48 protein-coding genes (1 of these 48 running past the window's edge) are annotated in these 57,671 nt (G+C 60.4%); 5 read left to right on the top strand and 43 right to left on the bottom strand.

The window, feature by feature from the left end; genetic code table 11:
• The 11 genes from HMPREF2928_RS03345 to infC form a co-directional block, all read right to left on the bottom strand.
• Positions 1-354, bottom strand: the 5' portion of a protein-coding gene (locus HMPREF2928_RS03345; RefSeq protein ID WP_070687361.1) for a hypothetical protein. Its footprint begins 423 nt before the window's first position; only the first 354 of its 777 coding nucleotides appear in the window; it begins with the start codon at positions 352-354; its stop codon lies beyond the left edge, outside the window.
• A gap of 192 nt (positions 355-546) precedes the next feature.
• Positions 547-3,117 (bottom strand): phenylalanine--tRNA ligase subunit beta, encoded by a 2,571-nt coding sequence (gene pheT, locus HMPREF2928_RS03340; protein ID WP_070687360.1) that lies wholly within the window; start codon positions 3,115-3,117, stop codon positions 547-549.
• Positions 3,118-3,120: 3 nt separating this feature from the next.
• On the bottom strand, positions 3,121-4,248 hold the full coding sequence (pheS, locus tag HMPREF2928_RS03335) for a phenylalanine--tRNA ligase subunit alpha (RefSeq protein ID WP_070687359.1): 1,128 nt from the start codon (positions 4,246-4,248) through the stop codon (positions 3,121-3,123).
• Between the two features lie 238 nt (positions 4,249-4,486).
• Positions 4,487-5,008: an ABC transporter ATPase gene (locus tag HMPREF2928_RS03330; RefSeq protein WP_070687365.1), complete on the bottom strand. Its 522-nt coding sequence runs from the start codon at positions 5,006-5,008 to the stop codon at positions 4,487-4,489.
• Between the two features lie 315 nt (positions 5,009-5,323).
• Positions 5,324-5,806, bottom strand: a complete 483-nt coding sequence (locus tag HMPREF2928_RS03325) for a (deoxy)nucleoside triphosphate pyrophosphohydrolase (RefSeq protein WP_049350159.1) — start codon at positions 5,804-5,806, stop codon at positions 5,324-5,326.
• A gap of 16 nt (positions 5,807-5,822) precedes the next feature.
• The gene (locus tag HMPREF2928_RS03320) at positions 5,823-6,638 is read right to left on the bottom strand and encodes a DUF421 domain-containing protein (protein ID WP_070687358.1); all 816 of its coding nucleotides are present in this window, start codon (positions 6,636-6,638) and stop codon (positions 5,823-5,825) included.
• 18 nt (positions 6,639-6,656) lie between these two features.
• Positions 6,657-7,577 (bottom strand): cation diffusion facilitator family transporter, encoded by a 921-nt coding sequence (locus HMPREF2928_RS03315; RefSeq protein WP_005507873.1) that lies wholly within the window; start codon positions 7,575-7,577, stop codon positions 6,657-6,659.
• 101 nt (positions 7,578-7,678) lie between these two features.
• A complete protein-coding gene (locus tag HMPREF2928_RS03310; RefSeq protein ID WP_246823552.1) occupies positions 7,679-8,590 on the bottom strand; it encodes a TrmH family RNA methyltransferase in 912 nt (303 codons plus the stop codon).
• A gap of 222 nt (positions 8,591-8,812) precedes the next feature.
• Entirely contained in the window at positions 8,813-9,193 is a 381-nt protein-coding gene (gene rplT / locus HMPREF2928_RS03305) for a 50S ribosomal protein L20 (protein ID WP_005507127.1), read from the bottom strand.
• 114 nt (positions 9,194-9,307) lie between these two features.
• Entirely contained in the window at positions 9,308-9,502 is a 195-nt protein-coding gene (rpmI, locus tag HMPREF2928_RS03300; protein ID WP_004006287.1) for a 50S ribosomal protein L35, read from the bottom strand.
• A 197-nt stretch (positions 9,503-9,699) separates the two neighbouring features.
• Complete coding sequence (infC, locus tag HMPREF2928_RS03295; protein WP_005507875.1) at positions 9,700-10,401, bottom strand: translation initiation factor IF-3; 702 nt, start codon at positions 10,399-10,401, stop codon at positions 9,700-9,702.
• A 293-nt stretch (positions 10,402-10,694) separates the two neighbouring features.
• Here infC and HMPREF2928_RS03290 point away from each other — a divergent pair, with 293 nt between their 5' ends.
• A complete protein-coding gene (locus tag HMPREF2928_RS03290; RefSeq protein ID WP_005507125.1) occupies positions 10,695-11,117 on the top strand; it encodes a DUF1844 domain-containing protein in 423 nt (140 codons plus the stop codon).
• Positions 11,118-11,272: 155 nt separating this feature from the next.
• Here HMPREF2928_RS03290 and HMPREF2928_RS03285 read toward each other — a convergent pair whose 3' ends face one another.
• The 3 genes from HMPREF2928_RS03285 to HMPREF2928_RS08940 form a co-directional block, all read right to left on the bottom strand.
• The gene (locus HMPREF2928_RS03285) at positions 11,273-12,055 is read right to left on the bottom strand and encodes a HisA/HisF-related TIM barrel protein (RefSeq protein WP_070614763.1); all 783 of its coding nucleotides are present in this window, start codon (positions 12,053-12,055) and stop codon (positions 11,273-11,275) included.
• A complete protein-coding gene (locus HMPREF2928_RS03280) occupies positions 12,055-12,840 on the bottom strand; it encodes a type 1 glutamine amidotransferase family protein (RefSeq protein WP_083309140.1) in 786 nt (261 codons plus the stop codon). The genes HMPREF2928_RS03285 and HMPREF2928_RS03280 overlap by 1 nt, the downstream gene beginning before the upstream one ends.
• Before the next feature lie 118 nt (positions 12,841-12,958).
• Positions 12,959-13,630: a LysM peptidoglycan-binding domain-containing protein gene (locus HMPREF2928_RS08940; protein ID WP_049350156.1), complete on the bottom strand. Its 672-nt coding sequence runs from the start codon at positions 13,628-13,630 to the stop codon at positions 12,959-12,961.
• Positions 13,631-14,469: 839 nt separating this feature from the next.
• Here HMPREF2928_RS08940 and lexA point away from each other — a divergent pair.
• On the top strand, positions 14,470-15,144 hold the full coding sequence (lexA, locus tag HMPREF2928_RS03270) for a transcriptional repressor LexA (RefSeq protein WP_005507121.1): 675 nt from the start codon (positions 14,470-14,472) through the stop codon (positions 15,142-15,144).
• 245 nt (positions 15,145-15,389) lie between these two features.
• Here lexA and HMPREF2928_RS03265 read toward each other — a convergent pair whose 3' ends face one another.
• Both HMPREF2928_RS03265 and hflX read right to left on the bottom strand, forming a co-directional pair.
• A complete protein-coding gene (locus HMPREF2928_RS03265; RefSeq protein WP_049356060.1) occupies positions 15,390-17,462 on the bottom strand; it encodes an ATP-dependent DNA helicase in 2,073 nt (690 codons plus the stop codon).
• Between the two features lie 6 nt (positions 17,463-17,468).
• Entirely contained in the window at positions 17,469-19,181 is a 1,713-nt protein-coding gene (gene hflX / locus HMPREF2928_RS03260; protein WP_049356057.1) for a GTPase HflX, read from the bottom strand.
• A 143-nt stretch (positions 19,182-19,324) separates the two neighbouring features.
• Here hflX and HMPREF2928_RS03255 point away from each other — a divergent pair, with 143 nt between their 5' ends.
• Positions 19,325-19,948: a class I SAM-dependent methyltransferase gene (locus HMPREF2928_RS03255; RefSeq protein WP_070687356.1), complete on the top strand. Its 624-nt coding sequence runs from the start codon at positions 19,325-19,327 to the stop codon at positions 19,946-19,948.
• A gap of 124 nt (positions 19,949-20,072) precedes the next feature.
• Here HMPREF2928_RS03255 and dapF read toward each other — a convergent pair whose 3' ends face one another.
• From dapF to miaB, 3 genes are all read right to left on the bottom strand, one after another.
• Complete coding sequence (gene dapF / locus HMPREF2928_RS03250) at positions 20,073-21,008, bottom strand: diaminopimelate epimerase (RefSeq protein ID WP_070633931.1); 936 nt, start codon at positions 21,006-21,008, stop codon at positions 20,073-20,075.
• Between the two features lie 96 nt (positions 21,009-21,104).
• Positions 21,105-22,025 carry a tRNA (adenosine(37)-N6)-dimethylallyltransferase MiaA gene (gene miaA / locus HMPREF2928_RS03245; RefSeq protein WP_070687355.1) on the bottom strand — a complete coding sequence of 307 codons (921 nt, stop codon included), beginning with the start codon at positions 22,023-22,025 and terminating at the stop codon, positions 21,105-21,107.
• Positions 22,026-22,109: 84 nt separating this feature from the next.
• Positions 22,110-23,624 (bottom strand): tRNA (N6-isopentenyl adenosine(37)-C2)-methylthiotransferase MiaB, encoded by a 1,515-nt coding sequence (gene miaB, locus HMPREF2928_RS03240; RefSeq protein WP_005507114.1) that lies wholly within the window; start codon positions 23,622-23,624, stop codon positions 22,110-22,112.
• Positions 23,625-23,659: 35 nt separating this feature from the next.
• Between miaB and HMPREF2928_RS03235 the strand changes: the two genes are divergently transcribed.
• Positions 23,660-25,042: a hemin ABC transporter substrate-binding protein gene (locus tag HMPREF2928_RS03235; protein ID WP_070629132.1), complete on the top strand. Its 1,383-nt coding sequence runs from the start codon at positions 23,660-23,662 to the stop codon at positions 25,040-25,042.
• A 175-nt stretch (positions 25,043-25,217) separates the two neighbouring features.
• Here HMPREF2928_RS03235 and HMPREF2928_RS03230 read toward each other — a convergent pair whose 3' ends face one another.
• The 11 genes from HMPREF2928_RS03230 to dapB all read right to left on the bottom strand — a co-directional run bounded on the left by HMPREF2928_RS03230 (position 25,218) and on the right by dapB (position 39,643).
• On the bottom strand, positions 25,218-27,167 hold the full coding sequence (locus HMPREF2928_RS03230) for a regulatory protein RecX (protein ID WP_246823548.1): 1,950 nt from the start codon (positions 27,165-27,167) through the stop codon (positions 25,218-25,220).
• A 229-nt stretch (positions 27,168-27,396) separates the two neighbouring features.
• On the bottom strand, positions 27,397-28,500 hold the full coding sequence (gene recA, locus HMPREF2928_RS03225; RefSeq protein ID WP_070687354.1) for a recombinase RecA: 1,104 nt from the start codon (positions 28,498-28,500) through the stop codon (positions 27,397-27,399).
• A 389-nt stretch (positions 28,501-28,889) separates the two neighbouring features.
• Positions 28,890-29,111, bottom strand: a complete 222-nt coding sequence (locus HMPREF2928_RS03220; protein WP_005507110.1) for a DUF3046 domain-containing protein — start codon at positions 29,109-29,111, stop codon at positions 28,890-28,892.
• 172 nt (positions 29,112-29,283) lie between these two features.
• A complete protein-coding gene (locus HMPREF2928_RS03215) occupies positions 29,284-29,691 on the bottom strand; it encodes a helix-turn-helix domain-containing protein (protein ID WP_005507109.1) in 408 nt (135 codons plus the stop codon).
• A gap of 283 nt (positions 29,692-29,974) precedes the next feature.
• Positions 29,975-30,565: a CinA family protein gene (locus tag HMPREF2928_RS03210; RefSeq protein ID WP_070629130.1), complete on the bottom strand. Its 591-nt coding sequence runs from the start codon at positions 30,563-30,565 to the stop codon at positions 29,975-29,977.
• Between the two features lie 100 nt (positions 30,566-30,665).
• Entirely contained in the window at positions 30,666-31,313 is a 648-nt protein-coding gene (pgsA, locus tag HMPREF2928_RS03205; RefSeq protein ID WP_049345100.1) for a CDP-diacylglycerol--glycerol-3-phosphate 3-phosphatidyltransferase, read from the bottom strand.
• A gap of 200 nt (positions 31,314-31,513) precedes the next feature.
• Positions 31,514-34,711 carry an FtsK/SpoIIIE family DNA translocase gene (locus HMPREF2928_RS03200; protein WP_070687353.1) on the bottom strand — a complete coding sequence of 1,066 codons (3,198 nt, stop codon included), beginning with the start codon at positions 34,709-34,711 and terminating at the stop codon, positions 31,514-31,516.
• A gap of 256 nt (positions 34,712-34,967) precedes the next feature.
• Complete coding sequence (locus HMPREF2928_RS03195; RefSeq protein WP_070687352.1) at positions 34,968-36,683, bottom strand: ribonuclease J; 1,716 nt, start codon at positions 36,681-36,683, stop codon at positions 34,968-34,970.
• A 388-nt stretch (positions 36,684-37,071) separates the two neighbouring features.
• A complete protein-coding gene (gene dapA / locus HMPREF2928_RS03190) occupies positions 37,072-38,007 on the bottom strand; it encodes a 4-hydroxy-tetrahydrodipicolinate synthase (protein WP_049351803.1) in 936 nt (311 codons plus the stop codon).
• A gap of 193 nt (positions 38,008-38,200) precedes the next feature.
• Entirely contained in the window at positions 38,201-38,863 is a 663-nt protein-coding gene (locus HMPREF2928_RS03185) for a tetratricopeptide repeat protein (RefSeq protein ID WP_070687351.1), read from the bottom strand.
• 9 nt (positions 38,864-38,872) lie between these two features.
• On the bottom strand, positions 38,873-39,643 hold the full coding sequence (gene dapB, locus HMPREF2928_RS03180) for a 4-hydroxy-tetrahydrodipicolinate reductase (protein WP_070687350.1): 771 nt from the start codon (positions 39,641-39,643) through the stop codon (positions 38,873-38,875).
• A 253-nt stretch (positions 39,644-39,896) separates the two neighbouring features.
• Here dapB and HMPREF2928_RS03175 point away from each other — a divergent pair, with 253 nt between their 5' ends.
• Positions 39,897-41,843 carry an acyltransferase family protein gene (locus HMPREF2928_RS03175; RefSeq protein ID WP_070687349.1) on the top strand — a complete coding sequence of 649 codons (1,947 nt, stop codon included), beginning with the start codon at positions 39,897-39,899 and terminating at the stop codon, positions 41,841-41,843.
• Between the two features lie 201 nt (positions 41,844-42,044).
• Here the strand turns inward: HMPREF2928_RS03175 and HMPREF2928_RS03170 are convergent, their stop codons facing one another.
• From HMPREF2928_RS03170 to infB, 13 genes are all read right to left on the bottom strand, one after another.
• The gene (locus tag HMPREF2928_RS03170; RefSeq protein WP_070687348.1) at positions 42,045-43,376 is read right to left on the bottom strand and encodes a M16 family metallopeptidase; all 1,332 of its coding nucleotides are present in this window, start codon (positions 43,374-43,376) and stop codon (positions 42,045-42,047) included.
• 25 nt (positions 43,377-43,401) lie between these two features.
• Complete coding sequence (locus HMPREF2928_RS03165; protein WP_168165531.1) at positions 43,402-44,448, bottom strand: acyltransferase family protein; 1,047 nt, start codon at positions 44,446-44,448, stop codon at positions 43,402-43,404.
• A 148-nt stretch (positions 44,449-44,596) separates the two neighbouring features.
• Entirely contained in the window at positions 44,597-46,816 is a 2,220-nt protein-coding gene (locus tag HMPREF2928_RS03160; protein WP_005507901.1) for a polyribonucleotide nucleotidyltransferase, read from the bottom strand.
• A 392-nt stretch (positions 46,817-47,208) separates the two neighbouring features.
• Positions 47,209-47,478, bottom strand: coding sequence for a 30S ribosomal protein S15 (gene rpsO, locus HMPREF2928_RS03155; RefSeq protein ID WP_005507098.1), 270 nt, complete (start codon positions 47,476-47,478; stop codon positions 47,209-47,211).
• A gap of 262 nt (positions 47,479-47,740) precedes the next feature.
• On the bottom strand, positions 47,741-49,150 hold the full coding sequence (locus HMPREF2928_RS03150) for an amino acid permease (protein WP_070687346.1): 1,410 nt from the start codon (positions 49,148-49,150) through the stop codon (positions 47,741-47,743).
• Positions 49,151-49,402: 252 nt separating this feature from the next.
• A complete protein-coding gene (locus tag HMPREF2928_RS03145; RefSeq protein ID WP_005507096.1) occupies positions 49,403-49,741 on the bottom strand; it encodes a hypothetical protein in 339 nt (112 codons plus the stop codon).
• Between the two features lie 233 nt (positions 49,742-49,974).
• Positions 49,975-50,868 (bottom strand): 5'-methylthioadenosine/S-adenosylhomocysteine nucleosidase, encoded by an 894-nt coding sequence (gene mtnN, locus HMPREF2928_RS03140; protein WP_070687345.1) that lies wholly within the window; start codon positions 50,866-50,868, stop codon positions 49,975-49,977.
• Entirely contained in the window at positions 50,868-51,326 is a 459-nt protein-coding gene (locus HMPREF2928_RS03135; RefSeq protein ID WP_005507905.1) for an S-ribosylhomocysteine lyase, read from the bottom strand. The genes mtnN and HMPREF2928_RS03135 overlap by 1 nt, the downstream gene beginning before the upstream one ends.
• Positions 51,327-51,566: 240 nt before the next feature.
• A complete protein-coding gene (locus HMPREF2928_RS03130) occupies positions 51,567-52,583 on the bottom strand; it encodes a bifunctional riboflavin kinase/FAD synthetase (protein WP_005507093.1) in 1,017 nt (338 codons plus the stop codon).
• A gap of 262 nt (positions 52,584-52,845) precedes the next feature.
• Positions 52,846-53,583 carry a DUF4345 domain-containing protein gene (locus HMPREF2928_RS03125; protein WP_070687344.1) on the bottom strand — a complete coding sequence of 246 codons (738 nt, stop codon included), beginning with the start codon at positions 53,581-53,583 and terminating at the stop codon, positions 52,846-52,848.
• A 219-nt stretch (positions 53,584-53,802) separates the two neighbouring features.
• Positions 53,803-54,900 carry a tRNA pseudouridine(55) synthase TruB gene (gene truB / locus HMPREF2928_RS03120; protein ID WP_070687343.1) on the bottom strand — a complete coding sequence of 366 codons (1,098 nt, stop codon included), beginning with the start codon at positions 54,898-54,900 and terminating at the stop codon, positions 53,803-53,805.
• Positions 54,901-55,341, bottom strand: a complete 441-nt coding sequence (gene rbfA / locus HMPREF2928_RS03115; protein WP_005507090.1) for a 30S ribosome-binding factor RbfA — start codon at positions 55,339-55,341, stop codon at positions 54,901-54,903.
• Between the two features lie 172 nt (positions 55,342-55,513).
• On the bottom strand, positions 55,514-57,671 hold a 2,158-nt coding region (infB, locus tag HMPREF2928_RS03110), incomplete at its 5' end, for a translation initiation factor IF-2 (protein ID WP_070687342.1).

Genomic DNA, 57,671 nt, shown 5'->3' with positions numbered 1-57,671 from the left:
CAAATCCTGGTAGGTACCCTGAATGACCCAGCTCTTACCGGCATACTCGGCGTTATTATTCACCGACGCAAACGCGCGGACACCCACAACAGCCAAAACAATGGAAAGAATAACCGCAACCGCCGCAGAAAGAACCGACAGCCAGTTTACGCCCGGGCGGTCATCCAGCTCTTCCTCACTCATCGCGAAAAGGGAGGAGTTCTCTTCCTCATCGTCGTAATCCTCGTACTCGTCGTACTCGTCGTACTCCTCATATTCAGAATCCTCGTACTCAGAATCCTCAAAGTAGGTTTCTTCGACCTCAGTAGACTGCGACAGCTCATCCTGTTCGCGCGAGTTCTCTCGATTAGCCATTACTCTCTCCCTCACTTCATCTATCTTCTAGGGTACCCATAACCACATGAGTTCACCACTGAAAGCGCTTATCAACGCTTCATAAACCAACCCAACAGGTAAACCCACCACGCAACGCCAAAAGCTACGGGGTGGGAGCCAACAACTCCCACCCCGTCAGCACTAGGCATTACGCCATAGGGTTAGACCCGGTTAGACACGCGGTTCCGCACCCAGCTGCTCAACAGTCGCAGCCACAGCAGCCTCACGAGAAGCCGACGCCTCATCAGCAGTCAGCGTACGATCCGGCGCGCGGAAACGCAGAGCAAACGCCAAAGACTTCTTCGACTCATCAATACCGACACCGCGGTAATCATCAAAGACGCGGATGTCCTCCAGCAGCTCGCCAGCGCCCTCACGCAGAACACGCTCCACCTCAGAAGCAGGCAGATCGCGGTCCACCAGAAGCGCCACATCCTGAGTAGCAGCCGGGAAAGTCAGTACCGGAGTAGCCTGACGCGCCTCAACACGACCAGCAAACAGCGCCGAGAAATCCAGCTCAAACGCGCAGGTGCGCTCAGGCAGGTTCAGCTCCTGCAGCAGCTTCGGGTGCAGCTCGCCAGCGAAACCAACACGCTCACCGGCAACGTTCAGAACCTCAGCCACACGACCCGGGTGGAACGCAGTGTGCACACCGTTACGGACCTGAATCTCAGCCGAAACAGCGGCAGCCACCAGACGCACAGCGTCCAGAGCATCACGCCAATCGTAAGCGCGCGGAGCGGCACCCGGCATCACTTCATGCTCAGTACCTGCAAACAGACCAGCAATGAAAGTAGGCTGCTGCGGAATACCGGCATTCAAATCAGCCAGAACCTCATCCGAAGGACGAGCACCCAGCGGCGGAATAGACTCCGAACCCAGCTGCTCACCCGGAATGAACACGTGACCCGCCTCGAAAATAGCCAGGTTCTTGAAACCACGAGACAGGTTACGCTTCAGTACCTCAACCAGGCCCGGCAGCAGCGAGCGGCGCATCCAGCCCTCAGCCGAAGAAATCGGGTTCTCCAGGCGAACCGAAGGAACCTCAGTCACCGGGTTCTCAGGGGTGCTCACCCACGGAGCCGACCACAGGTTGTTCGCATCAGCCGACACGAAGGGGTACGCGAAAACCTCAGTCAGGCCCGAAGCCGCCAACGCATTCAGCGCACGACGCTTACCCGCCTGCTCCGGAGTGTAACCGCGACCCGCAGGAGCCACCGGCAGAGTCGAGGGGATGTTCTCGTAACCGTCAATACGTGCGATTTCCTCAGTCAGGTCCTCCTTCGCACGCAGGTCAGTACGCCACGACGGGACAGTCACCGCGTAACCAGACTCGGTACGCTCCACCGAGCAGCCAATCTCACGCAGGCAAGACTCAATCTGCTCCGGCGAGTAATCCACGCCAATACGACCGGCAGTGTAGTCAGCAGGCAGATCAATCACGACCGGCTCATAACCGAGCGACACATCAGTAACGCCCGGCTCAACCTGAGCACCAGCCAGCTCAACCAGCAGCTCAACCGCACGCTGAGCAGCCGCAGCCTGAATCTGCGGATCCACGCCACGCTCAAAACGCTTCGAGGACTCAGAAATCAGCTTGTGACGGCGAGCGGTACGAGCCACCGACACTTCATCAAAACGAGCAGACTCCACCAGAATGCGGGTGGTCGAATCGGTCACCTCAGTCGAAGCGCCACCCATCACACCGGCAAGACCAATCACGCCGGAATCATCAGCAATGACAATATCCTCGGGGTGCAGAGTACGCTCAACACCGTCCAGGGTCACCAGCTTCTCGCCAGCAGCGGCGCGACGCACCACAATCTCACCCTGAACCTTGTCAGCATCGTAGAAGTGCAGCGGCTGGCCGGTCTCCAGCATCACGTAGTTCGAAATATCCACCGGCAGCGACAGCGAGCGCACACCCGCCAGACGCAGACGCGAAGACATCCAGGTCGGAACCGGCGCGTCCGCCTTCACGCCCGACACCTCACGCATCACGAAACGAGTGCATGCGGGGTTACCGTGAATTGGGGCCTCATCACGCAGAGAAACCGGGTGACCGGACTCGTTCGCCTCCGGGGCGCGCTCGCCGTATGCCAGCACAAAATCCTCGAAGGAAGAACCGGTCGCGTGGCACCACTCGCGAGCAATACCGCGCAGGGAGAACGCGTAACCGCGGTCCGGGGTCACGTTCACCTCGGCAGCCTGATCGTACAGGCCCAGCAGCTCCATCGCATCGGTGCCAAGCTCCGGGTCCAGGCCCAGAGTCGAAAGCACCAGAATGCCACCGTGATCATCACCAATACCCAGCTCACGAGTCGAGGCAATCATGCCAGCCGACTTGTGGCCATAGGTCTTACGAGCGGTAATCGCGAAACCACCGGGCAGAACAGCGCCGGGCAGGGTCACAACAACCTTGTCGCCGGGCTTGAAATTGTGGGCACCACAAATAATGCCCTGAACACCGGAAGGCTCAATGCCCTTACCGGTCAGAGTCTGCTCCTGACCCTCCGGAACCACACGCACCTGGCACCAGTTCACGGTCTTGCCGTTCGAGTGGGTCTCCGGCTCCATAGAGAGCACCTGACCAACCACAATCGGGCCAGACAGCTCATCAGAGGGGCGGTGAACGTCTTCTTCTTCCAGGCCAACCTTCACCAGGGTTGCCATCAAATCTTCAGCCGAAGCATCCTCGGCTACAGGCACGAACTCGCGCAGCCATGACAGGGGTACACGCATAATTTAGATCTCCATCCCGAACTGCTCAGAGAAACGGATGTCGCCTTCAACCATGTCATGCATGTCAGCGACGTTGTTACGGAACATGAGGGTACGTTCAATACCCATACCGAAAGCGAAGCCCGAGTACTCCTCAGGATCAATACCCGCAGCACGCAGAACATTCGGGTTCACCATGCCGCAGCCGCCCCACTCAATCCACTGCGGGCCGCCCTTAGCGTTCGGGTGCCACAAATCCAGCTCAGCGGAAGGCTCAGTGAAGGGGAAGAAGTTCGGGCGCAGGCGAATCTTAGCCTCTTCGCCGAACATGGCGCGTGCCATGTACTCCAGGGTGCCCTTCAGGTCAGCCATGGTCAGGCCCTTATCCACGGCCAGGCCCTCAATCTGGTGGAAGACCGGGGTGTGGGTCGCGTCCAGCTCATCGGTGCGGTACACCTGGCCGGGGCACACAATGTACAGCGGCAGCTCACGCGAAAGTAGCGAACGCATCTGCACCGGGGAGGTGTGGGTGCGCAGCAGCAGGTGAGCGTTCTTCGGCTCAACGTAGAAGGTGTCCTGCATTTCGCGCGCCGGGTGGTCCGGCTTAATGTTCAGAGCGTCAAAGTTGTACCACTCAGACTCCAGCTCCGGGCCGTCAGCAACCTCCCAACCCATACCGACGAAAATATCGGTCAGGCGCTCCTGCATCAGAGCAATCGGGTGGCGGCCGCCCAGGGAACGGCGAGGCGAAGCAGCAGAAACGTCCACAGCTTCCTCAGCCAGGATGCGAGCCTCACGCTCAGCCTCCAGCTCAGCGGTACGAGCCTCAATAGCCTCAGTCAGGGCTGCACGAGCCTGACCCATCAGCTTACCCACCGGGCCCTTGTGCTGGTTCTGAAGATCACGCATCTGGCGGTTAGCGATGCTCATGATGCCCTTCTCACCGAAGAAGCTCAGGCGCACCTCCTTGAGGCTGTCAAAGTCCTTAGCCTTCTCGCGAATCTCATGCTTGGCACGCTCATGCTCAGCCTCAAAAGCCTCACGGATAGCGTCCAAACCGTTCTCGGGGTTCTCCTCCAGAACCTGCGCAATGCGGGCGAGAACCTGAGCCGGGCCGTTAAGACCCTCGTGTTCCTGCACGGAATCGGTCATTGTCACTCTTCTCTGCATACCACCGGCACTATGCCGGCTGGCTCGTTATACACCTTAGGTAGCACCGTCTGCTCTCCCCCGGCTACCCACACAGGGTGCGGAACAGGGGGGAAGGCGACGGGCGCATATCCTATCCATTTTAGACCAGAGAAGGAATCGTAAACAGCAGAACGCCCGGATAGTCCATCCGGGCGTTCTAGAGTATATCTTTTCAATAACAGGGTTGAAGAGAGCGCTTCTACTTCAGAGCCTGCTTCACAGCCGGGTCAAAAGAAGCACGAATCCACAGCACGTTCGCAATGAACCATGCCGCGTACAGGGGCACGAAGCCGTAGCGCTGAGCGTCAATGACATTACCAATCAGAGACAGGATCGCCACGAACGCACCCAGAATTGCAAAAATCAGACCGACAGTCAGGCCCAGACGCTTGCCCTTCTGAATCGTGAAGTACACCCAGATGTACACAACCGCAGAAACAACCAGCAGGCCGATACCGCCTGCAACGCCGACCTCCGGCAGACCCTTCAGCGGGGACAGGTTATCCGGTGCGACCGAGGAAATAACACCGTGGATCAAGCAGAGCAGCGCGGAGACAATCATAATCTCCTGCAGACGCAGAATCTTCGGGTGCTTGGTCGGCGAGTGGAACAGAATTCCGCGCGGCTCAGCGCCGCCTTCCTGAATATAAATAGCTTGAGTGTCCGAGGGAACCGCGTCGGAGCGGTAGGTACCCGGATCAAACGGGGGTTGAGCAGTCATCATTGTCTCCCAATACGTATGTGATTTCTCCCTCAATACTACCCGCCTGCCGATTGGTTTCCAAAGTATGTATCCGTGTCGAACCCATATATGACAAATTCCTCTCCCCCACAAATACACAAGTCAGGATTACACGGCGCATAAATCACCCTCAAAATATGAATAAAGGCGGGACTCCTCATAGGGAATCCCGCCTTCAAACAGCGTCAAAAAAGATGTAGAAAATTTATCACACTACCGCCGCGAGTTTGTCACATAACGGTGACTTAGCCTCGCAACGAGCCAACACAGAGTCTTAGCGCCACAGCACTAGGATTACGCCTCGCCAGTACCTGTATCCTGCAGCTGCTGCAGAAGAGCCGAAACAATCGGCAAATCCGCCGGAATCCACGGCAAACCCAGCAAATCATCGTACGCCTGCGCGTCATCCTTAGACTTCGGCAACGACATCCACCGCAGCGCGCTGTGATCTTCCAAAGTATCCGGAGTACCCGAAAGAATCTCCGCAAAGAACACGCGCATCGCCAGACGCTCGCTCAGACGCCAGCCCTGCGGGTACGCGCCGGGCACCTCAGCACCCAAACGCGCCTGCACGCCCAGCTCCTCCTTCAGCTCACGCACCAGCGCCTGCTCGCAGCTCTCCCCCGGCTCGACCTTACCGCCCGGGAACTCCCACATGCCGGCAACAGTCTGCGGCTCAGAACGCTGAGCCACCAGCATACGGGTCGGAGCCTCCAAAGAATCAACCACGGCGGCGCCAACCACCTGAACCTCAAACGAGGGCGACACTTCACTCATCTTTCTCTACCTTCTTCTACGCTTTAGAATCCTTCGTCGGATGCGCATCCTCAGCAGCGTGCTCCGCTACTTCCTTCTTAGCATCCTCAGTATCCTCCGGCTCAGGAGCTTCCTCCACGCCTTCCTGCCACTCTTCTTCCTTATCATTCATATTCGAGGCTTCTGCCACCTCACGGCGAATAGTAGTGCCGTCATTGAGCAGAATGAGCAGGCGGTTACCGTTCTTGAACTCCATGAGGAAGACATCCTCAAGTTCGACCTCAGCCGCACGCAACTGCAGGTACACCCAATCCTCGGTCTTGTGCGCATCCGCGATATCGCGAGTGACCAAGGTACCCTTCACAATCAGAGCAAAGTTCGGCACACCGTCGCCCTTACGAATCACACTCAGCACACCATTCGGCTCAATCTGAGCGAACTCAATGTCTTCCAGGTCGTAAATACCCTGCGCACGAAGGTCAGCAATCAGGCGCATCGGATCAAGAACCACATCTGCCTGCTGGAAGCTCTTAATATCGATATCACCATCCGTAATGACCGGCACGCGCTGCTCACGCACCGCCATATGCAGAAAACGAATCTTCGTGGTCGCCACGTTCAGCAGCTGAATCATGCACAGCGTAAACACCATGTAGATGACAAAGTAGAACAGGCTAATCTGCGTGCTGTACAACACGCCACCGAACACACCACCGATGACAAAGTTACCGATGGTATCAATCGGGGTCTGGTGCCCCGCCTGAGAACGGTGAGTCAGACGCAGGTACACCAAAAGAATGATCAGGCCAACGAAAATCTTTAGCAAACCATCAACGATCATCTCAACGGTCATAACGAAAATCTCCTAGAACTAAGCCCGGAAAATATCCGGCTCCAAATAAATGATGCGCGCCGCAGGAACAGCCTCACGAATACGCACCTCAGCAGCGTCAATCTCATCAGCTACCGCACGACCGGTGTCAGCATCATGAATACGAATCTTTGCCGCCACCAGAATCTCCTCAGGACCCAGATGCACGGTCTTAATGTGGATAATGCGCTCGCTATCGCCATCCTCAATCGCCGCACGAATCTTCGCCAAATCCTCCGGAGAAGCAGCCTCACCCAAAATCAGGGACTTCATCTCCACCGCAAGGAACACAGCAATAAAGACCAGCAGCACACCAATAGCCAGGGTACCGAACGCATCCCACAGACCATTACCGGTCAACAGAGTCAGACCCACACCAAAGAGCGCAAAAATCAGACCCAGCAGCGCACCCGCATCCTCCAGCAGAAGCACCGGAAGCTCCGGGTTCTTCGAAGTACGCAAGAAACGCATCCAGCTCTGCTTGCCCTTCAGATCACGCGACTCCTTCACCGCCACGCGGAACGAATTACCCTCCAGCAGAATCGAACCCACCAGAACAGCCACCGGAACCCACTGCCACTCAGTAATACCGTGCGGGTCATGCAGCTTCTCATAACCCTCATACAGAGCGAACAAGCCACCCAGGGCAAAGATAATAATCGAAACAATAAACGCGTAAATATAGCGGTTACGGCCATAACCAAACGGGTGCTCCTCATCAGCCTGCTTCTGCGAAGCGCGACCGCCCAGAAGAAGCAAAAGCTGATTACCCGAGTCAGCCACCGAGTGAATAGCCTCCGCCAACATCGACGAAGAACGAGTCAGCGCAAAAGCCAAAAACTTCAGCACCGCAATACCCAGATTCGCACCCAGCGCGGCAATAATCGCGCCCGAACCCGAATGACCAGAAGGAGCAGACATATTTTCCCTTTCTCAGCCCTAAACTAAAACTCTAAAACCTATGAGGCTAAGGCGGCCCGCCGCTATGCCACAGCCGCGAACCGCCCAAAACCTAGAAAAATCTAGCGAGAAACGCCGCGCTGAGCCATCGCCGAAGCATACAGGCACACAGCAGCAGCCGTACCCACATTCAAAGACTCAGCCGAACCATAGACAGGAACAGCCACGCGCATAGTGGCGGCCGCCTTCTCTTCAGCGTTCAAGCCCTGCGCTTCATTCCCGAAAAGCCACATGGTCGGCTTAGAAAGATCAAAATTACCCTTCACACCGGAAGGAGCACTCGCCTCCACTCCGGCACGACGAGCCGCAGTGTACTCGCTCAACTCCTGCAGATTCACCGCGCCATAGCCGTCAGCAGCTAGCACAGCAGTACCCTGAGACTTCACATCCTCCGCGAAATCCTCCAGCTGCACGCCCTGAATAATCGGCACATGGAACAGCGAACCCGCGGTAGAACGCACCGTCTTCGGGTTATACAAATCCACCGAACCCCTAGTCGTAATCACCAAGTCAGCACCGGCCGCATCAGCCACGCGAAGAATAGTGCCCGCATTACCCGGATCCTGCACACGAGACAGCACAGCAATCAGCTTCGGGTTCAACGCGCCCTCACCCCACAGCAGCGAGAACGACGCATCCACCATAAAGGAAACCGCAATAATACCCTGCGGGCTCACCGAATCAGCCATCGCCTCCAGCACCTCATCGGTCACCACGCGCATGAATACGCGGCGGCCCTCTTCCGGAGTGGGAGTACCGTAGACCTGCTCCAGCAACTCGGCAATATCCTCATGACGATCAAAAGCCGCCTCCGTGACATATACCGCGTCCAGAATCGGCTTCTTCAAATGCGCCTTCAACGCCTCACGCACAGCCTGCGGGCCTTCCACCAAGAACTGGCCCTTCTTCGTGCGCGCCGCACGGGTACGCAACTTCGCAATATCGCGCACACGATCAGCCTGCGGATTGGACATCACAACGGGGGTACTAATACGTTCAAAAAAGTTCACTCTTAAAGGGTACAGGCAAAGACGCACCCAAAGAACGCAGAACAGTCACAAGCACAACAGCCACAAGCGCCCCAGATACGCAGAAAGCGACCGCCCACACTCAAAAGTGCAGACGGCCGCTCACGACGCTTGAGCATCCCACCCCGAACCTAGATCTTCAAGGCAGAAGCAGACAACCTAGGCTAATTAAGCCTTGGGAGCCGAGGTGTCCTCGGGCAGGTTGTTCTTAGCAATCTCAACCAGTGCGTTGAAGGCAGCGGGCTCGTTAACAGCCAGCTCAGCCAGCATACGGCGGTCAACCTCAACACCAGCAGCCTTCAGGCCCTGGATGAAGCGGTTGTAGGTCAGGCCCTGTGCGCGGGAAGCAGCGTTGATACGCTGGATCCACAGGCGACGGAAGTCACCCTTCTTCTTACGACGGTGGTCGTAGCTGTAAACCAGCGAGTGAGTGACCTGCTCCTTAGCCTTACGGTACAGGCGAGAACGCTGACCGCGGTAGCCGGATGCACGATCGAGAATAGTACGGCGCTTCTTGTGCGCGTTAACCGCGCGCTTCACACGTGCCACGTGTGTCTCCTTCGTCTTATGTCCTGAACAGCTCACATATCACGCTGAACAGGAGCGAGTCTTTAATCAGTGCGCACCACTATCGGTGCGCCAGGTGCAGAGAGTAAGCGTTGCTTACTTACCCAGCATCTTCTTGACAACCTTTGCCTGGCCGCCGGTAACGATCTGGTCAGAAGCCAGACGACGGGTCAGACGAGAGGACTTGTGCTCCAGGTAGTGGCGACGGTTCGCCTGCTGGCGCTTAACCTTGCCGCTACCGGTGAGCTTGAAGCGCTTCTTAGCACCAGAGTGGGTCTTCTGCTTCGGCATAGCTGCCGTTCTCCTTACATTCATCCCCCGCCACAACAGCGGGGTAGCTTAGTGGGGTTGAGCGATACACGCATCAGCCCCAAGGACCAAAGGTGAGGCACCCCTGACGAGGTGCCTCGGAACCGGCACCGGGTGAACCCGCAACACCCACCCAACGGTGGAGGCGCGTGCCCATCCTAAAGTGACGACCCGGTTCCCTACTCGGCGGAAGCCTGTGCCTTCAACTCAGCAGGCATAGCGTCTGCCAGAGAATTAGTTACGGGCTTCGCCTTGGTCGTGTCAATACGCTCGCGACCCTTGCGACCGCCGGCGCCCTGCTCACGGCGAGCCTCTGCCTTACCGCGAAGCGGAGCCAGAACCATCACCATGTTGCGGCCATCCTGACGGGGGCGAGACTCAACGGTGCTCACCTCAGCCAGCTCAGCCGCCAGACGCTCCAGCAGACGCACACCCATCTCGGGGCGCTGCTGCTCACGACCACGGAACTGAATCATTGCCTTGACCTTGTCACCACCGGAAAGGAAACGACGAGCGTGTCCAACCTTGGTTTCGTAGTCGTGGGTATCAATCTTCAGGCGGAAACGGATCTCCTTCAGAACGGCATTAGCCTGCTTCTTGCGGGATTCACGAGCCTTGATTGCGGCTTCGTACTTGTACTTACCGTAATCCATGAGCTTGCACACGGGCGGCTTCGCGTTCGGGGCAACCTCGACCAGGTCGAGTTCGGCGTCCTCAGCCAGACGCAGAGCGTCCTTCAGAGGGACAACGCCTACCTGCTCGCCACCGGGACCGACAAGACGGACCTCGGGAACGCGGATACGATCGTTAATGCGTGGTTCGCTAATGACTAGCTCCTGTGCTCTGTGGGTTTCCCCGTGAATACTATCCGTTGCGGGCACTAAAAAAGCCCCCGCAGTTACACAAGCGGAGGCACAAACCAGCGTACGCCGAAAGCGGCGGACGAACCCGTTCACCTCAAAACTCGCAAACAAACGCCTGCGGCGGTCAACCGGGTGGGAGGCATGCTCCACTTGCAAACTGCCTACAACCATACCGCAGAATCCCCGACAGACGCAAGGAAATAGACGCAAAACACCATAAAAATTGCGGGGACTCCTCCAGAAAGTCCCTAGAAGTGCCCACTCTTAAGGACGCATTTACCGAAACAAACGAAATATGAGATTCTAAGACTATGAGCACTGAAAACACGAACTTCCGCTTCACCGCGGAAGAAGAAACCCCCGTACACGGCCACACCGAACTCACCGAAGAGCAGGTCGAAGCCGTCAACGAACAGCTGCGCGACATCGCAGACGTACCCGCCATCGAAATCATCAGCTCCGCAGCCATCCACATGATGAGCGCTGCAGCCGTCAAGTGCGGCCTAGCAGCAGACGAAAACGCCGACGACCTCAAGGACCTCGACGAAGCACGCAAGCTTATCACCGCACTGGCAGGCCTCGTCACCGCCGCAGCACCCGAAATCGGCTCCCAGCACGCAGCGCCCCTACGCGACGGCCTGCGCACCCTGCAGCTCGCATTCCGTGAAGCATCCCCCTTCCCGGACGAGCCCGGCAAGGGCCCCGGCGAAAAGCTCACCGGCCCGGTCTACTAAACCAGCACGTGTACTAAACCAGGACGCACGCTAAACCAGCTGGTCCACTAAACCGCCCCTGGTTTATGTCATCACGAAGCCCCGTCTCCCTCACGCTGAGGAAGACGGGGCTTCGTCATATATAAAGTCCGTTCGGGTTAGCGGGAACGGTAGCTTTAGCGGAAGCCAGCAGCCTCAAGAGCCTGCTCAAAACTAAAGTTACCCACATACAGCGCCTTGCCAAGCACCACACCCTCCAAACCATGAGGCACCATGGAACGCAGCTTCTCAAGATCAGCCAGCGACGCCACACCACCGGACGCCACCACCCGGCAGGCAGTCTGCGCCAGCACCTCATCCAGCAGCTCCGCACCGGGACCCGCCAGAGAACCGTCCTTGCTCACATCCGTGACGATATAGCGGCGCACGCCCGCGCCCTCCAGCCACGCCAGCGCCTCCGCCAGATCAGGGCCCGACCAGTCGGTACCGCGAGCCACCGTCACCCAGCCCCGCTCAGGGTTATAGCGGGCATCGAGACCAAGAGCCAGAAGATCAGAATCGGCGTAACGAGCCAGAGTGCCTTCAAGCCAGGAAGAATCCGTCAGCGCCGCACTGGTCACGTTCACGCGGTCCGGATTCAGACTCAGGGCACGCTCCAGACTCTCAGCATTGCGCACACCGCCGCTGACCTGAATACGAACCGGAGCGGAGCCGCGGGCATTCTCTGCACGGACGGCGGCAACCACCTCAGCCAGAACCTCAGTATTCGTGCCGCGACCAAATGCCAAATCAAGGTCAACCAGGTGAATCCAGCGGGCACCAGACTTCACCCAGGTCAGAGCCGACTCAACAGGGTCGAGGCGCTGCTCACCACCGGACAGGGTGCCACCCACCGGGCGCACCGCGTAGCCTTCAGAAATATCAACAGCGGGCAGAAGTTCAAGAACGGGTGCAGACATTAGTTACCTCCCGCAGCAGTAGCGGAGTCTCCAGAAGACAGAGACTCAGAAGACAGGCGACCGGTCACCGCCAGGGACGCAACCCAGCGGCGCATAAACTCCGCCCCCAGCTCGCCAGAGCCCACCGGGCAGAACTGCACCGCCGTCAGCGGACCGTTCTCAACCGCCGCGATATAGGCGGGCTCGGTGACAGTCCAAGTCACCGCCGGAGGGGCAATATATTCAATGCTCTGATCAAAAGCCCACTCAAAAACGCCGTGCTCAGATTTGAAGTGAGCCTCGCCCTCAAGATCCTTGAGCAGCGTACTATCGGCGGACGGGCGCAAAGTAGCAACACCGGGAGTTACCTCGCGGGTAGAAAGCTCCACGCCCTCGCCGGGCCACTCCCCCATGCCCTGCACCTGAACCTGCCCCATCTGCGGATGCTCCACCATAATAGAGTCAAAGAGGCAGCTCAGTGCCGCACCGGCAACCAGCACCGGACGACCACCGGCAACGCGGCGGCCAATCACACGCTCAGCGTCCTTAGCTTTCAGGTCTTCGTACGCCTCAAGAGAGCTCGCACCGCCGGTAACCACCATGCCGTCAGCCTCACGCAGCTGATCGGGCACAGCGGTTACGATCACGTCCGCCCCCGCATCCTGAAGAAGCTTCACCAAGGCGCCACGAGTTCCGGGTTCCCCCAAAACAGCAACCACAGGACGAGCAGTCTGAGCATTCTGTACAGATTCAGTTTCCTGTGCAGATTCAATTTCGGTGAGTGTGGGTTCAACGGGAACAGGCATCGGTGCGCTCCTATTTCATAGGCTCAAGAATTCGACTCAAGCGCTCAGCTTGAGAGATAGCGGGTTCGGAGTCAAGACATCAACCTCATGCAGAAGCCAACCACGTACGTGTCCATGCTTAGCGCTGAGTCTGAGGAATTTCCAGACGCTGACCGGCATCAACAGAGGTGCTGGTCAACGAGTTCAACTCCATAATACGAACCACAGTATCACGGGTGTCACCCTGCGGATCCACCGCCTGAGCAATATCCCACAGGGTCTCGCCATGCTTGACCACAACGACGGTTCGAGTCACCGAAGCGTTCTCCACAGAAGCAGAAGCCGCCGGGCCAAAGAAGCTAATAGCACCGAGCACAATCAGCGCCGCCAAAGTCAGCAGAGGCAGCCCCTTCAGGAAACCGCGCACAGTACCAAGACGACGAATAGAAGCGGGAACCGCGCGCAGAAACTCGCCGCCCTTAGCCAGAAGAACACTCTTCACGCTAGGGGTCTGCGCATCAGAAGCAGTCTGCGCGCCAGAAGCTACAGAGCGAACCGGTGCCTGAATAGAGCCAGCAGGGGCAGAAGCGGCGGGAACACGAGTAGGCTGACCCACCTGAGCGGGGCGAGGCGCATGAGCCGCACGAGAAGAGCGAACAGACTGCGAAGACGCAGGCACACGAGAACGCCCCTGCATGGTGCGGGCCGACACGGTGCTGGCGGACGCAGTGCGGGCGGGGTGAAGTACCACCAAACCTGCCGGAAGGTGTGCAGAAGTGCCACGAGAAGCAATAGGTGCTGCAGTAGTCATTGTGGTTCCTTTCTCTCAGCTCGCCCCGGGGTTGCCCCGCGGGTCTAGCAATGCCGAGCGATACCCGCTCGGAGGTCCTAGTTGAGTGATAACTATGGAGTGGTGATTGTTAGGCGATAACTATTGGGTAGCTAGTCCCTAGTTAGGTCAGAGCGTCGGATGCACCGGGCTGCGCTGGGTCGCACTGGGTGACCCCGGAACCCCATCCCCTGCGCTCTCTCTTCGCCAGATGCTCCCTAGAGCATCCAAGGTAGATCATGCGAAGAGAGAGGCAGAGGATTCGAATACATTCGAACACCCATTCACTCTCCTCTCCCGAAAGACTCCGGGTTGAATCTTCGAATATTTTTCGAACATTCACCCGTAAATCCTGAATTCCAGGAGAGATTCAAGAGTATATACGAACTCTTGTTCTAAAGTCTAGCAGAGATGTACTAAAAATTTCTTCGAGTTTCGAAGAAAAAATCTAGAATATTTGTTTGAGTTTTTCGGTGTAGTGTTCTACACTGGTGTCAAGAGACGTTCCACACGCTCCTGATGAGTCCTACTCACAGCAGGTTTCTGTACCCGTTACAGCTTGGTTCTGTATCTAAATGCAGGTGCTGCTGACTGAGTTTTATAGGGCGGAGGCGCATACTCGTTGCCCGCGTATCGCTCCGGCACGGATAGAATTCCTCCACCCCCTGACGAGATAAGACCAATTTCAGCAGAACCAAAAAATTTTTAGGACACCATCGGAAAACGTGTGAAGCACCCATCCGTGCCCCGACCGGACTGTGTCTCAAACAGACTGCAGAGACCGGAATACAGAAATCGGGGCACAGACCGAAGGAAAAGAAATGGCAACAGCACCCCGTCCGGCGCTGACCGCGCGCCAGCAGAAGATTCTTGACGCGATCCGCACCGAGATTGAACAAAAGGGTTACCCGCCGTCCATGCGCCAGATTGGTGACATGGTGGGTCTTGCGTCCCTGTCTTCGGTCACTCACCAGCTCGGCCGTCTCGAGACCATGGGCTACATTCGCCGCGACCCCAAGCTCCCCCGCGCCATTGAGGTGCTGGATGAGAACGGCGTCGGCATCCACGGTAGCGCTTCCTCTTCCCTGCCCGAGCTGCCGAACTTCGAAGTCGGCGATGAGGACCTCGTACCCGTTCCCCTGGTTGGACGAATTGCAGCGGGCGGCCCCATTACCGCCGAGCAGTCCGTGGAGGATGTGCTTGCCCTGCCCCGCCAGCTGGTCGGTAACGGCAAGCTTTTCATGCTCAAGGTCAAGGGCGATTCCATGATTGACGCCGCAATCTGCGACGGCGACTGGGTGGTTGTCCGCGAGCAGCACACCGCAGACAACGGCGATATCGTTGCTGCTCTGCTCGACGATGAAGCAACCGTAAAGGTGTTCCGTCAGGTTGACGGCCACACCTGGCTCATGCCGCGCAACTCCAACTACGAGCCGATTATGGGTGACCGCGCAACCGTCATGGGTAAGGTCGTCTCCGTGCTGCGTAGTCTCTAGAAAACCACAGCCTCTAGAAGATGCAGTCTCTGAAAGACGCGGGCTCTAAACAGCCACAGCATCTCAAAGAAGCTGTTTTAAACAACACAGCCTCTAAAAGACATAGCTACGAGGCTTTTAGCTCTCTATAGAAATCACCCCGGTGATACGTAAACGTTCACGTATCACCGGGGTGATTTCTATATGTCTAAATTTATATGCCCAAAACGGGGCGGCGGCGTAGCCAGGGATGAATCTTGCCCGAGCTAACGCTCAATACTCGCCGAAAGACGAGCCAACGCGCCGGTCACCGCAGCCTTATTCTGCGTCGACCACATCGGCGGCATCGCCTTCATCAAGAAACCGCCGTAGCGTTTAGTCGCCACGCGAGAATCCAGCACAGCCACCACGCCGCGGTCAGACACCGAACGGATCAGGCGACCCGCGCCCTGCGCCATACGAATCGCCGCGTGGTGAGCAGAAACCGCCATAAAGCCGTTACCGCGATGACGGTTCACCGCCTCCGTACGAGCCTGCGCAATCGGGTCATCCGGGCGGGGGAACGGGATGCGGTCCATCACCACCAGGCGGCAAGAGTCACCGGGAACGTCCACGCCCTGCCACAGGCTCATCGTTCCGAACAGGCATGAGTCAACGTCCTCGCTGAACTCCTCCACCAGAGCCTTGAGCGAAGACTCACCCTGCAGAAGAATGTTCAGGTCGCTGTGCTCACGCATGTACTCGGCGGCACGCTCAGCGGCACGCTTCGAGGAGAACAGGCCCAGGGCACCGCCCTCCGACGCCTCGCACAGCTCACGCAGACGATCCAGCTGGCCCTCGTGCACACCGAATCCCGGAGGCTTCAAATCCCCGGCAACGTACATGATGCCCTGCTTGCGGTAGTCGAAAGGCGAACCCACGTCGATGCTCGTCCAGCGCGGCGCGCCCTCGCCCTGCAGTCCCAGGGCACCGGCGGCAACGTCAAAAGAGTCACCCACCGTCAGGGTCGCACTCGTCAGAATCACGGTGCGGTCAGCGAACAGACCGTCACGTAGCTGCAAACCGACGCTCAAGGGGGCGATGTTCAGGGTCGCCGGGTCGGTATCGGAAGCAGCCACGTAGCGGCCGTTCTCCCAACCACCCTGACGAGAAATCCACAGAACGTCCTGCTCGCCCGAAGCCTCCAGAATGCGGCTACTCATGTCGTGTACCTCAGAGACACGCGAGCGCGCCATCTGCAGGCCGGCGTCAACGTCCTGCCCGTCTGGTTTGGTATCGGACAGGGCGGTGCGGGCGGCATCATTGACCGCAGAAATAGCGGTCAAAAGGCGACCGTCCAGGCCTTTCAGCAGGCCCTCGGCAAGACCCTCGAACGCGGTCTCCAGGGTGCCGGCAGCCATTTCCAGTGCGCCGGAATCAGCCTTTGAATGCTTCTTCACGCTACGCGCCGCACGGCGAACCATCGCAACCGTCAAAGAACCAGACACGGCACCGGTCACGCGGTCCACCAGCTCATGAGCCTCATCAATAATGACCGTCTCATGTTCGGGCAGAACCTTCATGCCCTCGAAAGCGTTAATCGCCAGCAGGGCGTGGTTCGTGATGACAATGTCAGCCTCAGCGGCACGGCCACGCGCCATCTCGCTAAAGCACTCTTCCACCAGCGGGCAGCGGCGGCCCAGACACTCGGCGGCACTGACCGATACCTGAGCCCAGGCGCGGTCAGAGACGCCGGGCTTCAGCTCGTCACGGTCGCCGGTCTCCGTGCGGTCGGCCCACTCGCGCAGGCGCACCACTTCCTCACCCACGCGGGAGGTCGAAGAAGGCATGTCAAAGAGAGCATCCGGCTCGTCTTCCGGGTAGCCGCCCTCCAGCTTGTGCACGCAGAGGTAGTTATTGCGGCCCTTGAGCAGAGCCACCTGCGCCTGCGATTCCGGGCGCGGCTCCAGCGCTTGTAGAAGACGCGGAATATCGCGGTTCACGATCTGCGCCTGCAGGGCAAGGGTCGCCGTCGCAACGACAATCGGCTGGTCCGACTCCCCCACCCTCGCCAGGGCAGGAACCAGGTAGCCCAGGGACTTACCGGTACCGGTACCCGCCTGGACCAGCAGGTGACGCTGCAGTTCAAGAGCCTGCGCCACATGCGCCACCATGGTGCGCTGACCGGCACGATTCTGACCGCCAGTGGCGGCAACCACCTCATCCAGCAGGGTCAGGGCATCCTTCGCACCGGGCAGGGTCTCAAGCTCCTGTCCGGTGAATCGGGTGCCGTCGGTCCCCGGTCCGGGCCCAGTTCCCGGGGTGTTTTTGGGCGCGTTGATGCTCTCGGTCACGCTCATCCGCCCTTAGAGAGCCTCAGAGTTAGAGGGCTGCTCGGAGTCAGATGCGGTCGCCTCAGTGAGGGCGTGTGCCTCCGCAAGTTCCTCTTCCAGGATCTCCAGCAGGTCGCCCTCCAGCACATACTCGGACAGTTCGGAGGCGACATCCTCACGGACCAGAGCCACCACGAAGGTGCCGTCCGATACGAAATCGGTGCTCTTAATTTCGGCGTCCCACTCGTGCAGGCGCGAAATAATCTCACCGTGCGAATACGGAATCAGCAGCTTCACCTCAATGGAGGGGCGCGGAATGGTGTCCGCGATCTTCTGCTTCAGCTCCTCAATGCCCTCACCGGTACGCGCCGAAACGATCACGTGCTCCGGCTCGCGCTGGCGCATACGCTCCAGCACGAACGGGTCGGCGGCATCCGCCTTATTCAGCACAATGATCTCGGGGATATGGCGGGCGTCAACCTCCGCGATGACCTCGCGGACAGCACGAATCTGCCCCTCCGGGTCCGGGTGCGAAGCATCCACCACGTGCAGGATGACGTCAGCGTCAGCGACCTCTTCCAGGGTGGAGCGGAACGCCTCCACCAGCTGGGTCGGCAGCGAACGCACGAAACCCACCGTGTCAGAGAGGGTGTAGCCGATACCGTCCGGGGTCTGAGCCTTACGGACGGTCGGGTCCAGCGTCGCAAACAGGGCGTTCTCCACGAGCACGCCGGCATCGGTCAGGCGGTTCAGCAGGGAGGACTTACCCGCGTTCGTGTACCCGGCAATAGCCACCGAAGGCACGCGGTTACGGCGACGGTTCAGACGCTTCGTCTCACGCGCCGGCGCCATCGCAGCGATCTCACGCTTAAGCTTCGCCATGCGAGCGCGCAGGCGGCGGCGGTCCATCTCAATCTTAGTTTCACCGGGACCACGCGAACCGATACCCTCACCGGCTGCGGCACGGCCACCCGCCTGACGGGACAGGGACGCACCCCAACCACGCAGACGCGGCAGCATGTACTCCAGCTGAGCCAGCTCAACCTGTGCCTTACCCTCGCGGGACTTAGCGTGCTGAGCGAAAATGTCGAGAATCAGGGCGGTGCGGTCAATGACCTTGACCTTCACGATGTCTTCGAGGGCACGACGCTGCGAGGGAGCCAGTTCGGAGTCGACGATCACGGTGTCAGCGCCGGTCGCCTCCACAATGTCCTTGAGTTCCAGCGCCTTACCTGAGCCGAGGAAGGTGCCGGGGTCCGGCTTGAGGCGGCGCTGAACCAGGCCGTCCAGAACCTCGGAACCTGCGGTTTCAGCCAGTGCCGCGAGCTCACGCAGGGAGTTCTCTGCGTCCTCTACGGTGCCTTCAGTCCACAGACCAGCCAGCACCACGCGTTCCAGGCGCAGCTGGCGGTACTCGACCTCGGTGACGTCTTCAAGTTCGGTGGAGAGGTTCGCGATACGGCGCAGTGCGCGGCGCTCAGCGAGGTCTTCCTGGTCACCGTCATATTCGGAGTGTTCGCGCTGAACGTCAGAAATTTCGCGCGCGCGAGTATCCAGCACACGGCGGCTATTGTTGCTGTGAGCGCTGGAGGAGTTATCGCTGTGATGCGCGGTACCGGCGGCGTCATACGTCGTGACGGAGGCGGCCGCCTGGGAGCGGCCCAGAACGCGGTCTACGGTGCGGCGCAGCTGCTCATCGCTGGGCAGCTTTTCGGTATCAGATACGGGGATGTTCTTAGAATTCATACGACTCTAATTCTACCGCCGTTGCCCGCATCAGGTAGGGGGTTCGGTCGTCTGTGCGCTCAGGGCGTGCAAGCTGCCGACCCGCCCCGTGCATACTCTGCCCGTGTGCGGCGGGTTCTTGCCCTACCGGTACACTGGATAGCATGAGCGAGCAGCATTATTTCTCTGAAACCCCCGAGACCGAATTCAAGCCCCGCCCGGTGCAGGTGGAGCTTGCCGGCCGCAAGGTCACCGTCACCACAGCTAACGGCATTTTCAGCCCCTCCGGTATTGATAAGGGCACCGCTATTTTGCTGCAGGAAGCACCCGACCCGCAGGGTACACGCATGCTCGACATCGGCTGCGGTTGGGGCCCCATCACCCTGACTTTGGCGATGCTCGCACCGCAGGCGCAGGTGCACGCGGTGGACGTGAACTCCCGCTCCATTAGCCTGACCGAACGCAACGCCGCCGCTCTCGGCCTGTCCAACGTCACCGTGGGAACCCCCGAATCGGTTGACCCCGAACTGCGTTTTGACACCATCTGGTCGAACCCGCCGATTCGCGTGGGCAAGGAGGTTCTGCACGAGATCCTGCTGACCTGGCTGCCGCGCCTGGCGCCCGGTGGTGACGCCTACCTGGTGGTTCAGAAGAACCTGGGCTCCGATTCTTTGCAGAAGTGGATGGACGCGCAGCTTGAGGAGCTGCACCCCGGCGAGTTTGAGGTGTCGCGCTATACGACTTCGAAGGGCTTCCGTATTCTGCAGGTGCACCGCTACGAGGACTAAAACCTCTGGCGCTATTTGCTTAAAACATAAAAGCGGCGGGTGTTTTCTGAATTTATTGTCAGAAAACACCCGCCGCTTTTGTCTATAAAATCTCTGGTCCAGGGCTGCCCGCTATTGCAGCCGACTATCGTAGCACGACGGTCGCAACCATCTGCGCCGGACCAGCCAGAACAACATGCTCCAGGTCATCCGGGCCCAGCACGAAAGTCACCGCGAGGGTACCGCCGGGCACATGCACCAGCCACTCATCCGGTGCTTCCTCGCCGCCCCAGAAACGGGTCGCAGCAGCAGCCGCACACGCGCCGGTACCGCAGGACAGAGTCTCGCCCACGCCACGTTCGTGCACGCGCATACGGATAGCGCCCACATGCGCGCCGCTCTCAACGTCCAGGTCGACCGGCACCACAAACTCAACGTTCGTGCCGTTGACCGGGGCGGGGTTCACCTGAGGCAGGCTGTGCAGGTCCAGGCCGTCCAGCTTACCGTCGGAGCCGAGCATCACCACGGTGTGCGGGTTACCCATCGAAATGGACAGGCCAGCACGCGGAGTCTTCAGGCCGCGAGCAGACACCAGGCAGTCCTCGCCACCCTCGCGGGCAGCCTCACCGTGAATGAAGCTCCACGGACCCATATCAATCGCGTAACCCTCTTCGGTGCGCGCCACAGTCTTCACACCGGCACGGGTACCAATCTTGACGGTCTCACCCACCTCAAGCTCACTCAGGCCCTCAGCGCGCAGGTACTCCACGAACGCGCGCACACCGTTGCCGCACATTTCAGCGATAGAGCCGTCACCGTTGCGGTAGTCCATGAACCAGACAGCGTCCGGGTGCTCCTCGAGCAGCTTCTGACCCGCGCGGGAGGCGGTGCTGCGGGCAGCACGAATGAAGCCGTCCGCGCCAATGCCGAAGTGGCGGTCGCAGACGCGGGCTACCAGCTCGGGGGTAAGGGCAATTTCTGCGTTCTCATCCGTCAGAAAGATGAAGTCGTTACCGGTGCCGTGACCCTTGGTGAGGGTCAGGCCTGCCAGCTCGCCCCAGATGGAAGGGTTCTCGCTCATATGCTGTCCTTAAGGTTGGTGACCTGTCCGTTTATGATTTTACCGCGCCGACCGACTCGACGAGGTATCTGTTCGGCTGCGGCTCGTTATTGTGGCTTATCGGGTGCTTTCGCGGATGATGGCTTCCGCTTCGTCGGCAAGGGTGGGTGAGAGCGCGTCCAGCCAGTGCACGCGCGGGTCCGCGCGGAACCAGGTCAGCTGGCGGCGTGCAAACTGGCGGGTGGCAATCGTCGTATCCTCAATCGCCTGCTCCACGCTGTAATCCTCATCTTCAAGGGCGCGGGCAAACTGCGCGTAACCAATCGCGCGGGAGGCGGTCTTCCCCTCCTGCAGTCCCTGCTCGTTCAGGGTGCGCACCTCGTCCAGCAGGCCGCGCTCATGCATCAGCTCCACGCGGCGGTGCAGACGCTCGTGCAACAGGGTACGATCCATATCCAGGCCAATCTGAATACTCTCCGTCACGTACTCGCGCACCGGCATGAACGCCGAGAACGGGCGGCCCGTCACCTCGAACACCTCCAGGGCTCGAATAATGCGGCGCTCATCCTTCACGCGCGCCGCCGACTCCGGGTCGACCTCCGCCAGGCGGGCGTGCAGAACACCAATACCCTCGGTACGCGCTTGCTCCTCCAGGCGCTCACGCACCCGCGCATCCGTGCCGGGAAACTCCAACTTATCCAGGGCGGCACGCACATACAGACCGGAACCACCCACCAGAATCGGGTAGCGGCCGCGGGCGCGAATCCGCTCGATCAGCTCGCGGCTGCGCTCCTGAAACTCCGCTACGGAGGCCTCGTCCCGCACGTCCATGATGTCCAGCAGGTGGTGCGGAACACCGCGCATCTCCTCCGCCGTGATTTTTGCGGTGCCGATATCCATGCCCCGGTAGAACTGCATAGAATCAGCGTTAATGCACTCACCGTTCAGACGCAGAGCCAGCTCAATGGCGAGCGCGCTCTTACCGGTGCCGGTCGGGCCCACAATAGCGATAACGGGCAGAGTTTCGGAGATAGTCATGCGCCCCATTCTACCGGTTCCCCCACCCCCACTTGCGGTGGCGGCAAGAGCCCGAAGAACAGGGCGCATGATTCGATATAGGTTTTAGGGGCGCAGACCGATGGTCGGCATGCCCAGACCCACCGGCGCACCGGGCACCTGGGTGGTGCCGGTACCGCAAGAGTCAGCCTGGGAGCGGTCCCACGCGTCACCGGCACGGGTGCGGCGCAGCTGATACTGCTCGGCGGTCGGGTCAGAAATCAGGTGGAAGGAACCAGCCTCGGTAATCGGCACGGTGACCATGTCGCCGGGGCGGGGAGTCTCGCAACCCTCGGGCACAGAGAAGTGCACGAGGCGCTGGTCCGGGCCACGACCGGAGAGGCGGTGAGTCTGGTCAGCCTTACGACCTGCCTCCGCAACGACCATCAGCTCAACGGTCTTACCGAGCTGCTTGCGGTTCTCTTCACCGGCGATGCGGTCCTGCAGGGCAATCAGACGCTCGTAGCGTTCCTGCACGACCTCCTTCGGGATCTGGTTCTCCATGGTCGCCGCCGGGGTGCCGGGGCGAATCGAGTACTGGAAGGTGAACGCGGAGGAGAAACGAGCCTGCTCCACAACCTTCAGGGTGTCCTGGAAGTCCTCTTCAGTCTCGCCGGGGAAGCCCACAATGATATCGGTGGTAATCACGGCGTTCGGGATGCGCTCGCGCACCTTGTCCAGAATGTTCAGGAACTTTTTGGAACGGTAGGAGCGGCGCATGTCCTTGAGCACCTTGTCGGAGCCGGACTGCAGCGGCATGTGCAGCACGGGCATGACGTTCGGGGTCTCCGCCATCGCGTCAATCACGTCGTCGGTGAACATTGCCGGGTGCGGGGAGGTGAAGCGTACACGCTCCAGGCCCTCAATCTCACCGCAGGCACGCAGCAGCTTGGAGAACGCCTGGCGGTCGCCGAACTCCACACCGTAGGAGTTCACGTTCTGGCCGAGCAGGGTCACCTCAATAGCGCCATCATCGACCAGCGCCTGAACCTCAGCGAGAATGTCGCCGGGGCGGCGGTCCTTCTCCTTACCGCGCAGAGACGGCACGATGCAGAAGGTGCAGGTGTTGTTACAGCCAACCGAGATGGACACCCAGCCGGAGTACACGTGGTCGCGCTTAGTGGGCAGGGTGGAGGGGAAAACTTCGAGGGATTCAAGCAGTTCTGCCTGCGCCTCGTGGTTGTGGCGGGCACGCTCCAGCAGGGTGGGGAGGGCACCAATGTTGTGGGTGCCGAACACGACGTCCACCCAGGGCGCCTTCTCAATGATGGCGTCCTGGTCCTTCTGCGCCAGGCAGCCGCCCACAGCGATCTGCATGCCCTTGTGGGCGCGCTTGACCGGCGCCAGCTGACCGAGGTTGCCGTACAGGCGGTTGGAAGCGTTTTCGCGGACCGCGCAGGTGTTGAAAACCACCAGGTCGGGCTGGGTGCCTTCCTCAGCGCGAACGTAGCCGTTAGCCTCCAGCAGGCCGGACATTCGTTCGGAGTCGTGCACGTTCATCTGGCAGCCGAAAGTGCGCACTTCGTAGGTGCGGGGGCTGGTTTCGGGGGTCTGGGCGGAATCGCTGAGGGTCGAAGTCATGCCCTATAGGGTATCCGATGGGGGATAATGGCTCTATGCAGGTTTCCCTTAGTAGCAACTTTCCGGCTCTGTCACCGAACGATTCTTCCGCCCCCACCCCTGACGGGGAGCTTCTGAACACCCTCATTGAGGAGGCGATTGCCGCCTACTCCCCCGTGCCGCCTCAGGCGAGCGCTGATTCTGCCTCGATGCGTCAGACCCTGATGCAGCTGCTCAGCTGGGCGTATTCTTTGGAGCAGGTGGCTGGCCGCGCGGTGGAGCGTGTGCAGATTCTGGGCACCGGCATGCGTTCCGTTGTGGTGCGTGTAGCGTATGAGCCTGCCGCCGAGTCTGCGCAGTCTTTCGAGTCTACACAGTCTTTGCCGACCTCGATTATTGTGAAGCGTTATCGCCGTAAGGATTCGACGGTGAACGCCGGCGGTTTCGGGTACCTGCGTGAGCGCTACGGTTTGGAGGCGCTGAACCGGCAGGTTCCGGGTCTGTTCCCGCAGCTCTATGGCGCGGACGCTGAGCTGCGCGTGCTGGCGCTGGAAGATGTGAGCGCCGGAACCGTTGAGGGCGAGCAGTATTCGGTCGCCCACGCCCTACTGGAGGGCACCGAACAGCAGGCGCTGGACGCGCTGAACTACTACATTGAGGCGTACCGTTCCCTTGCCGCCAGCGGCATTATGGGTGAGGCGGTGGAGGATTACCGCCTGAACCTGGCGCGTGCCGACCGCAAGGCACAGTTCCCGGGCGCTATTGCCTCGCCGGGTTTGGCCGAGCGCGGTTTGAAGAAGCTGTACGGTGTGGCTGACGAGGCGCGCACCCCCGAGCACGATGCTGACAGCCCGGCTTCCAGCTCTGCCGCGCATGAGGACGCGCCCGTTCTTCCCGCCGCCGTTGAGGAGCTATCTTTCCGTTTCCGCCGCGTTCTGCAGCCTTTCTTTACCAAGCGCCCGCCGGTACCTGAGCAGTTCAAGCTCAACCGCGGCAGGGTATATATGCTCTCTTCGGGTGATTTTTCGCCACAGAACGTGCTGATCGGTTCGGCGGACGGCGCGCAGGTGCGCATGGTCGATGCGGAGGGTACCTGCCTGCACCACCGCGGCTTCCCCTTCGTTGAGGCGATGCTGGGCTTCCCCTCCTCGCCGGAGTACCCGCGCTACCGGGTGGAGCGCAAGAAGGCGCTGCCTGCGCTGTACTCTGCCCTCTTTGAGGACGCCCCGCTGGATGAGCACCTGGCGGAGGATTTGGCGGTGTGCACGGCGGTAACCGTGTGTGCCCTGCTGGAGCTGTACTCTTCTTCGGCGCGTTCCGATCTGTTGCCTCGTATTCGCCGTGAAGGTGCGCAACTGATGCGCCTGCTGCTTGAGATTGCCGGTTCTCAGGATGCAACCCTCGCCGAGTTCGCGAACCGTCTGGGAGCCGCTGAATAAGCAGCAGAGTAAACAGCGGATATAGCCTCCGACAAGGCTTTTTATAAAGATCAAAAACATAAGGGTGAGCCCGCCACAGAGTATGTCTGTAGCGGGCTCACCCTTTATTGTGCCTATTTTTACGGTCACCCCAGCATGGGTCTATCCGTGCGTGCGGACCGTCTTTATTCACCCTCTACCAGAGCTCGTCCTCCGCACCGTAGGCGGCAAGTTCTTCACGAATCACCGACATCGACACCGAGGAGGAGTACCCGCGGCGAGCCAGCATCCCCAGCAGTCGGCGGGTCACCCTATCCTTTTCAGCGCGGTCACTCAAATCCATGCCGGGGCGCAGCTTCTTACGCACCAGCTCGGCGGCGTCCTCACGTTCCTGCTCGTCGGTGCGCTGAGCCAGCGCGCTCTCCGCCTCTTCACCACGCACCCCGCGTTCAGCGAGCTCACGGCGTAGCGCGGCGCGGGAGAGCTTCTTGGTGCGGCTCTTCTGCGTCACAAAGCTTTGGGCGTATTCGGCATCGTCAATGAGTTTTGCAGCCTCGAACTTATCGAGCAGCGGCTCAATGAGCTCCGCGTCGAATCCTTCTGCCTGGAGCTTCTTACGCAGCTGACCTCGGGTTTTTGCCGAGTACGCCAGCTGGTTGTACACGATGGTTTTAGCGCGCGTGTAGGGGTCTGTTTCTTCCGCGGCTCGGGCGGCACGTACCTTCTGCTTCCAGGAGGTCACAGCGCCTTCCGCCTGTGAGGAAGCGCTTCCCTTCTGAAAACCGCGTGTCGGAGAACCGCCCTTTGGGGATCCAGCCGAAGCGGCACGGCGCTTTCCGGTACCGTCGCCCTGCGCCTCCTCCTCGGCAATACCGCGAATGAGTGCTTCTTCGGCGGGGGTGAGTTCTTCGTTCAAGCTACTTCCCTCCCTAAATAGGTTGCTCCCCGAGCCGCGGCCCGCAGGACTCTTGCGGGTTTCCTCGTCGTCACTTCGAGCCCCGAAGGCGGGCGCGTAGGGCGAACGGCTCCGCATTTTCTCTTGCTGCGCCGCACTCATGCGGCGGAACCCACGCTTGTAGTCGGTGTTCTTGGAGGCACGCGAAGACTTGCGTTTCTTCTGCTTAGCCCGCTGAGCGGCTTGCCTCTCGATCTCTTCCTTCTCTTCGGCAGTGAGCCCCGATCCGATGGAGGCGGCACCCGCTCGACTCATACGGCCAGCCGCCATAGGGCGCGGCTCGGCACCGCCGGGGGTGAAGGCACGAATGGGCGCTTCGTCAATGGAGACGGCGGGCAGGTTCGGGTCAACGAGCAGGCTGCGGCGCGGCGATTCGCCGCCTTCCTCAGAACTGCCATCTTCAAAGTTGGCGGGCACAGCCTGCAGGGGCAGCTCGGGTACGCGGAACTCCCCGGCGTAGTCGCCGCCGTTATCGCGGGCGATGCTTTCTTCAACAAAGCCGTGCGCGGCGGGGTGCCAGTCCGGGAACTCCTCAGCGGATACCGAATCCGCGGCCCTGTTCCGCACCCACTTTTTGGGTGCGTTTTCTGTGGCCGCTGACTTCTTCTTAGGCGCTGGCTTCTTCTTATGTGCGAGCTTTTCAGCCTGCCGCGCTTTCGGCTTGGGTTTCTGGGGTGCGGTTTCTTGGCCCCCACGCTGCTCCGCTATCGCTTCTGCGGGTGCCGCTTCGTCCGAGGGTACCCAATATTCCCCTGCATAATATTCCCCTGCGTACTCTGTTTCAGGGTACAAAGGCTCTGCCAGATACGGAGGTTCATCCTCGTAGGGAGGTTCGCCCTCATAGGGAGGCTCATCAGGGTATGGGGGTTCATCAGGGTATGGGGGCTCATCCTCATACGGGGGCTCTTCAACAGAAGGAGGTGCAACAGCGGCAGGCACCTCCCAGCTGAGGGTGGGCTCAGCCAGGGGCGCGGGTGCCTCAAAATTGAGGGCCTCGAAGCCGTCTACCTCAACCGGCGGGGCAACAGGCTCAAAGGAAACAAAGTTACCAAGCGCTGAGGAACCGAAGTGCGGTTCGGTCGCCTCCAGCGCCGCAAAACCGGCGTCGCCGTCACGCGCGCTGTTTTGCTCACGCTCTTCATGACCGTTCTGTTCCGTCATGCGCTGTTCCATCATGCACTGCTCCGTCATGTTCAGTTCCTCCTCTCCCCTGTGTTGGCGCTCGCTTGATGACCCGTGCGCCCGGCTATACAGCGCTCCCCCATTGTAACGAGGCGTTGTCCCGGCGCCCCCTGATACTCCCCTTAATGCGCACCCGTTAACGTGTTTCTTCCGTTAACGACAGATTGCCGTGCACCGTGCGGAATGCACAGCACACGGCAATCAGTCGTGGCGTTAGCAAGAAGCTACGCGAGCCGGTTTAGAACTCCTCAGCCAGCTCGTCCAGCGGGTCGTTACCCTCGGACTCAGCAGCTGCCTGCTCGTCAGCTTCTTCCTCAATGATGCCCAGCTTCACCAGAACCTTGTACTGCAGTTCTTCGATGAGCTCGGGGTTGTCCTTGAGCAGCTTACGAACGTTCTCGCGGCCCTGGCCCAGCTGCTCACCGTCGTAGGTGAACCATGCGCCGGACTTCTTGACGATGTCGTTCTCCACCGCCAGGTCCAGGATGCCGCCCTCAACGGAGATGCCCTCACCGTAGAGGATGTCGAACTCAGCCTGCTTGAAGGGCGGAGCCATCTTGTTCTTCACGATCTTGGCGCGGGTGCGGTTACCGATCGGGTTAGCGCCGTCCTTGAGGGTCTCAATGCGGCGGATGTCGATACGAACCGAAGCGTAGAACTTCAGCGCCTTACCACCGGTGGTGGTTTCGGGAGAGCCGAAGAAGACACCAATCTTCTCACGCAGCTGGTTGATGAAGATTGCGGTGGTGCCGGTTGCGGAGAGGCGGCCGGTAATCTTACGCAGAGCCTGGCTCATGAGGCGAGCCTGCAGACCCACGTGGGAGTCACCCATGTCGCCTTCAATTTCGGCGCGGGGTACCAGTGCGGCAACGGAGTCGACGACCACGATATCAACGGCGCCGGAACCAACCAGCATGTCCATGATTTCCAGCGCCTGCTCACCGGTGTCGGGCTGAGAGACCAGCAGCTGGTCGATGTCCACGCCCAGCTTAGCCGCGTAGATCGGGTCCAGTGCGTGCTCGGCGTCGATAAACGCTGCCACGCCGCCTGCCTTCTGGACGTTCGCTACAGCGTGCAGTGCAACGGTGGTCTTACCGGAGGACTCGGGGCCATAAATCTCGATGACGCGGCCGCGGGGCAGACCGCCAATACCCAGAGCGGCATCCAGAGCGATAGCGCCGGTGGAGATAACCTCGGTCTTGGTGATTTCCTTATCGCCCAGGCGCATGACTGCACCCTTGCCGTAGTTCTTGTCGATCTGTGCCATCACGGCTTCAAGTGCCTTGGCGCGACCCTCTTCGGGAACGCGAGCTACGCTCTGAGACTTGGTGTTCTTAGCCACGGTAGTACCTCGTTCTTTGTGTTGTCAGTGGTTGACGGGAGTAATGTTTCTTCGGAATCGGTGGGACTCGTGATCGAGACCTTGAAGGTTTTGGCCTACCGGTTCCTTCTGAGACTACTCTAGGGTCACAGCCTGACAGGATAAGGCCATTTTTTAAAATCTGTGGAAAACTTTGAAGATTTTCCGAAAAATTCCTGATGTGGAAAAGTCTAGCACGAGTCGAACAAAATTACGACCCTGTTTCGAATAAATCGGATAGGGTTTCGGCATATATTTTCGAAAAACCCCGGATTATCGGCTAATTATTCGAAAATACCTCCCGCGCAGGCGCTAGCACTCGAACAAACGGCAGGCCCCGCCCCTACGCGAGAAAGCGCCAGACTTACCGACTAGCGCAACGGCTCCTTATCGGGTCCCAGGCGGCGCTCCTGCGGAATCTCCTGCTCCTCACAGATCGCAAGCCACACATCCTTCGGGTTAACGCCCTGGTCCAGCGCCTCCGCAGCGGTCACATGACCCAACGAGCCCAGCACCAAATCACGCGCCAGCACCGGAGCATACCCGGCACCGAACTCATACTCCATGCACGCCCAAAATTCGCTCAGCTTCACAAGCACTCCTTACGCTTCACCGCTAGTTCGCTTCATAATTCGTCACATCGCCCACATCTCGCCCGAGAGTACCCCCCCCCAGAATAAACCCGAGAATAAGCGATGCCGCACACCCACCTTACGGGGATGCACGGCATCGCTTCACGTTTAGCGCGGCATGTGCCGCTTCTCGTTACTTCGAGAGAATGTAGTAATCGCTCTTGTACTGCTCAGACATTTCAGCCGGAACAGTATCCGGAATCTGAACGCCCTCGAGAACCGCCATACGGTCGGCGACCTCACGCAGCATCTGGGACATCGGAATGTCCAGAGCCTGGCAAATCCACGCCAGCAGTTCGGAGGATGCTTCCTTCTGACCGCGCTCAACTTCGCTCAGGTAACCGAGGGAAACACGGGCACGCTGGGAAACCTCGCGCAGGGTGCGGCCCTGACGCTGGCGAACATCGCGAAGAACCTCACCGATTGCCTGTCGCAGGGGAACAACCTTAGCTTCCTCAACGACCGGGGCGACCTGTCGGGGGGTCTCCTCGATTTCCTTCCACTTAGTAATGCCATTAATCGATACGCGCTGCTTAGCCATGAGCTTCTATATCACTTTCCTGAGTAGGTATTCCCGACCTGCGGGACTGTACAGAGTTAAGCCTAACTGATTTTTGGAGCGTGAGCTAGGGGCCCCGCCATTTTCGTCCTCTTCTTATGGCTTGTATCTATTCAAACAGGCGAACCTATGCCTTTATTCCTGCGGAGCTGAAAGAACCCTGTGAATATATTTGAACCGTAAATTTTTTTAGGTAGGCGCCGCACCGACGACGACACAGCCGTTCCAGGCACCGCACAGCCCAGCCCAGCCCAGCCCTAGCACGCTACGCCAGCTCGTCCTTCAGAACCCCACCGGCGCCGCCGCGCACCGCACGCGCCAGCAAAGCAATCGCATCCGCGCTCGCCGCCGCACGAATCTGCGCCCGATCTCCCGAATAGTGGCGCTCAAACACCTCAGAACCGCCAGGGGAACACACGCCGATATAGACCGTACCCACCGGCTGGCCATCCGCAGGATCAGGACCGGCAACACCCGTGGTAGACACCGCATAATCGGCACCGCACACACGCGCCGCACCGACCGCCATCTGCACCGCCACCGCAGGATGCACCGCACCCTCACGCGCCAGCAGCTGAGCGTCCACGCCCAGCACCTGAGCCTTCACCTCGTAGGCATAGGAAATCACGCCGCCGCGGTAATACGCGGATGCGCCCGGCACCGTACAAATCGCGCCGCCCACATCCCCGCCGGTCAGCGACTCAGCTGTAGCCACCAGCACCGGGCCCTCCTGGGCGGCGCGCAACTGCACCGCATCACGTAGCAACAGCGCCGCCGCCTCCGGGGTACCGGAGAAAACCTCAGCGGAGGAAAGCTCAAGGGACAGAGCATCTTCAAGTACGAGGGGAACCATTATTCTCTCCTTTCAGCGGCGAACCGCCGCTCAAAACCTCACGCGGCACACAACGCACCGCAGGTACAGCGAAGGGGAGCAGCACACGCCACTCCCCTCGCCTCTAATGACCGCCGCCCTGGGAGGCCTGAGCCTGCAACCAGTTACGACGCAAAATATACGCATCACGCACATACACCAGGCCGGTCCACACGGTAATCGCGGTGACCGCGCCCATCAGAACCCAACCAGGAATCAGCCAGCCAAGACCCAGCTGGCCCAGCGGCAGAAGCATCAGCACCAGCGCCACCGTCTGCAGAACGGTCTTAATCTTGCCGCCCTTACTAGCGGCCATCACACCGTACTTAATGACGAACAGACGCATGATCGTAATGCCCCACTCGCGCAGCAGAATCACAATCGTGACCCACCACCACAGCTCGCCCAGCGCCGACAGCACAATGAACGCCGCGCCAGTGAGGAACTTATCGGCAATCGGGTCAGCAATCTTACCGAAGCTCGTAATCAGGTTACGCGAGCGCGCCAGGTAGCCATCCGCCCAGTCCGTGAGCATAGCAAGAATAAAAATAATCCACGCCAGCCAGCGGTGCGTCGGATCAGCGGCACCAAAAGTACCGCCCGCAACCAGGGCAACAATGAAGAAAGGAACCGCAATAATACGCAGAACCGTCAACACATTCGGCACATTCCAGTTCGAAGGCTTCGCTGTGCTGACCGCACCGGCGGGTGCGGAATTGCGAGCTTCACTCATAACGGCTCCTTACGGGTAGATGGCTTTCGACGGTGAGAGACTGCGTACGCACCGACACCTAAACGTATCGGGGATACGCAAACACCCCGTACCGTCCATTATACGTGTGCCGTAGCAGACATCACAGGGATGATACGGGGTGCATGTCGCACGCTCACTCAGCTGAGTGGACTCAGCCGAATGGATAGGGCGCTGAGGGGCTAGCGGCCGGTCAGCTGCCAGGCGTCCTCCGAGCCCTCATCATCGGGCTCATCGAAATAGTCGGTGACCGGCTCGCCCGGGTCCACGGCATTCGCGTAAGGGTCAGCAGCCGGAGGCTCCTCACCGCGAATACGCGCCAGGGTCGCCTGCAAGTCATCCGGGCGGATGAGCACCTCACGTGCCTTCGAGCCCTCCGAGGGGCCCACCACGCCCTGCGACTCCAGCAGGTCCATGATGCGGCCAGCCTTCGCGAAGCCCATGCGTAGCTTACGCTGCAGCATCGAGGTCGAACCGAACTGGGTCGTAATCACAATCTCCGCCGCCTGCAGCAGATCGTCGAGGTCATCGCCGATTTCCTCATCAATCTGTTTCTTCGCGGCAGAGACCATCACGTCCTCACGGTAGATGGTCGGCGCCTGCTTCTTCACGTGCTCAACCACGGCGTGAATCTCAGACTCAGACACCCACGCACCCTGAACACGCATCGGCTTCGAAGCACCCATCGGCAGGAAGAGCGCATCACCCTGACCGATCAGCTTCTCCGCGCCGGGCTGATCCAGCACCACGCGAGAGTCAGTGACCGAGGAGGTCGCAAACGCCATACGAGACGGAACGTTCGCCTTAATCAGACCGGTCACCACATCCACCGACGGACGCTGGGTCGCCAGCACCAGGTGAATACCCGCCGCACGCGCCAGCTGCGTAATACGAACAATCGCCTCTTCCACGTCACGCGGGGCGACCATCATCAGGTCGGCGAGCTCGTCAACAATCACCAGCAGGTACGGGTACTCGTGCACCGTGCGCTTGCTACCGGGATCGGGCTGAACTTTACCCTCACGCACCGCCTTGTTGAAGTCGTCCACGTGCTTGTAGCCGTAGTGGGCGAGGTCGTCGTAGCGGGCATCCATCTCACGAACCACCCACTGAAGAGCCTCAGCAGCCTTCTTCGGGTTCGTAATGATGGGCGTAATCAGGTGCGGAATACCCTCATAGGCAGTCAGCTCCACACGCTTCGGGTCAACCATCACCAGGCGCACTTGGTCCGGGGTTGCACGCATCAGAATCGAGGTAATCATCGAGTTCACGAACGAGGACTTACCGGCACCGGTCGCACCGGCGACCAGCATATGCGGCATCTTCGCGAGGTTCGCCAGCACGAAGCCGCCCTCAACGTCCTTACCCACACCCATGACCATCGGGTGCTGGTTCGCGTGAGCCTGCGGGGAACGCAACACGTCGCCCAGGGCCACGGTCTCGCGGTCCGTATTCGGAATCTCAATACCGATTGCGGACTTACCCGGAATCGGGGACAGAATACGAACATCCGGGCTCGCCACAGCGTACGCAATGTTCTTGCTCAGCGCGGTCACGCGCTCCACCTTCGTGGCGGGACCCAGCTCAATCTCGTAGCGGGTCACGGTCGGGCCGCGCGAGAAGCCGGTGACCTGCGCATCCACCTTGAACTGCTCCAGCACGTTCGTCAAAGCTTCAACCACGTGCTCGTTGACTTCGGAGGATTCCTTAGCGGGCGGGCCAGAAACCAGCATCTCCTCAGAAGGCAGCACGTACGCGCCGCGGGAGGACTGCACAACCTGCTCGCCGCGCGCCCGCTCGGTGGTCGCCACCTGAGTATTGTTCTGCAGCGGGCGGGATGCGCCAGCCTCGGGCGCTCGCGAAGCCGCGGGAGCCGCGTTCTTCGGGTGAGCACCCGGCGAGTGCATGCGGGTCGGAATCGGAGGCTGAGCCGCGGGTGCGGCAGGAGCCTGGGACGCGGAAGCCGAGGCGGCAGACTGCGCAGGGTTCACCACCTGGTGCGGCTTAGTCTGCGGTGCAGCTTCCTCAGAAGCGCCGAAGCCGTCATATGCCTCAACATCAAAGAGAGGCTCCTCGCCAGGAATACGGTTCACGCGGCCGTTCGCCACAGCGGCGCGCTGCACCTGATCCAGGCGGGCTGCGGGCGCATCCGACGCCTCAACGTCGAAGAGGTCAGGGCTGCTCGAATAAGCGCCGTTCTGTGCAGAGGTACCCTGGGCTGACGCACCCTGCGCGGCCGGTGCCTGATTGAGGCGACCGGGCAGACGGGACAGACGGTTCGGCTTAGCCGCCGGGCGCGTCTGCTGAGCGGATGCCCGCGCAGAATCCTGTGCGGAGTCCTCCGGCTGTACCGGCATCTGCGTGGTCTCCGGGTGAGTCTCATCCACCACGGCGCTCACGAATGCTTCATCACCGGCGTACTCGTCCAGGGAAGAATCGGTCGACGTAGCGGGAGCAATGCCCAACCAGCCGCGCAGACGAGCGAACAGGCCGCCAGACTTCTGAGGCGTGCGTGCCGGCTTCTCATCGTCACCGTACAGGTAGCTGCGGTCATGCTCCTCAGCGTTCAGGTCCACGGTCTGAGTCGCATCCGAAGGGCTGTCCTTAACGGAGGTTCGAGTCGTGCCGTTCGGCTTCTCACCCAGAGCCAGACCGACCAGGTGCAAAGTACGCGGCACCACCTGACGAATCGGGGTATTCGTCAGAACCATCAGACCGGCAATACCCAGTAGCAGGTGAATCAGAATCTCAACGAACGCAATACCGCCGCTCACACGCACAATGGGGGTGCCCAGCAGCACGCCAGCCACACCACCACCAGCCCAGACGGCGTCAAAACCATCCGCGAAGGTCGGGTGACCCGCATGGCGAGCAAAGAACAAGGAGGTCGCCACCAGAATGATGAAGGAGCCCAACGCCACGCGGTTATTACGTTTAATCAGGTCGGGCCCACGGAAAACACACCACGCCATGATGAGGCTAAGCACCGGAATCAGCAGGGCGCCCTGACCGAAAATACCGCCGAGCATGGTGTGCCAGGCGTCCAGGGGCGCACGCAACAAACCGAGGGAGGTGTGGGCACGCCAGTTGTACCACTCCACTCCGGCGCTAATCAGGCCGAACAGCAGGATGGTGAGCGCGCCGCCGTCACGGCGGTCTTCGGACGCAAGGTCGGTGCGCACCGCGCCAATGGAGCGGAAGAGCCCACCGATAGCGTGAGCGATGCTCAGCCAGACGGAGGAGATAGCGCCCGCTACAGGGTTCGCCGCGTTGGCACCGCGCTGGGCACCGCCTCGGGAGGTGGTGCGCTTGCGGGTGGTCTTCTTAGTGTTTGCTTTAGTAGAGGTCGTGTTACGACCCTTCGTGGTCCGTGGAGCCATACCTTTTAGGGTATCAACCTTCCCGTTAATGTACCGATTCTTTCGTTATCAGTGAGCTAAAAAGTGTGCCCCGCTCTGTGTCTGTGAGGGCGTTGATAGGGCGCTGATGAGGCGCTTCTCCCCTACCGCGTTCGCATTCGCGCAGCTTTCGCCCAGCTTTCGCGCAGACGTTCGGCAGATACACAGCAGGCGGGGCCGACACAACGGATCGACCCCGCCTTTTCGCTATGACAGGCAGCTAGCCTCGCGCAGAGTATTAGTTCTTCGCGGCCTTTGAGGAGTTCTCAACAACCACGGGAACAATCATGGGCTTGCGGCGCAGACGGCGAGAAATCCAGGCACCGATGGTGCGGCGCACAATCTGCTGCAGCTGCTGCACGGTGTGCACCTTCTCGGGTGCGCGGTGCAGAGCATCCTCCAGGGCGGCGGTAATCTTCGGAACAATCTCGTCAAATACCGCGTCGTCCTCCGCGATACCGCGAGCGTGAATATCCGGGCCGGTCACCACGCGCTTGGTTGCGCGGTCAATGACGGTCACGATGGACACGAAGCCCTCTTCACCCAGGATACGGCGGTCCTTCAGATCGCTCTCGGTGACCTCACCGACGGAGCGGCCGTCAACGTACAGGTACTCGCAGGGAACCTCGCCCACCACGGACGCCACGCCATCGCGCAGGTCCACGACGGTGCCGGACTCGCAGAGCAGCACGTTCTTCTTCGGAACGCCGGTCTCCATCGCCAGGTCACCGCTAGCAATCAGGTGGCGAACCTCACCGTGAACCGGCATAACGTTCTTCGGCTTGAGGATGTTGTAGCAGTACAGCAGCTCACCCGCGGCAGCGTGACCGGAAACGTGAACCTTCGCGTTGCCCTTGTGCACCACGTTAGCGCCCAGCTTCATGAGGGCGTTAATGATGCGGAAGACGCTGGTCTCGTTACCGGGAATCAGCGAGGAGGCGAGCACCACGGTGTCGCCGGGCTCAATCTGAATCTTGTGGTCACCGTTCGCCATGCGCGACAGTGCCGCCATCGGCTCGCCCTGCGAACCGGTGCACATCATCACGATCTGGTCGGGGCGGTAGTCGTCAACCTTCTTCAGGTCCACCAGCACGTTAGCGGGAACCTTCAGGTAGCCCAGCTTCTCAGCAATGGTCATGTTACGCACCATGGAGCGGCCCACGAGCACGACCTTGCGGCCACGCTCAGCGGCTGCGTCCAGCACCTGCTGCACGCGGTGAACGTGCGAGGAGAAGGAAGCCACAATGATGCGGCCGCTTGCGTCACGGAAAACGTTCGACAGCACCGGACCGATGTGCTTCTCGGTCGGGGTGAAGCCGGGAACCTCAGCGTTGGTGGAGTCCGGCAGGAACAGGTCCACGCCCTCCTCGCCCAGGCGAGCAAAGTGGCGCAGGTCGGTCAGGCGACCATCCAGCGGCAGCTGGTCCATCTTGAAGTCACCGGTGTGCAGAACCTTGCCGGCCTTGGTGCGGATGTAGACAGCCAGCGCATCCGGAATCGAGTGGTTCACAGCAACGAACTCGCACTCGAACGGACCGAAACGCTCCACCTGGTGCTCCTTCACCGCGAGGGTGTAGGGCTTGATGCGGTGCTCGGCGAGCTTCGCCTCAACCAGTGCCAGGGTCAGTTCGGAACCGACCAGGGGGATGTCGGGGCGGCGGCGTAGCAGGTAGGGAACCGCGCCGATGTGGTCCTCGTGGCCGTGGGTCAGCACCATGGCAACCACGTCGTCCAGACGGTCGACAATGTAGCTGAAGTCGGGCAGGATCAGATCCACGCCGGGCTGGGACTCTTCGGGGAAGAGCACGCCGCAGTCAACAATCAGCAGCTTGCCGTTAATTTCGTACACGGTCATATTACGACCGACTTCGCCCAGGCCGCCCAGGGGCACCACGCGCAGGGTGTCCTTCTTCAGGCGGGGAGGGAGGGGAAGATTCGCTTCAAAGACGCTCATCGTGTGTCTCCTCTTTCTTCTATGTTTTCTTGTGATGTCTGTGATTCGTAGGCGACGCTTCGTACCGCAAGCGCTCCCGCCGGTTCGGCTCTCATGTGCCGAGGCGGAGGTGCTGCCGGTGCGTCCAAATCACCGAAAGTATTTAAAAGTATTGGGGGCGTACTGCGCGGGTGCCTCTGCCTAAGTTACGTCCCTGTCTGAGTGGGGGCCGAATCATTGGGCGGTAAACCGTGGCAATACGCCAGAGCGGACCCCTCACCTAGTGTTAGGTGTGGAGTCCGCATCCGTTGGCTACAACATGCGCCCCAAAAGTGGGGTGTGACGGTAGCCGAAGTCCTCTATATATACGCGCTCTACACGATAAGTTGTGCAGGTTCTGCGTCAAAGTTTAGGAGTTCTTGAGGGTGTGAGCGATGCTCGAGGAGAGCAGGTCAGCTCGCATAGCCTGAGCAACCTCCGGTTCGGAGAGTACGTGCGGCAAGCGAACGACGGGCTCATCCAGCGCACCCTGCCAGGAGAGAATTTCCTTGGCGGCAACGCAACCGGGGGCACGGCCCATGGTTGCTCGGACAATCGGAGTCAGTTCCAGGTGAAGACGCTGAGCCTCCACCAGGTCCTGTGCAACGACAGCATCAATCAGGGCACGGAAGAGTGCAGGTGCCACGTGTGCGGTCACCGAAACGAGGCCGACGGCACCCATTGCCATCCAGGGAAGGGTCAGTCCGTCATCGCCGCTGTAGTAGTGCAGGTCGGTGGTTGCCATGACCTCGGTTGCGGCACCGAAGTCTGCCTTGGCGTCTTTCACCGCTACAATACTATCAATTTCTGCAAGGCGACGGTAGGTTTCGGGTGCGATGGGGATGCCCGCACGACCCGGAATATCGTACAGCATGACGGGGGTCTCAGTTGCTTGAGCAACGGTCGCAAAATGGGCGTAGACACCCGGCTGAGTCGGCTTGTTGTAGTAGGGGGTCACGACCAGCAGGCCGTCCACACCAATCTTTTCGGCGCGATGCGCCAGCTCAATAGTGTGCGCGGTGTCATTCGAACCAACACCGGCAATAATCTTCGCGCGAGAGCCGACGGTGTCCTTCACAATCTGGAAGACGCGCTCGTTCTCGTCATCGGTCATGGTGGAGTATTCACCGGTGGTACCGCAGACCACCAGGCCGTCGTGGCCGTTCTCCACAAGGTAGTTCGCCAGGTCTGCAACCTGCTTTTCATCAACGGAGCCGTCCTTCGCGAAGGGGGTCACCATTGCGGTCAGGAGGCGACCGAAGACAGGTTCAACAAAAGTACCGGGGTTCGAAAGGTTCTCAGACATATGTCCAGAGTACGCCCGAAATGCAGATTTTTCCGTTAGAACGCATAAGTTTTCATGCGTGTTCTACTATTCGGACTCTTTCAAACCCGCGGTACTTCCACGAGAGCCTATGAAACCGGGCACATAGCCTCGGCGTTATCAGTCTCATACCGAAAATAAATGTGGCATTGACTAGGGATCGCAGGGTCAGAGCCTAACGCATGCCCTTCGCCTGACCGCCCGAACGCAACGCCCACGCGTTACGCATCGCCGCACGGGCACGCTTGCGCTCGCCGCCCGCATCGTACATGCATGCCAGGTTGAACCAAGCCTTCCAGCTATTCGGCTCCTGCTCCACCGCCGCCGCGAAGCTCTCAAACTCCACCGCCGCAGCCTCACGGTCCACACGACCCGCCGGGGTGCGAGGCAGGGTATCCTCCGCAAGCTCACCCGAAGCAGCCAGCTCCTGAGCCATACGCTGAATACGAGCGCCGAAAAGCACCTCACGCACCAGCGCCCACGCGCCCAGAATCGGCAGCAGAATCATACCCGCGCCGAGCACCATGCCAGCCACAGAACCGGAAGTCAGCATCACGAAGCCCTGCTGCGCAATATGCACCAGGTACAGGGTCAGCAGCGCGCAGGTCAGCGCCGCGAAGGTCTTACCGAATCCGCCCGCATCCACCGTCACGAAGACGGCGCTAAAAATCAGCACGCCCAGAATAGATGCACGCGCCGCCAGCGGCAGCGGCAGAATCAGCACGGTCAGAACCATCAGCACGCAGGCGCAGACGGTCCACAGGCGCAGCGACGTCCACCAGGGGCTAGGAGCCTCGGAAGATACCTGCGAGGCGTCGGGTGAAGTTTGTTCAGACATAACGCTCCCCTACGACAAATCCATGTAGGCGTCCAAGCCCACGCTCAAACCGGGATGCGCCGCCACCTCACGCACACCCAACAGCACGCCGGGCATGAAGGAGGTACGGTCAAAAGAATCATGACGAATCACCAGCTGCTGACCGGGGTCACCCAGCAGAATCTCCTGATGCGCCACCATACCACGCAGACGTACTGCATGTACGTGAATATCGTCGACCACGGCACCGCGCGAGCCCAAAGGATCGGAGGTGGTGGCATCCGGGCTTGCCCCCACGCCAGCCTCCGCGCGGGCGGCAGCCACCTTGCGGGCGGTGTGCACAGCGGTACCGGAGGGGGCGTCCACCTTGTTCGGGTGGTGAATCTCAATGATTTCTACCGATTCGAAGTAGCGTGCCGCCTTCGCCGCGAACTCGGTGGCGAGAATCGAACCAATCGCGAAGTTCGGGGCGATGAGCACACCCACCTCGGGGTGCTCGGTCAGCAGTTCGCGCAGGGAGTCCAGGCGCTCGGGGGTCCAACCGGTCGTACCAACCACCGCGTGCATACCGTGCTCCACCGCGAAACGCACATTCGCCTCGCTGGATTCGGGAACTGTCAGGTCAATAACAATCTCTGCGCCGGCATCGACCAGCTCCTGCTGGTCATCGCCACGGCCCAGTGCCGCCACCAGGTCCATGTCTGCGGAGGTGTTGACGGCGCGCACCGCCTCAGAGCCCATGCGGCCTGCGGCACCGAGTACCGCTACCTTCCAGATTTTTTCGTCGCCCTCGTGGGCCATCTTCTCTCCTCCGTAGCTTTTGTGCACCCCGACTATGGGGCAGACGCTGTGACGTACAGCCTCTATTATCCCCCGTGTGGGCGCGGTGCACGCCATCGCACACGCTGGGTGAGATACCCCGCGGAACCTCAGCGGTCTAAAAAGCGAAGTAATCTAACCGTCATACAAGCCGTTTAATACGCTATCTAAAGTTAGCAACCATATAATTAGGAAGTATTTCTATAATTTCCATCCTACGGAGTGCTTTGACAGTATGAAGTCCCTCTTTACCTCCTCCGTGCGTCCAGATGAGGCTAACCGGCGTTATATTCTGCCGGGTCTGGACGGTCTGCGAGCAATCGCCGTGCTCCTCGTGATGGTGTACCATTTCTGGCCCACCGTACTACCCGGCGGCATGATTGGCGTGGATATTTTCTTCGTCATCTCCGGTTTCCTGATTACCTCCCTGCTTCTGCGTGAAGGTGCTCTCACCGGCAAAATTGCCCTGGGCAATTTCTGGATCCGACGTGCCCGCCGTCTGCTTCCCGCCATTACCCTGCTGATTCTGGTCATGGGACCGGTCAGCCTGCTCATTGGCGGCGATATTCAGGTGAACCTGGGCCGTCAGCTCGCTGGTGCGGCGACCTTCTCGTCCAACTGGATTTCTATTTTTGCCGGTAACGACTACTTCACGCAGACCTCCCCGGAGCTCTTCACGAACTTCTGGTCCCTGGCGGTGGAAGAACAGTTCTACGTGGTGTGGCCGCTGCTGATTGTTGCGGCTGGTCTGTTGCTGCGCCGCCGCTGGCGTCGTTTTAGCGTGGTCATGGTGCTGGGTATTATTGCGTCGCTGAGCACCGCCACCGCTCTTCTGATGTCTGGCGCACCCATTAGCCGCGTCTACTACGGTACCGACACGCACCTGTACGGCCTGCTGCTCGGCGCCCTGCTGGCGTTCGCGCGCCCCTGGTCGCTGTACCCGCCGCTGCAGCAGTCCGTGCTGTACCGTGTGGCTCAGCCCTTCGGCCTGGTCGCGTTCGCCCGCGTCATGATTAGCTGGCTGTCCCTGTTCGCGCTGATTCCCTACGCAATTCTGGTTCCCGAGTCGGCACCCGGCGCGATTCCCTGGGGTCTGTTCGGCGCCTCCCTGCTGGCGCTGGGCGTGATTCAGGGTATGCTGCCCGACATGCTCGCTGGTGCCTCCGAGATGCTGCGCCGCCTGCTGAACTTCGCGCCCCTGCGCTGGGTGGGCGAACGTTCCTACGGCCTGTACCTGTGGCACTGGCCGCTCGCCGTGGTCATGCACTACCTGATGGGTGCGGACCGCTCCCCGCTGGTAAATGTGGGCGTTTTGGTGGCGACCTTCGCGATTGCGGAGATGTCGTACCGCTGGGTTGAGACCCCGATTCGCCGCTACGGTTTCCGCGGTAGCGCTAACCGTGTGGTGGCGGCTTTCCAGTCTTCACGCACTAGGCTCCTGCCGGTTTCGGTGGCTCTTGCCGTTGTTGTGGCTGCTGCTTCGACCGGCCTGGCGGTGCACACCGCTCCGGCGATGACTACCGCCCAGCAGTCCGTTGAGGACGGCAAGCGTGCCGCCGCTGAACGCCTGAAGGCTCGTCAGGAGGCGCAGGCTGCGAGCGCATCGGCAAGCCCGAGCGCAACGGGTAAGGACGCGAAGGCATCGGCAAACCCCTCGGCGTCGAAGGATGCAACCGGTTCGGTGAACTCTTCGCAGGTGACCATTGTGGGTGACTCCATTGTGGTGGCGGTATCCCCCGAGCTGTACGACAAGATGCCCGAAGCGTCCATCGATGCGGCTGAGGCACGCACCATCGCCAAGGCACTGCCGATTATTAAGTCCATGGGTGCCAACGGCCAGATTCGTAAGACCTTCGTGCTGTCGGTGACCGCGAACTCGACCATTCTAGACGGTCAGCTCGATGAGGTTCTGGCGGCTATGCCTGCCGATTCTAAGCTGGTGCTGGTCACCGGTTACGGCCCGCGCAACCTGACCTGGATTGACTACTCGAACGGTAAGATTCGTGAGTTTGCGGCTCAGCATTCTGATCGTGTGATTATTGCGGATTGGAACTCTACGATTCGTCAGGCTCTGCAGACTCAGAGCGGTCTGCTGGCCTCTGACGGTGTTCACCCGGAGGCTGCCGGTCAGGAGCTCTACGCCCAGGTGCTGATGGAAGCTATCGCCAAGGCACAGAAGTAGTAGCTCTCCGCAGTAGCTCTCATAGGTAGCTTTTTCGGTTCTGCCGCTCATGCTGAGCGTCAAGAGCATGGGCGGCAGAGCGCCCGGAAGCACTTCTTGGAGGCATCTCTTTGACAGGTGCCGATGCACACAAAATGCCCGTTCCCTCCCCCTCAGATGGGGTGTGGGAACGGGCATTCTATGCCTTATGAACGTTGAGGGTTAGCGCACGATGGTGGTAATCATCTGCTGCTGCCCCAGGTACGCCGCCAGGTCACGAACCTCCTCCAGGGAGACCGCGCGGATCTTCTCCAGCAGCTCATCGGTGCTGGTGAACAGTCCAGAGTCCAGCTCGGCGCGGCCCAGGCGGGACATGCGCGAGCCCGAATCCTCGCTACCGAGCACGGTGGAGCCAGCCAGCTGGCCGCGGACCTTCGTCAGCTCCTCCTCGGTAATACCGGCGGTGGCGAGCTTATCGAACTCGTAGCCCATGACCTCGCGCACCTGCTCGGTCTTAGCGGGCAGGCAGCCCGCGTACATGCCGAAGTAGCCGGCATCCGAGTACGCACCGGAGAACGCGAACGTGCTGTAGGCGAGGCCGCGCTTCTCACGAATCTCCTGGAACAGGCGCGAGGACATGCCCGCACCGAATGCGCTGGTCAGCACGCTCATCGCGTAGCGGCGGTCATCACCGGCGATAATGCTCGGGCAACCCATCACAATGTTGGTCTGTTCGAAGCCCTTCTCCACCTCACGCAGCTCGCTCAGCGGAGCAATGCCGCTGTCGGTGCGTACGCGACGCGGTGCCGGTGCCACACCCTCCTGCAGGTTCCAGCCGTAGCGGGTCAGCGCCTCCAGCACGAGGCGGACCATGGTACTGTGCTCCAGCGAACCTGCGGCAGAAATGACCAGGCGGTCCGGGGTGTAGTAGCGCTTGTAGTGCTCCCACACGGCGTCACGCGGCACCTCGGTAATCTCCTGCGGGGTACCGCCGATGGGGCGGCCCAGCGGGTTCTCACCCATGAGCTGCTCCACAAAGTTTTCGAAAGCGACGTCGGTCGGGTCGTCCTGGTCCATGGCGATCTCTTCGAGGATCACACCGCGTTCCTGTTCCAGGTGAGCCGGGTCCAGCAGGGCGTTGGTGACCATGTCGGTGATGACGTCCACCGCCATGGGCGCGTCATCGTCGAGCACACGCGCGTAGTAGCAGGTGTGCTCCTTAGCGGTCAGGGCGTTGGATTCGCCGCCTACCGCGTCGAAGGAGGATGCGATGTCCAGGGCGGTACGGGTGCCGGTGCCCTTGAACAGCAGGTGCTCCAGGAAGTGGGTGGAGCCGAGCATGCCGGGGGCCTCGTCACGCGAGCCCACGCCCACCCAGAAACCGATAGACACGCCGCGGGTACCGGGCATCTTTTCGGTAATGACGCGCACGCCACCGGGCAGGATGGAGCGGCGCACCTCGTTGCCGCCCGCGCCCTCGTAGATGAGGCGGCCACGCTCGTAGTCGAGCTCCTCGGCAATGGCGTCAAGCTCGACGGGCAGGGAAATAGACATTCAGTGTCCTTCGATGTGAGTTCGGTTAGCTAATCTTTTGTTCGATGGGACGCGGCAGGGTAAAGAGCGGAATCCGGAGCTTTCGTGCGCAGTACCCCAACAGCAGCGAGGCGAGGATCGCAAAGATCGTACCCCCCACCAGGAACAGAGGTACCGAGAAAAGACCAGACTTCGTCAGTACGAAACGGAAAGCGGCACCGCACACGATGTGCGCGATAAAGATTTCCAGGGAGTGGCGTCCCAGGTAGGCGAGCCAGCCACTCCACGGAGCCCGTGCCAGCAGGTAGGAGATCGAGAGCACCGCCAGCGACGACAGCAGGGAGGCGACAATACCGACAGCAATAGCTGCCGGGTTGTTCGCAAAGTACGGCACGACGGTCGGCGGAGCGGCCTGCACATTCACCAGGATGACGGTGTAGACAACCAGACCAACGACCGCGATAACGGCATGAACCGCCAGCGATACAGACTCCATAATAGCCTGGAACTTCTCGTGGCCAAGAGCCACGCCAAGCATGAAGAAGACCGCCAGGGAGATACCCTGCGTTCCCACGTAGTCACCGCTGTAGCCCCAGAACGCAACGGCAAGGATTGCGCATACCGCCACAATAACGTAGGCCTTGACGTCCTTCTGCCAGACGCACCCCAGCACAGCGATGACGGTGACAATCATGAGCCAGGGGAAGAACCAAAGCTGCCCCTCAGGCTTCCACAGCTCCAGCAGGCTCATCACAGTCGTCTTATCGGAAGAATTAGACGGAAGTACAAGCTTCATACCCACCTGTAGAACCTGCCAAATGACGTACAGGTATCCGAAGAGAACCAGACGTTTCGTCAGGTACGAGGAGGGAGTAGTCTTCAACGCTCCTCGCGACACGAACAGGCCGCTCAGGAAGGCAAAAACTACCAGGTGCCAGAAGTAAACCCCGTAATCCAGCATGAACTTGTAGGGGCGCAGGGCCTCGGTGCCCAACCCTGACGCCCACATTCCTCGATGAATATGACCAAAGACGATCGCGATAATCGCGAGGCCCTTGGCAACGTCAATCGTCGTATCTCGTCGAGTCGACAATTCCGATATTCCTTTCATAGCGAAAACAGCAGTCTGCATTCTGTTGTTCTCTATCCTCATAAAAAATGAGGGGCGCCCGGCACACCCGGCGGGGAGTGAACCGCACCGGGTGCGCCGAACGCCCCTCATCACTTAGCGGGGGTTACGACTACTCGTCGTCGCCACCCTCAACGACCGGTGCCAGCGAGAGCTTGCCGCGGTCATCAATCTTGGTGATCTCCACCTGGACCTTCTGGCCCACGGAGACAACGTCCTCAGCATCAACCACGCGCTTGCCGCCGTTGAGCTTACGCATCTCGGAGATGTGCAGCAGGCCGTCCTTACCGGGGGTCAGCGAGATGAACGCACCGAAGTCGGTCACCTTCACCACGGTACCCAGGTAGCGTTCGCCCACCTCGGGAACCTGCGGGTTAGCGATAGCGTTCACTGCCGCACGGGCAGCCTCGGCGGAGGGGCCGTCAGCTGCGCCGATGTACACGGTGCCGTCGTCCTCAATGGAGATGTCTGCGCCGGTGTCTTCCTGGATCTGGTTGATCATCTTACCCTTGGGGCCGATAACCTCACCGATCTTGGCGACCGGGATCTTCACGGAAATAATGCGCGGTGCGAACTCGCTCATCTCGTCCGGTGCGTCAATCGCGCTAACGAGCACCTCGAGGATGTGCAGGCGAGCCTCACGTGCCTGGGTCAGTGCGCCAGCGAGCACGGATGCGGGGATACCGTCGAGCTTGGTGTCCAGCTGGATAGCGGTCACGAACTCGGAGGTACCTGCAACCTTGAAGTCCATATCGCCCAGCGCGTCTTCCGCGCCGAGGATGTCAGTCAGGGCTGCGTAGCGGGTCTCGCCGTCAACCTCGTCAGAGACCAGGCCCATTGCGATACCTGCAACGGGTGCGCGCAGCGGCACACCGGCGTTCAGCAGGGACAGGGTCGATGCGCAGACCGAACCCATGGAGGTCGAGCCGTTGGAGCCCAGGGCCTCAGAGACCTGACGGATTGCGTAGGGGAACTCTTCGCGGGAGGGCAGCACCGGGGTGATTGCGCGCTCTGCGAGTGCACCGTGGCCGATTTCGCGGCGCTTGGGCGAACCCACGCGGCCGGTCTCACCGGTGGAGTACGGCGGGAAGTTGTAGTGGTGGATGTAGCGCTTGGACTTGACCGGGTGCAGGGAGTCCAGTTGCTGCTCCATCTTGAGCATGTTCAGGGTGGTGATACCCATGATCTGGGTTTCGCCGCGCTCGAAGAGAGCGGAACCGTGAACGCGGGGCAGGATTTCAACCTCAGCGGTGAGCTGGCGGATGTCGGTCAGACCGCGGCCATCGATACGGACCTGCTCGGTGAGGATGCGCTGGCGAACCACGTGCTTGGTCAGGGCAGCGAATGCTACGGAGACCTCGTTGGAGCGCTCTTCGAATTCCTTACCTTCGCCGGTGAGAGCTTCCATGAGCTCTTCCTGCAGCTCAGCTGCTGCTGCTTCGCGTTCCTGCTTGCCAGCGATGGAGTACACCTCTGCCAGGCGGTCTGCTGCAAATGCTTCAACTGCTGCGTCGACGTCCTCGCCGTGGCCGCCGAAGAAGGGCAGTTCCAGGGCGGGCTTGCCTGCGCGAGCCACCAGGTCAGCCTGAGCCTTGCACAGTGCTGCGATGAAGGGCTTAGCTGCTTCCAGGCCCTCTGCGACGATCTCTTCGGTGGGGGCAGTCTGGCCGTCTTCCTTGATGAGCTTCCAGGAGTTGTCGGTTGCTTCTGCCTCAACCATCATGATGGCGACATCTTCGGTACCGTCAGCCTTGGTGACGATACGACCTGCAACAGCCATGTCGAACACAGCGTTTTCCAGCTGGGAGTACTTGGGGAAGCAGACCCACTGGCCGTCGATCAGTGCCATGCGCACGCCACCGATGGGGCCGTTGAACGGCGCACCGGACAGGGAGGTCGATGCGGATGCAGCGTTGATTGCGAAGGTGTTGTAGATTTCATCCGGCTCGTAGGTCAGGACGGTCACAACGACCTGAACCTCGTTGCGGATGCCCTTGGTGAAGGCGGGGCGCAGCGGGCGGTCAATCAGGCGTGCAGCCAGGATTGCTTCGGTGCTGGGGCGGCCTTCGCGGCGGAAGTACGATGCGGGGATCTTGCCGCCTGCGTACATGCGCTCTTCCACGTCCACGGTTAGCGGGAAGAAGTCGAAGCCCTCACGGGGAGACTTGCCGATTGCGGTTGCGGAGAGCAGGGTGGTCTCGTCATCGATGGTGACGAGGACGGAGCCAGCAGCCTGCTTTGCGAGGCGGCCGGTTTCAAAGCGCACGTGGCGCTTACCGTGAATGCCGTTGTCGATTTCGACTTCAGCAAACTTGATTTCGGGACCTTCCACGGTTCCTTCTTTCTTCTTGGCAGGCCGTACGGCGCACGAGTCGGCCTTCGATAGGAAACCACGGCACCTCTCCCCCGCCTTTTCGTGTGCTCGACGTGTGTCGGCGCGGTTGTGGGGGTGGTGTTGTTCCGTAATTCGCTACCGAGGACCGCGGCGTGTGTGCCGGTACGGCCTTCTGTTCTTTCTTTCAGGTGGGGCGGTGTCTTCTACCGATTTCTCGCTGTGAATCTAGCGTTGGAATCTACGGATAGAAGATGCGCCCCTCAACGCGGCAGTACGGACGCGCTGGCGCTACCCGCCTCCGTGATGGAGGGTTGGTAGTGCTGACAGCACGTCCGCACACACCGCCTAAAGGCGATTAATCACCACAAAAGCGTCAAGACGCTCCTGTTTTATCGGCGCAGACCCAGGCGCTCGATCAGCGAACGGTAACGCTCGATGTCGACGCTCTTCAGGTAGCCGAGCATGTTGCGGCGACGACCAACGAGGATCATCAGGCCACGACGGGAGTGGTGATCGTGCTTGTGGAACTTCAGGTGCTCGGTCAGGTCGGCGATACGACGAGACAGAACTGCAATCTGAACCTCGGGCGAACCGGTGTCGCCCTCGTGGGTTGCGTATTCCTTGATGATTGCCTGCTTGACAGCGGGATCCAGTGCCACTTTTAACTCCTAGAGTTAGTACCGCATACGTCCCGTACGGACGGTTGCCGCCGGGTGGTGGGCTTACGCCCTGTAATACACGTCGTCTACTGCGGACTGCAGACGCGTTCTTCCCATTCTACGCTACCGGGGCGCTTTCGTGGAAGGGTGAGCAGAAGCCCGGCGACAGGTAGCTCATCACACTACCGGGCTTCACAGCCGGGTTCTCACGCAGGGTTCTCATACCGGGCTCAATGTATATCCGGGGCTATACTTCTGCTCCCTATGCTTCTGCTGCTTCAGCGCGAGCGCGCACCACCACGAGGCGGTAGTAGCCCAGCAGGAACAGGCACCAGATTGCGCCCATCACCAGCGCCAGCTGGGTGTCGGCGAAGCAGCCGAAGAGCACCACGATAAAGATCATGAACGCCAACGCCAGGTAGCTCAGCCACAGGGGCTGGCGTACCGGCTGCGCCTCGGTATCGGCGCCACTGCGCTTGAACGCGATGTGCGCCAGCAGAATCATGACCCACACGAATACGGTCGCGAAGGTTGCCAGGGAGGCGACCACCTCGAACGCGTTCTCGAAGAGCACGTTCACGATCACGCCGACCGCCATGACCAGCACCATGATGAGGGTGGTCATCCAGGGCGCACCGTTCTTGGTAACCTTCGCAAAGGAAGCCGGCGCCAGGTTCTGCTTCGCCAGGCCGTACATCATGCGGCCGGCACCGTACACGTCCGCGTTCAGCGCAGAGATGGCGGCGGTAATGATGACCACGTTCAGAATTGAAGCAGCAGCCGGAATGCCCAGACCTTCAAAGATCTGCACGAACGGCGAGTTCGCCTTGGTCACCGAGTACCAGGGGTACAGGGACATGATGACCGACAGGGTCAGAATGTAGAAGATGAGGATGCGGAACGGCACCGTGCGAATCGCCTTGGGAATCGAGGTGCGCGGGTCCTTCGCCTCACCGGCGGCAATACCGATGTTCTCAATACCGCCGAACGCAAACATCACCACGGTAAAGCAGGCGAGGAAGCCGGTAAAACCGTTCGCGAAGAAGCCACCCTCAAGAGCCCAGAGGTTCGTGACGGAGGGCGCCACGGAGTCGTGTGCCTGCACACCCACGAAGAGCAGGGCGATACCGCCAACAATCATGGCGATAATGGCGCTGACCTTCACGAGCGTGAACCAGAATTCGGTCTCACCAAACGCATTGACCTTCGCCAGGTTAATAGCGAGCAGAATCAGCAGGACCGAGACAATCCAAATCCAGGAGGGGCTGTTCGGGAACCAGAACTTCATGTACACGGCAAAGGCGGTGACGTCCGCAATGGCGACCAGCGCCATCTCCAGGGCGTAGGTCCAGCCGGTCACAAAACCAGCCCAGCGTCCGAGGTAGCGGGTGGCGTATTCAGAGAACGCTCCGGAGACCGGGTGCGCCAGGGCGAGTTCGCCCATTGCGCGCATCACCATGAACACTGCCGCGCCGCCAATAACGTAGGCAAGCAGCACGGAGGGGCCCGCCAGCTGAATGACGGATGCCGAGCCGTAGAACAGGCCGGTGCCGATGGCGGAGCCGAGGGCGATGAACATGATGTGACGCAGGGAGAGTCCACGCGCTAGCTGCGGGCTCTCGGAGGCGGCTGCTCCCTGCTGTACCGGGGATGAGTCCGGAGTGGTATTCATCTTCTTCTTTTCCTTTACCTCGTGGGGTGTACCCGCCGGTGGCGGGGAAACTTATCGAGCGGTGCCGCAGCTCAGCAGGTGACTGAGAGCGGTACCGGTTGATTCACTCCCCATCGAGTGATGGGGCGTTGCGCAGAAAGTGTTGCCTTCGCGCGTCGCCCCGGCGCATCCCCACCCAACCGGTACGGTGGGTGGGAACGCAAAAGACGGCGGGAAGGCAACGTTGCCTTTCCGCCGTCTTTTCGTCAAAGACTACTTCTGTCGCTTACGTCCAATGACGATAGAGCACAGAGCGGTTGCAGCAGTCACGGTGTAGACTGCAGGCCACGCGCCAAGCTTCTTGGCGAGCGGATGAGCGGCGCCGAACGCGCCGAGGTAGACAGCGGTGAGGAAGGTGGCACGGCCTGCGCCAGCCTTACGCTTCCAATTCTTGTAAGCCACGGCACCGCACAGTGCCAGGACAGCGCCACCGAGCGGGCGGATGCCGGTGCTAGATGCAACCTTGTAGCCACCGAGCAGACCGGTGACGGAGGCGAGAGTCGGGCAGAACTTCACGACGTACTCCTCTGTGAGATCGGACAGTTTCCACATTCATAGTACTCCACGACACACAGAATGTATATTCACCGCGGTTAATATTTCTGCGTTTCTTACGGACCGGGTACATCAAAGTGCCTGATCATAAAAAGACTGGGGTACGAAAACCAGTACAAAAGAACCGGTACAAAAGAACCGGGACGCAAACCCGTCAGGTTCACGCCCCGGCACTTGCCGCATGCGAGCTCACTTCGTGCCGCATGCTCTAGAGCTTTAGTTCTAGAGCTTTAGAGAGCCAGCTCCAGCGCCTCTAGCTGTGCTTCGGTCCACAGCTCAGCAGCCAGCTGCAGCGCGTAACGAGCCGAACGAGGAGCCACCACATCCACGGAGAGGTGGAAGTCCTGGTCAGCCTCCGGGCCGCACAAATCAGACACGCAACGCACCCCGATAAACGGAATCTCATAGTTGTGGCAGACCTGCGCAATAGCGGTGGTCTCCATGTCGGTGCTGATAGCGCCCTCGAACGCCTCGCGGGTGTCCTTCACGTTGTGGGCGGTTACGAAGGAGTTACCCGCCAGCATCTGGCCGCGGTGCACCTCCCACACGCTCTCAGCCTGCTCACGCACCGTCTCCAGTGCGGCGAGCGCATGCTCCAGGGCATCCTGCCACTCGTCCACCTGGCCGTCGTAGCTTTCGGGCATGCCCGGAACCTGGCCGCGCGCGTAACCGAACGCGGTCGCGTCGGCGTCAGTGTAGGTGTAGTTCTCGCCAATCAGCACGTCACCCACGTTGATGCCGCGAGCCAAACCTCCGGCGGTACCTGCGCTAATGACGCCCAGGCAGTTCGAGGAGTAGCTGATCGCCTCGGTGACGGCGCTCGCTGCGTTCACCAGACCAATCTTGGAGCGAACCAGCAGCAGCGGAACCTGGTCCTCGCCCACCTGCAGGTAGCGCGGGTGGAATACTGCGGTGCCCTCGGTGAAGGAGGGTTGCAGCTCCTCGGTGACCTTCAGGAAGGGTGCAAGCTCCTCATCCATAGCCACCTGAATGATGATGGCGTTAGACATGCCGTCCATCAGCTCAAACATGCTGTTGAATGCCTCAGCCGGGTCGAAAGCGTTCGGGTCAAAGTCCACCGGGTTGAAGGCGGATGCGAAAGCGTCAGGGATCTGTGCGCTCATTACGCCATCACCTGCGCCCATTCATCGCGTGCCGCGAGGAACTCGCGAGCCGCAGCCTGCGCGCCTTCGAGGGTGTGGTTGGCACCCCAACCGCACTGAACCTCGTTCGCTGCCGGAACCTCGGTCGCGTTGAGGATATCGTTGAGGGTTGCTTCCAGGATGGGGAAGAAATCCTCGGGCTCCAGGCCCAGGGTCAGCGCGTAGAAACCGGTCTGGCAACCCATCGGGGAGAAGTCAATCAGACGGTCGGTGTGGTTGCGCATGTGCTCGGCGCTCAGGTGCTCGATGGAGTGCACGGTCGGCATTTCCAGGTGCGCGGTGTTCGGCTGGGTGAAGCGGATATCGTACTTGATGAGGGTGTCGCCACCGGGCAGGACCTTGCGGTCTGCGATACGCACGTAGGGTGCTGCTACGGCGCGGTGGTCGAGGTTGAAGGATTCGACGTTCATTTTTTCCATGACTCTATCTTCTCTTAAAACGGGGGCGACTAAAACAGGGGTGCCTCACGGAAGGCGCAGGACATCAAGGCGTGCGGCGCAGGAGGTTTCACCGGAAGGCGCAGGCGGCCAGGCGCGAAGAAGATGCCCGCTTTTGCGCATCCGGTCGGGCACGCAAAAGCCCCGGCGGCAGATCCGAAAATCTACCGCCGGGGCTTCAAAGCCCTTAAAGGCAAAAGCTATGAGCGCAGGATATCGCTCTTAGAAGTGGGGATGCTTCACTTCCGCCTGCACCGGGCACTCCGGCGGGCAGTAGTTCTTCGCGTCCTCAGCCAGCACCTCTCGGGTCTGCACCACGTCATCGTTAATCTGCTCAATCAGCGCCTCAACACCGGTGTACGCCACCATGGGGCGCAGACGCTTCACGAACTCAATCAGCACACGCTGACCGTACAGGTTGAAATCCTCCACGCGCTCTTCCGGGCGGTCAATCACGTGCGCCTCAACCTGGCGGTGCTCAATACCGTCAAAGGTCGGGTTCGTACCCACCGAAATAGCGGAGGGGTGACGGTTACCGGATTCGTCCACGAGCCAGCCGGCGTACACACCGTCGGCGGGAATCAGACCGCGCGCCTCAAGCTCAAGGTTCGCGGTCGGGAAGCCCAATTCGCGGCCGCGCGCCAGACCGTGCACGACCTCACCAGCCATCATGTGGTGGCGGCCCAGTAGCTCGGTTGCGGCGGGCATATCGCCCTCCAGCAGCAGCTGGCGGATGCGGGTCGAGGAGCAGCGGGTGTTCTCATCCACCATCAGATCCTCAACGACAACCACCTCAAAGCCGTACTTCTCCCCCAGCTCACGCATGGTGTTCAGGTCGCCGGAGTTGTTCTTACCAAAGCGCACGTCGTCACCAATGACCACGAAACGCGCGTTCAGCGCATCCACAAAGGTGGACTTCACGAACTCCTCGGGGGTCTGCGCAGCGAACTCCAGGTTGTAGTTCAGCAGCAGGTAGTCGTTCAGACCCAGCAGGCACATGAAGTAGCGGCGCGAGCCCTGACCCATAATGTCGTGGTGAGCCGCCTCGGGACGGTGCACCTGCATCGGGTGCGGGTCAAAAGAGACCGCGATAGAGCTCAAACCGTGCTCTTCAGCAAGGGAGACCACGCGCGAAATCACGCGGGCATGTCCACGGTGCACGCCGTCAAAATTGCCGATGGTCACGACCGAGGGGCCGTAGCCGGCGGGGACCTCGCTCAAAGCGGTGTAGAGGGTCACGGGCTCTCCTGAAAAAGATAAATGTACCTAACCATCCTAGACCACAGGCGGCAGGATGCAGAATTCAAAACGGGAATCAACAGGGAATGGAACGGCACCCCTCGCAGGCGGTGCCTTCTCCCCTACCTTTGCGGATGCGGCGGGGTATCTGACACGCAACTGTGCAGCCTCCGCACCTGGAAAATCCATGCGCAGCACCCGCCCATAAGAAAGCCCGGGCAGGCACCCCACCGTGCGGCAGGAACCTTCCCGGGCGTTACGACTACTTACGAGCCTGGTTACGAGAAGCCTTCAGCATCTCCTCGCGAATCTTATTGGACTTGTTAATCCAGCCGTACCACACCAGCAGGCACGGAGGAATCACAAGCTCAGTCACCATCAGCACAATCAGCGACCAGTGCGGGGTGCCGAAGAACGCCCACGACAGGATACGACCCACGCCACCCAGGAAAACCACCAGGCAGGAGAACGCAAGCATGTTCACCCACTTGAACTTCACGGCAATGAACACGAAGGACAGGCCCACACCCACATAGGTTGCCGCGAAGAACACATAGTTCGACTGCACCGAGGGGTTCGCAAAGTCCTGAGGCGCATCCGGAATAACGCGGATACCGCCCAGAACCTGCCACACACCGTACGCAATCATGAACAGACCGTACAGCGCCACCGCCGCACGGAACGCCGCACGGTTCTGAGGCTTAGCCGCCTCCTCAATGCTCTTGGGGCGGGCAAACGCCTCGCGGGTTGCCTTCTTCTCAGCCTTCTTATCGGCCTTCTGCGACGCCTTATCGCCGGACGCCGGTGCGGCTACGCGAACACCCTCGGGTGCCTTCGCCGCAGAAATAGGCTCAGCGTTCTTAGCACCGGCAGCCTTCGCGGCACCGCTCTGAGTAGCAGCCCCGGTTACGGTAGCTTCAGCCTGTGCAGACTCCACGCGGGGTACCGGCGCGGTACGAGGCTCACTCGCCTTCTTAGCAGAGCTCTGGTTCTCGCTCATCTTCTCTCCTTCAGCAGGGCCGGGCGGCACCCGCACGAGTAGTCATGTGTGTTCAGGGATGTTTACGTTAGCGTGTTGAATGAATAGGGCGCACATTCGGTAGGGCGCACGTTCAATATGCGCTGAATCAATCAGGATTGAAGGATTCAGTTTTGGGCAAATCAGCTTTGGGTAGGCGCAAACACCGAACCCTCTTCGCCCATCATAAGCCTTCAACGCCTAGTTGAAGGAACGATTCGCCTCAAAAACCAGCACCGGGGCGGCCTGCACCTTCCCGCGTTGCTTCTTATTCTCCAGGAGGGCAACCAAGGTACCATCCGGGGCGAAGCCCGCCACAATACCCTCAACGCTGGCATGCTGCACCGCACCGGACTCATCCGCGCTCGCGTGCACGGAACGCTTCACCACGGAACCGTCACCGCTGGGGCTAATACGACGACCGTAAGAAATATCGCTCGCCTCCGCGGCAGAGAGCTCACGCGCACCAAAGATGCGGCGTGCCGCCTCCTCCAGGGGAAGCAGCGGCAAATCCTCCAGCGGTGCATCCGACTCTTCACGGCGCTGCTTCAACTGCGCCAAATCGGCTGCATCCTCAAGCACCACCGCACCCACACGGGTACGGCGAAGAGCCGTCAGGTGGCCACCGGTGCCCAGAATTTTGCCCAGATCACGCGCCAGGGCACGAATATAGGTGCCCGAAGAACACGAAACCGTCACCTTGCAGTCAATCACGGGAACCGAAGTTGCCGCGTGTTCGCCCTCGTTCTCGGGGTCCTCAATCACGTACTCGGCAAAACCAGGGTTGATGGAATGTACCGTGAACTCGCTAATCGTCACCGGACGCGCCGCCAACTCAACCTGCTCACCGCTACGCACACGCGCATACGAGCGAACACCGTTGATTTTAATAGCGGATACCGCAGAAGGAACCTGCAGAATATCGCCGCTCAGCTGCGCCACAGCCTCCAGGATGCGCGCACGCATCTGCTCAGCGTTCAAACCGGTCAGCGCCTCAACGGCATCCGGATGCGCGGCTGTGTGCTCACCCTCGGCATCCTCAGTCAGCGTCTCAAGCCCTAAGCGAATCGTCGCGTCATAGGTTTTATCCTGACCGACCAGGTAGGTCAGCAGCTTCGTCGCCTTATTGATGCCCAAAATCAGCACGCCGGTCGCGGCGGGATCCAGCGTACCGGCGTGACCAACCCGCCGGGTGCCAGCAATACGACGCATCTGAGAGACTGCGTCGTGGCTGCTCATCCCGGCGGGCTTATCAATGACCATCAGGCCGGACGGGCCCTGAGGTTGCTTCTTCGCCACTTAGGCGTCCTCACCCTCGGCAGGCTCATCCTTCTTGTAGGGGTCAGCCTCACCAGCGTACTCGGCACCCTCAGCTGCAGCAGCCAGGGCGGCGTCGCGCTCGCGAGTCTCACGCAGAAGCGCCTCAATGTGGAAGGCGTTCTCGGGAACCTCGTCAGCGACGAAAGTCAGGGTGGGGGTCAGGCGGGCAGTGATGTTCTTACCCACCTCGGCGCGCAGAATGCCCTTAGCGGATTCCAGCGCCTTCTTGGTGTTTGCGGCGTCCTCTTCGGAGCCGAACACGGTGTAGTACAGGGTTGCGTGCTGCAGGTCGTTGGTCACGCGGGCATCGGTAATGGTTACAAAACCGAGGCGGGGATCCTTAACACGACGCTCCAGCGCCTTCGCCACAATCACCTTGATGCGGTCGGCAAGTCGTGCCGCGCGGGCTGCATCAGCCATGTGTTTCTCCTTGAAATCTCGTGGTGCTTCCGCGAACACTCGGGGTGTTACGGAGGCGTTCCAGGTAATGCGGAAGCGCCCGCCCCGCCAGTGCCCGCCCCGCAGGCTCCAGTTTTAGAAGCCTGCGGGTACGGGAACACTAGCGGGTGACGGGCGCATCAGCGTGTGAGCCTTAGACGCGCGGCTTTTCGCGCATCTCCCAAGTCTCGATAATGTCGCCTTCCTTGATGTCGTTGAAGGAGCCGAGGCCAATACCACACTCGAAACCTTCGCGAACCTCGGTAGCGTCGTCCTTGAAACGACGCAGCGACTCGATGGTGAGGTTGTCTGCCACCACGGAACCGTCGCGCACCAGGCGTGCCTTGGCGTTGCGCTTGATGATGCCGTTCTTGACGATCGAACCTGCGATGTTGCCCCACTTGGAGGAGCGGAAGACCTCGCGGATCTCTGCGGAGCCGAGCTCCACTTCCTCGTACTCGGGCTTGAGCATACCCTTGACGGCCTGCTCAATTTCCTCAATCGCACGGTAGATGACCGAGTAGAACTTCATCTCGACGCCTTCGCGGTCGGCAAGTTCGGCAACGCGCTCTGCCGGGCGGACGTTGAAGCCGATGATGACCGCGTTGTCCACGGTAGCCAGGTTCACGTCGTTCTGGGTAATAGCACCCACACCGCGGTGGATGACGCGCAACTGAACCTCGTCGCCACCGGCGTCGATCTTCATCAGGGACTCTTCCAGTGCTTCCACAGCACCGGAGACGTCACCCTTAATAATCAGGTTCAGGGTGTCCATCTTGCCCTCAGCCACAGCGGCGTCGAAGGACTCGAGGGTCACGCGCTTACGACGCTTAGCCAGCTGAGCGTTACGATCAGCAGCCTCACGCTTCTCAGCAATCTGACGAGCGGTACGCTCTTCCTCGGTGGAGAGGAAGGTGTCGCCTGCACGAGGAACGGTGGACAGACCCAGCACCTGAACGGGGCGGGACGGGCCAGCTTCCTTCACAGCCTGACCGTTCTCATCGAACATTGCACGAACGCGACCGTGAGCAACACCGGCAACAATAGCGTCACCGACGCGCAGGGTACCGGACTGAACCAGGACGGTGCAGACCGCGCCGCGGCCCTTGTCCAGGTTTGCTTCAATAGCAACGCCGCGTGCTTCCTTGTTCGGGTTAGCGGTCAGTTCAAGCACGTCAGCGGTCAGGGTGACAGCCTCGAGCAGCTCGTCGATGTTGGTGCCGTTGCGAGCGGAGACGTCCACGAACATGGTGTCGCCACCGTACTCTTCGGGGATCAGACCGTACTCGGTGAGCTGGCCGCGGATCTTGTCCGGGGACGCGCCTTCCTTATCGATCTTGTTCACAGCAACCACGATCGGCACGTTAGCTGCCTGTGCGTGGTTCAGTGCCTCAACGGTCTGGGGCATAACGCCGTCATCAGCTGCGACCACGAGGATTGCCACGTCGGTGACCTTCGCACCACGGGCACGCATAGCGGTGAACGCCTCGTGACCGGGGGTATCGATGAAGGTAATCGCGCGGTCTTCACCCTCAACGGTGGTGTGGACCTGGTATGCACCAATGTGCTGGGTAATGCCGCCGGCCTCACCCTCAATGACGTTGGTGTTACGGATAGCGTCCAGCAGGCGGGGCTTACCGTGGTCAACGTGACCCATGACGGTAACGACCGGGGGACGAACCTCCAGAACGTCATCGCCCTCAGCTTCTGCTTCGGCTTCGAGGTTGATGTCGAAGGACTCGAGCAGCTCGCGCTCCTCATCCTCCGGGGAAACGATCTTGATGACGTAACCCAGTTCGGCACCCAGCAGCTCGAAGGTTTCCTCGTCCAGGGACTGAGTCTGGGTAGCCATCTCACCCAGGTGGAAGAGAACCGTAATCAGCGATGCCGGGTTTGCGCCAATCTTCTCAGCGAAGTCCATGATGGACGCGCCACGGCGCAGACGAATCTCGGTCGAGCCGTCGCCGCGAGGAACAACCACGCCACCGGGTGCCGGTGCGTTCAGCTGCTCCTGCTCATGGCGGCGAGCTGCCTTGGACTTGCGGCCCTTACGCTTGGAGCCGCCGCGACCGAATGCACCCTGTGCATTACCGCGACCGCCGGGGCCGGGACGACCCGGACCGCGGTTGAAGCCGCCGGAACCGCCGCCGCGACGTGCGCCGCCGCCGTTACCGCCACCGTTGTTGGAACCGGACGCGCCGCCACCAACGTTGGAAACCTTGGGCATCATCGAGGGGTTCGGGCGTGCGCCGCCGCCACCAGCCGGACGGGGTGCACCGGGACGTGCGCCACCTGCGGGGCGGGGACCGCCG

The sequence above is a fragment of the Rothia sp. HMSC072B04 genome, from assembly GCF_001813725.1.
GTDB classification, from domain to species: domain Bacteria; phylum Actinomycetota; class Actinomycetes; order Actinomycetales; family Micrococcaceae; genus Rothia; species Rothia mucilaginosa.
This window is presented reverse-complemented; position numbering and strand designations above follow the sequence as displayed.

Bases quoted from the DNA above. Each gene is read 5' to 3' on its own strand.
- pheT (WP_070687360.1), bottom strand. From the start codon at position 3,117: ATGCGTGTACCCCTGTCATGGCTGCGCGAGTTCGTGCCTGTAGCCGAG.
- pheS (WP_070687359.1), bottom strand. From the start codon at position 4,248: ATGACCGATTCCGTGCAGGAACACGAGGGTCTTAACGGCCCGGCTCAG.
- HMPREF2928_RS03330 (WP_070687365.1), bottom strand. From the start codon at position 5,008: ATGACTGCTCAACCCCCGTTTGATCCGGGTACCTACCGCTCCGACGCG.
- HMPREF2928_RS03325 (WP_049350159.1), bottom strand. From the start codon at position 5,806: ATGAGTGAAGTGTCGCCCTCGTTTGAGGTTCAGGTGGTTGGCGCCGCC.
- HMPREF2928_RS03320 (WP_070687358.1), bottom strand. From the start codon at position 6,638: ATGACCGTTGAGATGATCGTTGATGGTTTGCTAAAGATTTTCGTTGGC.
- HMPREF2928_RS03315 (WP_005507873.1), bottom strand. From the start codon at position 7,577: ATGTCTGCTCCTTCTGGTCATTCGGGTTCGGGCGCGATTATTGCCGCG.
- HMPREF2928_RS03310 (WP_246823552.1), bottom strand. From the start codon at position 8,590: ATGTCCAATCCGCAGGCTGATCGTGTGCGCGATATTGCGAAGTTGCGT.
- rpmI (WP_004006287.1), bottom strand. From the start codon at position 9,502: ATGCCGAAGCAGAAGACCCACTCTGGTGCTAAGAAGCGCTTCAAGCTC.
- HMPREF2928_RS03290 (WP_005507125.1), top strand. From the start codon at position 10,695: ATGAGCACTGAAAACACGAACTTCCGCTTCACCGCGGAAGAAGAAACC.
- HMPREF2928_RS03285 (WP_070614763.1), bottom strand. From the start codon at position 12,055: ATGTCTGCACCCGTTCTTGAACTTCTGCCCGCTGTTGATATTTCTGAA.
- HMPREF2928_RS03280 (WP_083309140.1), bottom strand. From the start codon at position 12,840: ATGCCTGTTCCCGTTGAACCCACACTCACCGAAATTGAATCTGCACAG.
- HMPREF2928_RS08940 (WP_049350156.1), bottom strand. From the start codon at position 13,630: ATGACTACTGCAGCACCTATTGCTTCTCGTGGCACTTCTGCACACCTT.
- lexA (WP_005507121.1), top strand. From the start codon at position 14,470: ATGGCAACAGCACCCCGTCCGGCGCTGACCGCGCGCCAGCAGAAGATT.
- HMPREF2928_RS03265 (WP_049356060.1), bottom strand. From the start codon at position 17,462: ATGAGCGTGACCGAGAGCATCAACGCGCCCAAAAACACCCCGGGAACT.
- hflX (WP_049356057.1), bottom strand. From the start codon at position 19,181: ATGAATTCTAAGAACATCCCCGTATCTGATACCGAAAAGCTGCCCAGC.
- HMPREF2928_RS03255 (WP_070687356.1), top strand. From the start codon at position 19,325: ATGAGCGAGCAGCATTATTTCTCTGAAACCCCCGAGACCGAATTCAAG.
- dapF (WP_070633931.1), bottom strand. From the start codon at position 21,008: ATGAGCGAGAACCCTTCCATCTGGGGCGAGCTGGCAGGCCTGACCCTC.
- miaA (WP_070687355.1), bottom strand. From the start codon at position 22,025: ATGACTATCTCCGAAACTCTGCCCGTTATCGCTATTGTGGGCCCGACC.
- miaB (WP_005507114.1), bottom strand. From the start codon at position 23,624: ATGACTTCGACCCTCAGCGATTCCGCCCAGACCCCCGAAACCAGCCCC.
- HMPREF2928_RS03235 (WP_070629132.1), top strand. From the start codon at position 23,660: ATGCAGGTTTCCCTTAGTAGCAACTTTCCGGCTCTGTCACCGAACGAT.
- HMPREF2928_RS03230 (WP_246823548.1), bottom strand. From the start codon at position 27,167: ATGACGGAGCAGTGCATGATGGAACAGCGCATGACGGAACAGAACGGT.
- HMPREF2928_RS03215 (WP_005507109.1), bottom strand. From the start codon at position 29,691: ATGGCTAAGCAGCGCGTATCGATTAATGGCATTACTAAGTGGAAGGAA.
- pgsA (WP_049345100.1), bottom strand. From the start codon at position 31,313: ATGAGTGAAGCTCGCAATTCCGCACCCGCCGGTGCGGTCAGCACAGCG.
- HMPREF2928_RS03200 (WP_070687353.1), bottom strand. From the start codon at position 34,711: ATGGCTCCACGGACCACGAAGGGTCGTAACACGACCTCTACTAAAGCA.
- HMPREF2928_RS03195 (WP_070687352.1), bottom strand. From the start codon at position 36,683: ATGAGCGTCTTTGAAGCGAATCTTCCCCTCCCTCCCCGCCTGAAGAAG.
- dapA (WP_049351803.1), bottom strand. From the start codon at position 38,007: ATGTCTGAGAACCTTTCGAACCCCGGTACTTTTGTTGAACCTGTCTTC.
- HMPREF2928_RS03185 (WP_070687351.1), bottom strand. From the start codon at position 38,863: ATGTCTGAACAAACTTCACCCGACGCCTCGCAGGTATCTTCCGAGGCT.
- dapB (WP_070687350.1), bottom strand. From the start codon at position 39,643: ATGGCCCACGAGGGCGACGAAAAAATCTGGAAGGTAGCGGTACTCGGT.
- HMPREF2928_RS03175 (WP_070687349.1), top strand. From the start codon at position 39,897: ATGAAGTCCCTCTTTACCTCCTCCGTGCGTCCAGATGAGGCTAACCGG.
- HMPREF2928_RS03170 (WP_070687348.1), bottom strand. From the start codon at position 43,376: ATGTCTATTTCCCTGCCCGTCGAGCTTGACGCCATTGCCGAGGAGCTC.
- HMPREF2928_RS03150 (WP_070687346.1), bottom strand. From the start codon at position 49,150: ATGAATACCACTCCGGACTCATCCCCGGTACAGCAGGGAGCAGCCGCC.
- HMPREF2928_RS03145 (WP_005507096.1), bottom strand. From the start codon at position 49,741: ATGTGGAAACTGTCCGATCTCACAGAGGAGTACGTCGTGAAGTTCTGC.
- mtnN (WP_070687345.1), bottom strand. From the start codon at position 50,868: ATGAGCGCACAGATCCCTGACGCTTTCGCATCCGCCTTCAACCCGGTG.
- HMPREF2928_RS03135 (WP_005507905.1), bottom strand. From the start codon at position 51,326: ATGGAAAAAATGAACGTCGAATCCTTCAACCTCGACCACCGCGCCGTA.
- HMPREF2928_RS03125 (WP_070687344.1), bottom strand. From the start codon at position 53,583: ATGAGCGAGAACCAGAGCTCTGCTAAGAAGGCGAGTGAGCCTCGTACC.
- rbfA (WP_005507090.1), bottom strand. From the start codon at position 55,341: ATGGCTGATGCAGCCCGCGCGGCACGACTTGCCGACCGCATCAAGGTG.